Here is a 57,671-nt window from a genome sequence, read left to right on the forward strand (position 1 = left end):
ACCTATATCTTTATATATCTTGTATCGATTCTTTAACACATCTTTGCATTCAGCGACATGTCTTACACGGTATCGGAACGGCTCCTCTGTATTACCGTAAAGTAATAACTGAGTTTCGCTATCTACTCTTCAGGTGTATCTTCTTCGTCTGCAACATCATCAAAATCCGCAGCAACTTCTTTAGCTGCACTGTTGCCTAAATCGACAGGAGATGAAGAGTTCTCCCATGGTTCCTCCCATGGATCATACTCTGGGTTCTGCTGCCTGTAGATATACAAACCTACGACGCCTGCGAGCAAAGCGCCAAACAGTAGCGCGAAGAACTTCCAGCCATTACCAGATCGATTGTTCTCCATATAGTGCTCCTTTCGTCCATGTCACTCACCATCTATGGCGAGTATTGATTACTATTCTACCGTGTAATTGTGAAGTTGGTGTGCAAGTGAAAAATTTCGGCGATTCGGATTTCCGCTAAGATAGTCGTATGGCAAATCCCTTTACAAGAGGAAGCTCGGGACCAGCAGGGCCATGGGATCCTCGCAATCCTAATAAAACTCATGAAAGTATGACTCAGAGTTGGCAGCGCTTTGCACGTCAATGGTCAAATAATTGGCGTATGAATGGGCCAAATATCACCATTGTGCTGATAGCTATCAATGTTGTCGTATTTGCAGTACAAGTTCTCACGCGCTTTATCCCAGGCGGATACTCTGCCTTTATGAGCTTGTTTTCGCTTATTCCAAGCATGTCCTATACGCATCCATGGATGCTTGTGACTTCAGGATTTTTACACGCGAATTTCTTGCATATTCTCATGAATATGCTCACGCTGTATGTTGTGGGACGTGAACTGGAGAAGTTGTTAGGGCATTGGGCGTTTTTGGGAATGTATATGGTGAGTTTGCTGGGTGGTAGCGTGCTGTATGCAGTATGGCCATCACTAGCGTATTCATCTGCTGTGGGGGCATCTGGAGCAATTTATGGATTGTTTGGAGCAATGCTTACTGTTTATAGACAACTCGGTACTCAGATGCGCTCTATGACTTTATTCCTGTTCTTCTTCCTCATACTTCCAATTTTCTTTGGAAATATCGCATGGCAAGCCCATATAGGCGGATTCATTACGGGTGCAATTTTATCTACTCTGATGATGAATGGTTTGCGAGGGTTGAAATCGGCTAGTATCAATAAACGTATGGCTATTTACGGTAGTTTATGCGCGATAATTCTTATCGCTGTATGGATTCTTTATCCTCTTGTGGCACGCGCACTGATGGCAGCGATGTTTGGACAGTAATGGTTCTTAGAAAATACGACTGTGGGGCTGCTTGAGCAAATGTAAACTCGAGCAGCCCCACAGTCGTATTTGAACGATACAACTTGGCTTTAATGCCAGAACATCATGAGAACGAAACCGACCATCATAATTGCGAAGCCGATAAGTAAGTTCCATGTGCCAATGCCAGGAATAGGGTAACCACTTTGGATGTAGTAAACAATGACCCATACCAAGCCGAGAACGAGGAAGAAGCTAAACAGAGGAACGAACCATACTGGATTCGACTTTGTCTGCTTTACAGCTTTCTCTACGCGACGAGTTTCTTCCTCGGTACGCTTTACAGCAGCTTGAACGCTTGAGTTCAAGCTGTCTGGATTATCCAACGTCTTTTTCAATGCCTCAGCAGCACGCTGTCCCGCCAGTGCTTCGGCGGTAAGTTCTTCTACTTCCTCTTCAACGTCAGCTACTTCTTCAGCAACTTCAGTTTCTGCCTCAGCAGTTTCAACTTCAGCTACTGTCTCTTCTGCTGCTTCTTTCACTGTTTCGGCAACATCGTCGATCAGCTCTTGAGAGTTATCACGTGTTTCATCGTTTTCAGCCATGAAAGCTTCTCCTTTTTGGTTTATGCTAATAGATATAGTAATAAAAGCTCGGGAATTCCGATAGTGCGTGAGAGGCGGTGTCTTATGAGTAGCACAGCTAGGTCACGATTTCCTTTTAAAAAGAGGCGCGGACGCCACTCAAAACGCAATGGACTCATCAGCGCTATAACGATTTTTATTTCATTTGCATTTGTGGGATGGGTAGCAGTAACGAACGTTCGCAATCCTGGCAATACATATCATTCGAATACAGCGGACGTTATTTCAAGTCGCCAGAAAAGAATTAGTGAACTACAGAAAGACATTGATTCTACGGCTCAGAAGATAGATACTCTCCAGCGCGTAATGTCTGGTTCTAATGCAGATAGTACTACATCTGATTCTGCATCCAATACCTTCCCTCAAATTGAAGGAAAAGGCGTTACCGTAACACTTGATGACTCACAGCGATGGGAACAAGCGGCACGAAGTAAAGATGCCAACCCAAACGATTACGTCGTCCATCAGCAAGATATTGAAGCAGTCGTTAATGCGATGTGGGCAGGAGGCGCGGAAGCGATAACTATTCAAGACCAGCGATTAATGCCTACGTCAGCAATTAAATGTATTGGGAATGTCCTCTTGCTCAACGGTAAACAGTTTGCACCACCGTATAAAATTTCCGCTATCGGCGACATAGACATGCTCAGCGATACAATTAATAATTCAGAAGCTGTAAAAATTTATAAACAATACGTAGATGCTGATGGTTTGGGTTGGAAGTTTGAGACAAATCAGAATCTGAACTTTGAAGAAGTGACGGTTCCTGCGCAGACCATGAAATACGCCTCAACACGACGCTAAAACCGCGATTGTGAAACACGAAGCGGCGGATAAGGGGAAAAATGACCGACGAGACGACGAAGACAGAGTCCGACTTCCAGGTTGACAATAATCCGGATACGGCCGACACGTCACGCGCTTCAACGAGTGGCTCAAAAAGGGCGGCAAAAAGTGCCTCAAAAAGTAAGCGTGCACGATATAAAGCCCTTCATAAAACTGTAAACCCAGAGTCAATTAAACGTCGTCGTATTATTAACACGACGCTTGGTGTAATTGGTGAAGTATTCCTTACTTTTGCGGTTGTATGTGCGCTCTATATCGTGTGGCAGTTGTGGTGGACCGGAGTTGAAGCGGAAAAGACACAGATTAATGACTCAACGACTTCATCATGGACAGCGCCCGCTTCCCAGGATGGCAGCACGAAGATAGCGCCGGATAATTCGCCAGATACAGCTCCAGTGCAAGAAGGCTCATACTCTTATGGAGCAACGCTTGGAAAGCTGTATATCCCACGTTTTGGTCAGAATTGGAGCCGTACATTAGTTGAGGGAACCGATGATGCTCAGCTTAATCGTCATGGACTCGGACACTATAGCGATACGCAGAAGCCGGGAGAAGTGGGCAATTTCGCTATCGCAGGACATCGTGCAGGGTATGGCGAACCATTAGGTAATGCTGATCAGCTCACCAAAGGCGACTATATTGTGATGCGCACGCAGGATTATTGGTATGTCTATCAGTATGACAGCACGGAAATTGTTACTCCAGATAAATACGATGTGATTGCTCCGGTTCCTGGAAAAACGGGTGCAACTCCAACTGAACGCTATATCACGCTTACTACTTGCGAGCCAAAGTATGCTACGGCTACGCATCGTTTGATTGTTCACGGAAAACTTGTAGGCTGGTCAAAGGTTGCTGATGGCGTTCCAAGCGTTTTAGCGCAGAAATCATCTGACGGTAAGGTGACATTTACTACTGATTCAGCGCGCTCTCTATCTTCACGTATTCCTGAGCTAAGCACGGTGGCTTTGTGGCTTGTAGTCGCTTACGTAGTTATAGCTATTGCTGGAGCTGTGGCTTGGCGCTGGCCAGCATTGCGTGCGTATATGGAGCGCGATAAGGATGAGCGTGGATTCTTTAGTCTGTATGGTTGGTTTATGCGTATACAGCCGGGAATCATGCCTGTGCGTATAGTGCTTGCTGTCATTGCCGCATTACTTGTGGCTGTCGTGCTCTTCAAATGGGGGTATCCATGGGCTGCAACGCATATCCCATACTTGCAAGTATCGTCGAATTACGTAGCTGTTAACTAAGGAGTAAGGCGCTAGCCTAGTTGCAAAACGTGCGCTCGTGTGGTTTGCTCTTATATTAAAATCACGATCCGTATGATATCTCCCATCGGTGTGCGATGGGAGATATTTTTTCTGTATTACTCTGCTATGGGAGCGGGAAGATGTTGAGGAAACATGGCAGAACGTTGCAGTTGTAGCGCGATGATGTGCGAGTCTTATCGGTTTTCTTGTGGACAATATCATATCGGAATCGATCTGAGCAATATCTTCTATCGATGTATGGTGTACAAGTTTCAGCAGGCGTGAAAATTGGGTCATTGCATCAAGAAGATGGATGGGACGGACACATGTGCTACGGTTCGCTCACAGTAGTGAAACGGAGTGAGCACGTTCCACCCATGGAATCGTTAATCCAAATAATTTTCGCCAATTTTACAGTTATCAGAGAAACGGATAAAGAACTTGATTGAGGAAGTAAATTAGACTTTTTCTATATCGAAAGCTTCTCTTACGGTTTCCGACTCTCCAGTATCAAAGAATAACGATTAAGGATACAAGTCTTCTTGTTATCTTTTACGATAGCCAATCACACGGTGTGTTCTTTTATGCAACGCACTATGTGCCACTGTAGGAAGAGATGTCGGTAGTTATGAGATGGGTTTGGGCTTATCATCTAGCGATAAGCCCAAACCCATCTTGTTGAAGTTAGATAATGCGCGCTTTACGTATGATGCGCTAGTTACCGTGTGCTCAACGTAATCGTTGCATCCTTTGGCACATCAGTGGTTTGAGTTACTTCAGTACCATTTGCATATATATGCGTTACAGTTGCATTATCACTTGGAGTAGAACCGTCCTGTGAAGCGATAGAAGCAAATCCACGGTCGGTAAGCAGCGATACCGCGTCACGATATCCGCGACCTACATACAAGCCCGGATTGAGCTGAACAGTCTCAGTCGGTCGCGCGCCCTTAGAAATAACCAACGTCACAGTGGAACCGCGTGAGACTGAGGACCCCTCGCCAGGTTCCACACTTGCCACCGAGCCGGCTGGAACGCTATCGCTGTAGTCTCCTTCACGCACTACGACGTTAAAGTGATGCGATGTAAGGATTTTCGTTGCGGCGTCCTGAGTCTGACCGGTAAGTCCCGTCGGAACTGATGAATTACCACTAGCAATGAAAATCTTCACCGTGGAGCCACGCGCTGCATTAGAACCAGATGCTGGATCAGTACGAGTGACTTGATCCTTATCAACGCTATCCGAGTCCTCAGAAGATGTAGAACCTACCTTAAATCCTGCCTGCTCGAGAGCAGCACGCGCCTCGGCCTGTGACATGCCTGATACATCTGGGACAGCTACTGATTGTGGTCCAGACGAGAACCACACATGAACCGTGGATCCGCGTGCGGCGGAGCTTCCACCAGCTGGGTCTTGTTTAGTAAAGGTGCCAGCATCTGCAGATGATTCTGAATCAACTTCTGCTTGGAAGACGAATCCTGCCTGTTCGACAGCTTCCTTTGCCTGAGCTTGAGTCATCGAGGCCGTAATCGTTGGAACGGTCGCATTTGCTTGAGCTCGGCTCATGAACCACCAGCCGCCGATAGAGGCGATGATAATGACTGCAGTAATAATGGATGACCAAATGATGATACGCTTACGCTTCTTTTGCTTCTGAGCCAGCGCCTGCTGACGCTGCGCAGAGCGACTTGGAGGAGTTGCCTGAGCTGTGGAGTTTGCTAAGTTTGCGACTCCCTCATCATTAAAGTCGATGTTATCAAGGGATTGAGTTCCATCGACAGGGATGCTTTGAGTACGTGGAATGGTTTGAGTCGCGCTCGTCTCTGTATCAGTACCTGTGGTCGCTCCAGCTGCCGCGGCAGCGCCCCCAGCAGCTGCTCCTGCAATTCCTGCAGCTCCAGCTAATGCTGCAGTATCTACACCTTCGATAACAGGTGTACCACCTGCGGCGATAGTTGCGATATCTTTGCGGAACTGAGCAGCAGTTGCATACCGTTGCGTACGATCCTTTGCCATTGCCTTAGCACAGACAGCATCCCAAATTGGATTTAATGCTGGGATAATATCCGTTGGTTTTGGCGCAGACTCACTGACATGCTGATAAGCGATAGCTACTGCTGAGTCACCTGTAAATGGTGGGCGACCAGTAAGCATTTCATAGAGCACGCATCCGGCAGAATATAAATCAGAGCGAGTGTCAACGACCTCACCACGAGCCTGTTCAGGACTCAAATACTGAGCAGTACCAACTACACCTTGATTTTGTGTAAGAGTAGCAGCTGAATCATCAAGCATACGCGCAATACCAAAGTCCATGACTTTGACTGCCCCTTGCTCACTGATCATGATATTTCCAGGCTTGATATCACGGTGAATGATTCCCATGCGATGCGAATATTCCAGAGCATTGAGCATGCCGAGCATAATCTGGCTCGTATCGCGTTGGTTGAGCGAGCCATTGACCTTGAGAATGTCGCGAAGCGTCTGACCCTTGACATACTCCATAACGATATATGGCAAGCGAACAGTGCGCCCGGTATCAGGATCAGTGATCTCCTCTTCATCAGTATCGAAAATGGATACGATGTTTGGGTTGTTCAGCAAAGCGATAGATCGTGCTTCAAGTCGGAAACGCTTCAAGAAGGTTTCATCGTTTGCTAAGTCAGAGCGCATAATCTTAATAGCGACTGTACGTCCTAAACGTGTATCGATTCCCTTGCGTACTTCGGCCATACCTCCGTGACCGATAAGTTCACCAACGGTGTATCGTCCGCGCGAGAGTGTCGATGGTGTAAAGATACTCATCGTTCGCCTTCCTTTGCGTCTGCTGTATAAATAAATCGTGGATAAAATTGTGCGCTACGTATAATACGCGGTTCTGGTAAGTCTTGTTGCGTTTTTGCGTTTAACCGTGCTCTCGGTGCATGATCCGTGTAACGATTAAATTCGCCCGAAATTTCTTCAGCTTCCCGGTCAAGCAATCGCCGCTCAATCTTGGCAAGCGTACGCGAAATAACTAAAGCATTTTCTGGTCGGTCCGCAGGATTCTTCGCAAGCATACTCATGATGAATTCGCTTAGTTGCCAATCAACGGAATCCGGTAGCGGTGGTACTGGTTCATTAACATGCGCCGCTGCTATATCAACCGGAGTTTTTCCGGTAAATGGCCGACGGCCGCACAGCCCTTCATAAGCGACTACACCAAGGGAATAAATGTCTGATTGCGGAGTTGCTTGCTCGCCCTGAGCTTGTTCAGGAGAGATATATTGTGCAGTACCTACAACCATACCATCTTGAGTAATTTGCCCCTGATCGGTGGAATACGATACTCCAAAATCAGTTATTTTTACTTCACCTGTGTCGGAAACCATAATATTAGCAGGCTTTACATCGCGGTGAATAATTCCATGCGAATGCGCTACGAAAAGTCCACGAGCTGTTTGGATGAGAATAGGTAGAAGCTCTGTTGCTGGTAATGCTCCTCGTTTTTTATAAATCTCTGACAAGCTTGGGCTTGGTACATACTCCATAATGAGGTAACCGATGCCGTTGTCTTCGTAATATTCGAATAGAGCAGCGATATTTGGATGCGCGAGGTTCGCGGAATTGCGCGCTTCAGCACGAAGACGGCGAATCTTGGAATCGTCCACTGTTAAATCTGCACGCATAGCTTTGATAGCAACGGTACGGTTGATTTCCATATCCTCGCCGCGCCATACTTCGCCCATGCCGCCTTGAGCTAATCTCTTATCCAAGCGGTAACGACGGTGAATTAATTGACCTTCTACTAATCTCATTGGAGATACTCCTGGATGAGTGAACGCATAATCGGACCAGCCTCCTGTATACCATAACCGCGAATGCCATGAAGAACAATACTAATTGCTATACGTGGAGTTCCATCTGCAGGGGCAAAACCCATGAGCCAGCCGTTGTTGGTTCCGTCGCCTAGCTCTGCAGTTCCCGTCTTAGCAGCGATACGTATATTATTCATACGCAAAGTCGGGGTATCGTTATCGACAACTGATTGCATCATAGTATTGAGCTGCGAAGCAGTGTTCGCGCTAAAGGCTTCGGATAGAACCGTGTTGCTGCGCTGAGAAATAACCGACAAATCGCTTGCTCGTACTGTATCTACAAGAGTTGGCTTGAGCATGACACCGTTGTTTGCCACAGTAGATGCAATCATCGCATTAAGCAGTGGCGTCGTTGTGACATTGGACTGGCCGATAGAGCTCAAAGCCAGCTTATCTGCCGACTGAGAGCTTGGGAAGTTCGAAGCAACGGCTTGCATAGGAACGCCGATATTGTCGCTACCATCGATATTGATAGTGCTTCCGTATCCCAATTTCTTTGCCATGCTTTCAATACTATCTTGTCCGAGAGCAACGCCTAGCTGCGCGAACGCGGTATTAGATGAATAAGTGAGTGCATTTGTGAGTGAAATTTCGCCATTGACGCCATCGCCTTGAGAAACAGCATTAGGCAAAACTGTACTTGTTCCAGGAAGTGTATAGCCCGATCCAGCAGGAATCATAGAATCAGCGTTATAATTTCCGGATTCTAGTGCTGCTGCAGCGACAACAACTTTGAACGTTGATCCCGGTGAATACAACTGGTTAGTAGCACGATTGATGAGCGGACTATTATTACCTTGCACCAGCTCAGAATACGTTTGCGCAACTTCTTTTGTATTATGGCTTGCTAATGCATTAGGGTCATAACTTGGAGTTGAAGCCATGGCGAGGATACGCCCTGTTGTTGGTTCCATTGCGACCACAGATCCGTCGTAACCATTTTGCTGAAGTAATTCATATGCTAGATTTTGCAATTTGGTATCAATAGAAGTGGTAATAATTGCGCCGGAATCTTTAGCTCCCGTAATCAGATTATGCAAACGGGAAATCCATAGAGCACTTGATTGACCCGATAATTGAGAATTGCGTGATGCTTCAATACCACGATCAGCGCGTACAGTAACTGAGAAATAACCTGTTACAGGTGCATAAACAGGCCCAGAAGCGTATGAACGCTGGTATGAGAAAATATCATTTGATTCAGTAGACCGTGCGAGCTCAGTGCCGTCACTTGCAAGAATTGAGCCACGTGGTTGCGCATATTCATGATAGAGAGCACGGGTATTTCGCGTATCTGAGTTAAGAGACTCAGAACGAATCACCGTCAAAATACTTGAGGAGATGCCAAGAAGCGTGAAAAGAGCAATAATGACGTAGAAAATATGACGCAATGTACGATTCATTATTCATCTCCTTCCGTAAGTTTCTTATCGGCATTATCCGTACGTGTATCGTCCTGAGCTAGCTCAGAGTCACTCAACTCATGATTGCCTGGCTCATACTCACGCATGTCAGGCGCATGAGATGCCTCAACGGTATTAAGCATAGTCGTTTCGGCGCTAGTATGCATGGAAACGGTATTATCACTACCAGCGCTGTGAGTAGAATCTAAATTATCATCAGAAGAATCGCCCACAATTTCGGCTATAGTTGGCTGATCACCAGCGGGTATAGCTTCTGAGACAACTTCACGCGAAGCGTGACGTGCTTTACTCTTACGCTGCTCCTGTGCTTTCTTCTCGTTAATAACTTCCATAGCAGCCATAGCAAAAGTATCAGAACTGACATCTTCTTCAGGCTTATTCGCTTGATGCGAAATAATAAGCAAAAGAGCGGCAACAGTCCAGTTAGCGATAAGGCTTGATCCACCGGCAGCCATGTACGGAAGAGTAAGACCGGTTAGAGGGATAACAAGTGTAATACCGCCTACAACCGTGAAAATTTGGAATGCCATGGTAAAGACCAGCCCAGAAGCGAGAAGCTTTCCAAAACCGTCTTTTACCTTAATAGCTGTGACAATTCCCGTGCCAATAATTGCCAAATAAATAGCCAAGATGGCGAAAAGACCCGTAAGCCCGAGCTCTTCACCCAGTGACGAATAGATGAAGTCGGAGTTCGCCAGAGGCGTTAAGGCAGGATATCCCTGACCGAGTCCAGTACCAAATAAACCACCGGAAGCTAATCCAAAGATGCCAGTAACTAACTGCTGGGAACCTCCAACTGCTTGGTAAACTCGATTATCAAATGGATGTAGCCATGCTTCAACACGATTGCCCACATGACTAAATAATCGAACCGCGACAAAAGCTGCTAGAACGAAGAAGATGAAGCCAATAATTATCCAGCTGATGCGACCTGTGGCCACGTAGAGCATGCATACGAACATTGCAAAGAAGAGTAGCCCTGTTCCCAAATCTTTTTGCAAAACAAGGACGCCCATGCATGCGGACCATACTACGATAATTGGTCCAAAATCGCGTAATCGTGGCAAGTGCATTGCGCCGATTTTTTTGCCACCTACAGCTAGCTGATCACGATGATCAAAGAGATAGGAGGCGAAGAAGAAAGCCATGAAAATCTTCGCAAATTCAGCAGGCTGGACACTGTGACCAAGGATATTTATCCAAATGCGAGAACCATTTATTGACACTCCCAACCCTGGAATCATTGGAGAGAAGAGCAGTATGAGTCCAATAACCATGGAAAGATATCCAAATTTACGGAAAATTCGATAATCCTTAATAGTAACCATGATTATCGTCATGAGGACGAGTGAGAGGATAAACCAAACCAATTGATTAAAACCAGCGGCGCTTGTGTATCCAAAACTAGCATTTTCATAATCAATACGAATGATTTCTATACACCCGATCAAAGTAAGAAGAATAACGCCAAATAAGATATTCTGATTGGCATATTTCTTTACTGTGCTTACTACGATCCACGCAATAATGCCAAGAACAGCGATAGCTCCAAGCGCCATAATATAACGCTGCGCAACGTTGTCTGTTACACGCTGAAACATATGGATGAACCCGACAGATGCGAGTGCAGTGATGAGAACAAGCATAACAATATTAGGAATGAGCTTAGTTTTCACTTGAGCTCCCTGCTTGTGAATTAGAACTGCTTGTGTTGTTCGTGGTAGCGCTATCCGTTGAATCAGTCTGGGAAGATTCAATTTGACGTTCTAAGCTTTGAATAATATTTCGCGCATCTCGATAACCGTTGACATTAATACCGCGGCGAACGCGCTCGCGCCATCCCTGTGGCAAAGAGCGAAGCGAAACGTCAGAATCCTCTAACACATGATTGAGCGAATAACCGAAGATATTCGTATCGACACCTTGGTAAATGGCTACAACACCATTATTATCCTTAACAAAGTATTGGCTTTGGCTCCAGTTATAAGAGACGATACCGCCAGTAATGATAGTAAGAAGCACCACAAGGCTTGCGACGATACGGATAATACGCAAACGAACTTTACGCTTTCGGTTGATCTCAGCTTCTTCGCGACGTTTCATGCGCAAGGCTTCGGCCACATCGGGGTCATGTGGGTCATCTGCTAAAGATCCGTCATTCTTGCGAACTATAGGAATTTCACCGGTAGCAGCAATCTCAAGAGCTTCATCACCATCATGTCCTGCATAGCTTGGTGGAACGATACGTTGCACTTCGTACAAGGAATCAAAGTCGTCATCACTTGTATCTGAAGTGAAATCATGGGAAGCTATAGATAAACTATCGCGGTCCGAATCCTCGTCATTTGTGCTGTGGGTATTAGCATCTGAAGACGTTTCTGGCAGTGTTTGCTGTGTCTGCTCGTTTGTAGAATTTGTTAATTGAGCTGCTTTAAGAGCTGGGGAATTAAGAATGTCGTCCGCTACGAAGCGAGGTGCAACAGCCACGAGCATGTTTAAAGTATCTGCGATTGGCTGAGGCTCTTTGCTTGCTGCTCCGCCGACTAGGCACATTTTTGTTGATGCGTTTGCCATGGAAATAGGCGAATCCGTATCTTGTACGTCGTAAGCATCGGCAATAACCGCAGAAACATTATCAGTGCTTCCGCCCTTTTCTGCCATAGATACAAGAGTTTGAGCACATTCTTGTAAGTGTGGGTGTGTCATGAGGGTATCGCGAATCGAGCTATCGCTTACTGACCCCGAAAGGCCATCGGAGCATAATAACCAGCGATCTCCAGCTTGCGCTTTACGCACTGAAATATCAGGACGTGGATCAATATCAAAATCACCCAGTACTCGCATAACGACATTTCGTTGTGGATGTGATTTAGCTTCTTCTTCGGTAATACGACCAGTATCAATAAGATGCTGAACGTACGAATGGTCTTTAGTAATCTGAGTAATTTCGCCTTCACGAAGCAAATAAGCACGTGAGTCGCCGATATGAGCGATAACCCAGTATCCTGCGACTAACGCCACAGCGGTTACTGTTGTACCCATGCCAGCAAGCTGTTTTTCGCGATGCGCGCGACCTACAATGGCGTCATGAGCTGCAATAACCGATGTGGATAGCATTGTTGATACATCTTCGACAGCTTTTGAACGCTTAGCCGTTAACGGAATGGTTTCAATATGGGCAAGAGAACGAATTGCTATGGTTGATGCGGTGTCTCCGCCAGCGTGACCACCCATTCCGTCGCACACTGCGACAAGGCGAACACCGGAAAAAGTAGAATCCTGATTATCTTTGCGCACCAAGCCGATATCGGAAACGGTGGTGGAAATCATATGAAGAGCCATTCGTCTACCTCAATTCGAATGTGGTAGCACCAATGCGAACTGGCACTCCAGGAGACAGTAACGATACTGAATGTATGGGTTGGCCGGCAACTTTCGTACCATTTGTCGATCCGAGATCCTCAACGGCCCATTGACCGGTGTGAGCATCGTGGAATACGCGGGCATGATGAGAAGAAACGAATTCGTCATCGAGGATAACATCATTATTTGCCGCGCGACCTAATGTAATCGGTTCACTGCTCAGAGGCATAGTGGTTCCTGATAATGGACCATCGATAATTGTTAATACAGCAGGAGCATAGTTATTGGTGCTATGAGTGAGCGGCGCGGAAGAGGAAGAAGCCGCATATTGCGATGCTAAAGAATTATCAGTCGGGACAACTACAGGGGTACGCGAACTAACCGCAACCATTGCTTCGCGCTGCGTATCACGATTTCGCCCCCTGCGACGGGAACGATGAGGCGCGAGAGACTCGATGTCACGATTAATTGCACGGACGGCAAGCCATACGAAAATCCATAAACCTATAAGGAAACCATACTTAAGAATGGCAAAAGTTAAGTCTGTCATGCTATTGCTAATTCTACCTATTACTAAATGCTATTCTGATACTGCGCTTGTCCAAAAGAGGATGCGCGTGCGACCGATAGTAATAGTATTCCCATCAAGCAGAGTAGCTGCAGGAGTTTGGTGTCCTTCGACATAAGTTCCGTTCGTTGACCCCATATCGCGTGCGATTACCCCATTATCTGTAATATCAATTTCGAGATGGTTTCGCGAAATTCCAGGATCGTCGATAACGATATCGCTAGATGATCCACGGCCGATAATTGTTTTGTTTGCTGTGAGAAGATATTGGCGACCGTTAATTTCAAGAACTGGGCAATCCTTAGTACCAGCTGAAGTGGTAACAGGTGCAGCATTTCCTTGAACAGATTCAGAGCTTACGCTGAAATCGCCTTTAGCAAGGTCTAAATCTTCCTCAAAAATAACGACAACAGGACCGACAAAGGCATAGTGCTGGCTTTCAGCATACTTTGTGAGGTTATCTGCGAGTTCGTTCGCGAGAGTTTCGCTACCCCATTTTTCGATATTATCAAAATCAGGTGTTGACAGCTTTAGACGGTACTCATTCGGAGCTACGGTTCTATCGCGACCTACGCTCATACTTTGCGCATCAATTTCACGCTCCAAAGCACTGGAAAGATCAACTGGCTGTAAATCTTTGGAGCCAAAACGCGAGAAAGCACCTTCGACTGCGCCCTCTACGGACTTTTCCAAACGATCCAAGAATCCCATGCTGTCCCCTTCATAGAACTATGCACATAACTATTCTCTATTTTTAATGCAAAAAGATTAAGTTGAGAGATTTTTACGCGCATTCACACACGCCATACACAACTACGGGCATAATGACGTGTCGAGCAGGCACGTTCTTGGTTTAAATTCGATATACGATGAATGTCTTAGCGCGTTATGTCGTTATGTTGTTGCCATTATGGCGTAGAACGGGATTACTAATGAGTATATTCGAAAAATTCACGATAAAAATGTGATACAAATCTTACGAAAATCATGGGAAATAGGCGCGTTGAAAGTAGTAGAAGGTTGTAATGTAGTATACATAACGATATATGTCGGCAGATGTACGACGGATGTATGGTTAATGTCGAGATTTAGACTTTAAACGATAAGTAAATACGGATAATTGAATGCAGACAAAACGTCAGCTGAGAGAGGTACCTGAGGAGAAGTGATGCAGCTAGATGAACGCGCCGCTGAGTTTGGCGTCACATTCCTTGATGATACGACAGATGAATCGTATTTTATGGGCATGAAAGGTGTGCATGCCATTCTTGATGCGTTTATGTCTGAAGGATGGCTTGAGCCTGCAGGGCCGCAGGACGTGGAAACCACTGATTTTCGGGGAATGAAAGTTGCTCCACATCCACGCAGTGCACACAATGGTGAGGGACTGCATTACGTTCATATCGATGCCAAGTACCCGCGCGAGAATACACCGAGCATAGTGATGCTTAATGGCTTCACGGAAACCGTTGAACATATGATTGAAATTGCCTATTATTTTTGGCAAGCTGGATACGATATTTACATTCCGGAACATCGCGGGCATGGGCTTTCTCCTCGAGATGTTGATGATCTAGGGGTGATTTGGATTGATGATTACCGACGTTATGTAGCTGACGTTGAAAAACTCATTCAATCTGTTGTACGTCCTCATGCTCAGCAAGCTTTTGGAGACAAAGCTCCTGTATATGTGTACGGTCATTCGATGGGTGGAGGAATTGCAATAGCATTAGCTGAGCATGCGCCATCGTTGGTTGATAAGTACGTCCTAACGTGTCCAATGGTTGCTCCTCGAAGTACTTTGCCTGATTGGCTGACAAAAGTTGTGGCCAGCGTAGGCGCAATCTTCAAAAGTAAGAGTCGCATTTACCCATCGCGTAAGCAGCTGGAATTCAATACAATTTTTGATGAGAATTATGCGCGTGGTCTCAATCATGGCCGTGCTTTGTGGCTTCATGAACATCGTTGTGCTGTTGAGACAAGCCAGATGTACGCTCCATCATATGGGTGGCTTAAAGCTGCAATTAATCTTACACAGTATATTCGCCGTCCGGAAAATGAATCACGTATTACGTCAGATATTCTTATGTTTTATGTGGAAAATGATGCGTGGGTGAGTACTGAACAGCAAGAAGCTTTCTATAAGGAAGTTAATGAGCTGGCTGAGTCAAACGGACGCCCAGCTCCTGTTACGGCATATAAAATGCCACATTCACGTCATGAGATGGAAGCTGAGAAAACTGAGGTTGTACACGAGATGGTGGATACAATTCTTGATTTTCTCGGATATCGTGCCGATTAAGGCATCGAATAGACGATAGATACAATAGATTCTGCAATAGGAAATATGGATTAAGGTAGTCGCAGGAATTCCTCTAAACATCGAGTTGACATTTGTAAACTCGATGCTTATGCTTGGTGTAGTTTACAAATGTAATCTATGTGTGAGGAACTATGCAGATATCTGATGCTGAGTGGCGGCTCATGAAAATCTTATGGATGCGCGGCTCTATGACAAGCTCGCAGCTGATAAAAATCATACGTGATCAGTTCGAATGGACGGACTCAACTGTCAAGACGCTTCTGTCGAGATTAGTAAAGAAATCTATGGTTGAGCGCAATAAGGTTAATGGTTTTTACGAGTATCATGCGCTTCTTACTCAAGATGATGCTATCTGTCTTATGACTGAAGACATACGCGACAAAGTATGCTCGCGAAAGGTGAAGAATCTTATTTCGAAACTCATCGATGAGTGCGATTTTACGTCAGATGATATTAATACCTTACGTAATCAGTTAGAAGATAAGAAACGTGAAGCTGTGGGGCATGTGACATGTAATTGTTTGTGAATTCACGGCGATTATTGAATATGGGATTATCTAATAAATGCACGGTAATGAACTAACGAAATTGTATGAAATGAGGAAAGATGATTACGAATATTGTAGTAGTTCTTGTTGGGATTGGATTGATAGCGTTTATCATATGGTGGTTTTTCGCTAATCACGAGCAAGATGGTACGCGTGCAACCCAAATGGGCAACCATCAAGAAATTGAAGTTGAGGTATTGGGAGGATATAGTCCTCAAACGATAGTACTTGAAAAGGGAAAACCAGCAACAATTATTTTTAATCGGAAAGATCCATCATCATGTTTGGACCAAGTTGTACTCCCAGACTTTGGAGTACAGGCTGATTTGCCCTTAGGTGAGAAATACTCGATTCAGATAGAGCCAGATAAAGCAGGAGAATTTAACTATGCCTGTGGCATGAACATGATGCACGGAAAAATTCGCGTCGAATAGCGCTGAAAATAATGACTGAACAATCATGCATGAGAGAGCAGAGTGCAGAGCGGGGAGAAGAAATGATGAACAGAGAGCAAACAGTTCGGATTGAGGCGAATCAAGGGTATGACCCACAGCATTTTGAACTTGTACAAGGCATACCTGCACGAATAACTTTTCATCGAACTAATCCTTCAGCATGCTATAACAGCATAGTTTTCGAAAAAGAAGGTATTCACGAGGAACTTCCACTGGACAGTGATTTCGATATCGAATTTACTCCCCAGGAAACCGGCACTTTTGAATTTACATGTGGTATGAATATGCAAAAGGGCTCGTATACCGTGCGCGAGGCTAACGCGAATACGTGTACAGAATGCAATCACGAAATACATGAAGAAAAGAATTGCTGTGTAAAAGATAAACATGTACATACCGGCGAGAATGCTCACGAACATAATCAGAGCCATATGGACACGAATAAGCATGCATGCTCGCATCATAACGACGCTCAGCACGATATAAAACATACGCTTGGATTACAGCAACGTTTCTGGATATCTGCTGTACTAGGCGCTGTTTTGCTCGTACTCATGGTAGGGATGTTTACCGGGACGATGAGCCATACGGTGGTGAGATGGGGGACATTTATAGCGACAACCCCGATTATGCTCGCCTCCGGCGCTCCCTTTATGACTAGCGCATGGCAGTCCTTTAAAAAACATAATGCGAATATGGATACGCTTGTGGCATTAGGCACAGGTGTGGCCTATATCTACAGTCTTATTGCGCTTTTTATGGGGTTACCAGTTTATTTTGAAAGCGCTGGATTTATTATTTTCTTCGTACTCCTGGGACAGATATTTGAAGAAAAGATGCGTAGTAATGCTTCTCATGCGGTTGAAAAATTACTTGATTTGCAGACTAAGTCTGCTCACGTATTGCGCGACGGGACATATATCGAGATTCCACGTGAAGAACTAAAAGTTGGCGATATTATCCGTGTTCTACCCGGTGAAAAAATTGCCGTAGATGGTGTGATTGTTGAGGGGCGAACAGCAATCGATGAATCAATGGTTACCGGTGAAAGCATGCCAACGTCTAAGAGCGTGGGTGATGCTGTTATAGGATCAACGATAAATACTACGGGAACGATAGTTTTTCGTGCGGAAAAAGTTGGTTCAAATACGATGCTCGCGCAAATCGTTGATTTTGTAAAGCAAGCTCAATCAAGTCATGCTCCGATACAAAATCTTACGGATAAGATTTCGCATATTTTCGTCCCGACTGTTGTGATTTTGTCAATTCTTACTTTCCTTACATGGTTTGTCGTTGTAGGGGCAAGCCCAATAGATGCTTTGGTTTATGCGGTTTCTGTACTTATTATCGCGTGCCCTTGTGCATTGGGGTTGGCGACTCCTACAGCATTAATGGTGGGAACTGCGCGTAGCGCCGCCATGGGTGTCTTGATAAAGAACGGTGCTGCATTACAGGAGACCTCAAAAATTGATACGGTTGTTTTTGATAAGACGGGGACACTAACAATAGGCAAGCCTATTGTTAGTGATATCGTGGGCGACGCTCATGAAGTCTTGCGATTAGCTGCATCTGTTGAGCGCAATTCTGAGCATCCTCTTGCTGGAGCGATAACTGAGCGTGCCCAGCAAGAAGGCATAGAACTTAATGAGGCATATGATTTTGAGGCGTTATCAGGCTTGGGAGTACGTGCACATATCGATGGTCATGTCGTTGTACTCGGGAATGAGAAAATCCATGAGAATCATACTTTCGATGTGCAACTGAGAAAACGTATGAGTGAGATGAATAATGATGCTAAAACTGTGGTAATTGTTGGTGTCGATAACAAAATCGTAGGGCTTATAGCAATTCAAGATGCGCCGAAGGAGTCAGCTCAATCGGCTATTGCATCTTTGAAAAAACGTGGTTTGCGAACGGTGATGCTCACGGGAGATAATGAAAAAGTTGCTCATGCTATCGCTCAAAAAGTGGGAATTGACGAAGTGATATCTGATGTGCTTCCGCAAGAAAAGGCGGATGTGATTTCGACTTTGCGTGCAGATGGAGCGACAGTTGCATTTGTTGGCGATGGTATTAATGACGCACCTGCATTAAGTGTAGCTGATGTTGGAATTGCCATGGGAACGGGGACGGATATCGCGATAGAAGCTGGCTCGGTAGTACTTACTCATAATGATTTGCGTGGTGTAGTTCGAGCTTATGATATGAGTAAAAAGACGTTTAACCGCATTATTCTTAATCTATTCTGGGCGTCAATTTATAACGTAATTGGCATACCTATTGCCGCCGGAATTTTTGCTAGTGTCGGATTTGTGCTTAATCCGGAAATCTCTGGTTTAGCTATGGCGTTGAGTTCAGTTTCAGTTCTAGCTAGCTCACTTCTTCTGAATGTGAGCAAGGTCGAATAGAGCAATCTAATTGGCATATTAGGCATTGGTTATAGAAATTTCTCGAGTTGTTACGTAATAATAACTCGAGAAAATTTATTAATTTTTATAAAAATTCTATGAAGAAATGTGATATGTACGATAATAAATACTTCATAAGTTCTCAATGAGTTGTAAGATGTATCTCTGAATTTGGAGTCAGGGCAAAGCGAAGGTCGGGAAGTATGTGGAGTATATTTCGTCATGATATGAGACGGATTTTTACTAATCCAATCGCCATTATTGTGACTATCGGTATCGCTATTTTGCCTTCCGCGTATGCTTGGCTCAATATTATTTCTAACTGGGACCCGTACCAAAATACTCAAAATATCTCGGTCGCTGTGGCGAATCTTGATAGAGGTGGAAATTCTGACATTACTGGCGATATTAATGTCGGCAGACAGCTAGAAGAACAGCTTAAAGATAATCATCGATTAGGATGGAAATTCTTAGATTCTCGAGAAGAAGCCATTGATGGTGTTTCATCTGGTAAGTATTATGCTGCGATTGTTATAGATAAAGATTTCTCTCAAAAATTAGTAGATATGGTTACATCGGGAGGAAATCAGCCTGAACTTCAGTATTATGTCAATGAAAAGCTCAACCCAGTTGCTCCAAAAATTACAGATTCAGGAGCAACAACGCTGGATCGCACGGTTAATTCGGCTTTCGTAGGGACTTTAACCAAAGCGGTTTCTTCACAGCTCAATGTAACCGTTGAGAAAGCTCAGCAGATTGTTCAAGGTGCTCATTCTCAGGCAATTCAAAAGGTGGATGAAGCATCCCAATCGGTGACTCGTATGCGTGATCAAGTCGCATCTGCTCGCGAATCGTTAACACAAACTGCTAGTAGTACAAGCGATGTTAAAAAAGCGATTGAGCAGGTCAAGTTGACCGTAGATGCAGCGAGTCAATCTGCAGAACAAGCATCGCGTACTGCTTCAACTCTGTCTCAATCTTCACGTTCATTTAGCAATAATGCATCTAATAATTTGAGTACATCTGCAGCTTCCTTATCAGCATTAGGAATCGTCGCTGGACAAGCAGGCACTCAGATGAGTTCATCGTTATCTCGTGTCAGCGGTGATATCGCAACTGTTAGTGGAACTCTTAATGGTGTTATTGCACAAAATAATAGTGCTATCACTCAGCTACAGCGACTTCTTGATAGCTCGGCTCTTGATCATAATTCGACTGAATATCAGCAATTAAATTCCGCTCTTGCTCAGCTGCAAACGACTACAACCGCTCACAGTAATGCTCTGAATGATTTCACGCGTGGAACTCAATCCGCATTAACTTCGGCAAATACAGCTGCAAGTACGCTATCGAGTTCACTTGGTTCAGCTGCTCAAAGTGGTGCATCAGCCCTTAATAATGCATCATCGGCTTTACAAGGTCCGCTCGGACAATCGCTATCTGGAACGTTAGATAGTGCATCGGTATTTGCGCAGGCGACGAGTAGTTCGTTGCGACAGCTCGATACGACGCTGACTCAATCTCAAGATCTACTTGACCAGTTACATGATTTGCTTACTTCATCGGCTCGTACTATGGGGACGACTGAAGAATCGTTGAGTGATGCGATTGATCAGCTTGACCGAGTACGTACGGATATGGCTGCTTTGGATTCAAGCCGGCTCGTTGAAGCGCTTCGTGGGACAAATATCAACGCACAAGCCTTAGGTGATTTCATGCAATCGCCAATTGAGATGGAACAAAAAACTATTTATCCTGTGGCAAATTATGGTTCTGCGATTGCTCCATTCTTCACTAATATCGCTCTGTGGGTAGGTGGTTTCGTCCTCATCGCAGTGGTGAAAATTGAGGTCGACCGCAAAAATATGCGTGGACTACATGAACGTCGGCGCATACGAAATCGAGATGCGTATATGGGTCGTTGGCTCTTATTCGCTGTCGTAGGAGTGGCTCAGGCGATAATCGCAACTGTCGGAGACCTCATTATCGGTATACAGGTCAAAGACCCTGTGGCTTTTATCTTTGCTGGTGTCTTTGCATCTATCGTTTTTGTCAGCCTCATTTACGCGTTGGCAGCAACATTCAAGCATATCGGTAAAGCATTAGCTGTGATTTTGGTTATTATGCAGGTTCCTGGATCCTCGGGCACATATCCGATTGAAATCATGCCACCATTCTTCCAGCGGCTTGAGCCATGGCTGCCATTCACGTACAGCATTAATGCTATGCGTGAGACTATTGGCGGATATTATGACGGTTATTATTGGAAAAATCTTGGTACGCTAACCTTATTCCTCGTTTTTTCCTTTATACTGGGCATACTTGTTCGACCATATTTGAGTAATTTGAACGCGTTATTTGATAGACGTCTTGCTGATACGGATTTGCTTATTGGTGAGCACGCTCAGGAAGGACATGCGCGATTCCGCCTGAACTCCGTTTTGCAGTCCATGATGAGTAGGCAAGAATTTGGACAATCTATTCGTCGTCGTGCTGCACGATTTGCGGCGATTTATCCTCGTCTCGTTGGCTGGGGAATTGGCGCAATTCTTGTAGTACCAGTGCTCTTCTTAGTTTTGCTCTTTACTGTGGAATCGAAGCTCGTCTTCCTTATGCTCTGGCTTATTTCAGTGGTATTGCTGGACTTCTATCTTATTTCGCTTGAATATATTCGTGAAGTATACGAGCGCGAATTAGGAATGAGTGTTCTGTCTGATGATGCGTTGAAGGCGCAAATATTGGAGCATATTTCGCATCGCTGGAATCATGAAACTGATAAAGATGATGACGATAATACAGATGAAGATGTAGATAGTGACAATAACGTGGATAGTGATACAGGGAATACTGAAGTAGAAGAAGCTCAGATATCTGCGGAGGAAACGAGCTCTTCAGCTCACACTTCCGTACGGTCTGTTACGCAGTCTTCTGAAAATAGCGGTGAAGCACAGGAGGAGAAGTAAGATGTCTCAAACGTCAAAAACTCGTGGATCTCATGACTCTGCACGTACTCCTCATGAGAATGGTCCTGTTCGACGTAATCCTGTGACGAGCACCTTCAAAATTTTTCTTGAAGACCAACGTCACCTCTTTATGAATGTGATTGGCATAGTCGTTGTTATGGGATTAGTCATCGTCCCAGCGATGTACGCGTGGTTTAATATCGCAGCGAGCTGGGATCCGTATGGTAATACAAATCAGCTCAAAGTTGCTGTAGCAAATGAAGATAAGGGATACCAATCAGATCTCATTCCTGTGCCAATTAATGGGGGCAATAATGTAGAATCCTCTTTACGCGCTAATACTAAGCTTGACTGGCAATTTGTATCGCATGATGAAGCTGTAGATGGAGTAAGTTCCGGACGATATTACGCGGCAATTGTTATTCCTGAGAATTTCAGTTCGATGATGATGACTTTACTGTCATCGAATGCTCAACAAGCAAAAATTGAGTACTATATTAACGAAAAATCTAATGCAATTGCTCCTCGCATTACAGCTAGCGCGGCTGATACCATCGTGACGCAGATTTCAAGTACTTTCTCGGAAACCATAGCGAGTATCGCCTTGAATTTGGCGGATAATATTAATTCTTATGCCACGAGTGATGAGGGTAAAGCGTATGTGACAACTATGGTTAACCGTCTCAATACGGTGGCTGATGGTCTTGACTCAGCTGGAAATCAATTATCTTCATATGCAGCTTTACTCTCTGCTAGTCAGGGACTCGTCGATTCTGCGAAAAATATCATGTCATCAAACGCAAGTGGCTCTGATGATGTACGAAAATCGTTAGAACAAACAGTTTCACAGATGCGTTCATTATCAAGTGCAGCGAAATCTTCAGCTTCATCGGTAAGCGTTGCATTAGATAGTTCAGCAAAAAGTTTGGATACGGTACTGTCTCAGCTTGATTCATTAACTTCCTCAGTATCGCAGCCTACGGGCAGTCTCAGCTCACGAATTGATACTCTTGGTACGGTTGTCAGTTCTTCAGCTCAGCGATACCAATCGTTGGTAGAAGCGTTGAACCAGGTAAAAGATCAAGTCAATTCGTCCGCCTTGTCTCAAGAGGCAAAAACGCGTATTACTACGACGATTGATTCGATTACAACTCAGCTTAATCAAGTATCGAGTGATATTACAACGATTGGTGCTGATATTTCTGCTGCATCTCAGGATGTCGAGAAAGCTAAAACAGTTATTGATAATCAAAAATCTGAGATGAAGAAGCAAATTGATGCTGTGAAAACGACTCTTGCGAATGTTAAAGCGACGTATAACCGCGACATTCAGCCACAGCTCAATCGTCTTGCTTCGCAGCTTGGTACCACTGCTCAACGTGCCCAGAACGCATCAGGTAGCGTACGCCGAATTATGAATCGTATGGAGAAGAGCGGTGCTAACGCTAGCTCAACTATGACAAGTGTTATAGCAGCGATGAATGATACGCATACGTCGCTGAGTTCGGCTGCTAACTCGATGAGAGAATTGGCGACGAAACTTAATGATGGAGTGAATTCCGGTACAGCTGAGCTCTCCTCATTACTTGGGGAAAATCGCTCGGCCGCGAAATTAGCAGCTGAATTATCCTCTCCAGTAAAATTGACTCGACATGCGGTCTTTGCTGTAGAAAATTACGGGTCTGCTATGGCCGGATTCTATACGATTCTTGCTATCTGGGTAGGAACTGTATTTTTGGTGTCGATGATGAAGATCTCCGTATCAGATCGTCAAAAAGCGCGAGTTTTGGGTCTGTCGAGTGTAGAGGAAATCTATACGTATCTTCCAAAACATTCTGGGCCGGAGACCGTTGGTAATGCAAGTCGCTTTGGACTGGGGTTTGATGCTGAGTATTGGGGTCGTTACCTTACATTCTTACTTATATCGCTTTTCCAATCGACTTTGATTGTAATGGGCGATTTATGGTATCTGGGAGTTCAAAATGTAGATCCGCTCAGAATGTTCCTTGTAGCGTGGGTAGCAAGCCTCGTGTTCTCCACTCTTATGTATGCGCTTACTTTATCTCTGGGTGCTGTAGGAAAGGCGATTGCTGTTATCTTGATGGTAATGCAAATTGCTGGTTCGGGTGGTACATTCCCAGTACAGCTTTTGCCAGAATTCTTCCAACGTGTTTATCCGTTATTGCCATTCCCGTACGGCATGAATGCTATGCATGCGGCTATCGCGGGATCCTATCACAATGAGTACTGGATTTCCTTGGGACAATTCGCCCTTTTCTTGATTCCTGGATTATTTATAGGCTTGGTCATTGCTCGCCCACTCGCTCGATCCAATTGGCTTATGGAACAGCTTTCTAAGACGGGTGTATATGGAGAATAGCTAAATCTCGAAGCTCTTGGCAGACGGTATCCGATATGTGACATATGGTGGCGTAAAGATTTCTCTTTGTGTCACCATTTATTTATCCCAGAAGATGTGAGGCAGCTCACAAATGTCTCATGTTTATATAAGATTGTTAATACGAAGGTTAAATTTCTCGGCTGTATTTGTACGATAAATACAAAAGGGAATATGAAATAATGAGGTTTTAAGGAGGAGAGGGAGATGGAACGTCTTTCGTCACGTTTTATCGCAGCTCTAACCACGTTAACGATGCTATTCGCTGGCGCGATAGTATTGTTAACGCCACAAACTGCACGCGCTGCTGACGCCGACTTGCCAATAGCACAATACGTTTCGACATCTGGCACAAAGGTATGTGCAACTAATCCAGAAAGTGCTACGTATAACGGAACTGTTGATATTAAGGTTCCTATGTCCAAGGTCTTGGAAAGTCATGAGGCTGATATGCAACAAGCAGGAGCTTCTGGCTTATATCCACATGGTCTTGAAGGTAGAAATCGTATTGCATATATTTCCTACGATGTCACTTTCCCAGAGGATGTAACGGTAGGAACTATAACTACCGCTAATACGGTGTCGTATATTAATGGAAATCGGATTACTCACACCGTAAATGGTCGCACCGTAAACTTCAGACTGTATCTTAATGATGTTAATTGGCAGACTATTTATACTTCTTACTTGAACGATAAAGCTAATCCTGATGCGCATACGGTTGATTTGCACATTCCATATACAGCACAAGTAGCAAGCTATACAGATGCTACTCGTATGGATAGCGAAAATATTACAGGTCAAGGATCGTTTAGCTTCTATGCTAGCGGCATGATGGCTGCTTTCGGCATCGGGGCTACGACTTATAACTCAGACGTGGCATCTGTGCCATTTGTGTCACAAACTGCTACATGCTTTACTCCACCAGTTCAGAAAGTAACTCAGTGGCTTGCTGAGGACGGAACTGTACTTAAGGCTCAAGAGACTGGTACAGACTTTGCTGCACAAGAAACATTCACTGACTATGATTTCGTGAGTGAAACGGTTTCAGCAGATGGCAATACCAAGACTTATACCTACAAGAAGAAGCTGCAGGCAACGGATGTGATTCCTGAAGGCGAAAAGCATGCTGATTTGACTGCTGATTTGCTTGGTTCTGTCGACGGTCGCGCTCGCGATACTCAGCATACTGAAGTTCTTACAGCTAACAGCAAATCATCTGTATTCTCTGTAACAGGTACATTACATGTTAACGATTTAGTTCAGGGACAGATGGGCGAGCTCATTAACAAATATGATGAAAGCCCACAAACCTTTGACAATATCGTTTTAAGTGATATGAGCTTTGCGTTCAATGCCCAATTAACTCTACCTGAGCAAATGCAATTTGAAGCACAGGGGACTTACCCTCAAGTAACGCTCGAAGGGGCAAATGGATTTGAGGTTAAGAACGCGACAGTTAATGGAAAGACCATTAACGTTACGATCGGATTGAGCAATGCAGATCAGATTACGAATTTTGCTCAGCTGAAGACCCTGATTGATGGATTGCACAATGATTTGTCGGTTACTGTAGGCGGCATCGGCTTTACTGCAGCGGCACAAGCAGGTACCCCATATACTATTACGGGGCGGACAAGTGGTGCTTTTGCTGCACAGGCTATGATTAATAACGTCGCTCGACAGTTTAGCTATACCTATGATGCAGTACAGAAGGCTGATGAGGCTGACTCAACAGGTGCTACAGGTCTAGCTTTGACAGTTCAGTATGCACGTCCTGTACAGCAAGATCTTCTTGCAGACCTTCGTGGTGCTCAAGACGGTCGCCCAATGGATACCACGCATACACAAGCATATGTAGCTGATTCTAAGAACTCACAGCTCACTCTTGAAGGTGTCTTGCATGTATCGGATACGATTAAGCAGCAAATGAAGGCCATCGAAGATCGTTATGCTCAAAATCCAAGTGGATTTGCGAATATCTCGATCGCGGCTTTGAACTACGGCTTTACTGCGAAGCTGACACTTCCTTCTGGTATGGAGTTTGGCGATACGGACATTACTAAGCTTGAGCTTCAAGGAGCACCAGGCTTTGCGATTAGTCATGATCCAGCTGAAACCTTCTACGATGGGAACGAATTAACAGTTCATTTCGAACTGGTGAATCCACAAAATGTTACGGATTATGCTCATCTTAGTGCGTTAGTAAATGGTGTAGATGATGATTTGATTGTTCGCGTACCATCTGTAAGGTTTACCGCTGACTCTCAGCCATCCACAAATTACACAGTCAGGGGAACTGTTTCAGGCAATTTCAATGCAACAGCAACCTTAGGAACTCACGCTATTCCGTTTGCTTTTGAATGGAATGGTGTGCAGAAGGCTGATGAAGCTGATGCCGTCGAACCACAGGGTATTAACTTCACTGTGCAATACAAGCCTGAAGCTAAGCCTGTTCCTACGAAGCCACAGAGCAACAAGCCTAAGAAACCAGCACTGGCAAAGACTGGTTCTCAGGTGGCAACGCTTGGCTTTATCGCAGCTCTCATCACCGCTGCAGGAGTAGCAGTGATGAGTATTCGCAAGCAGCGTATGAAGTAATGCGCTGAGTGGTGCACTGAGAAGTACGCTGAGAAGTGCGTATTACGCAGTATGGGGTAATAGTCGTGAACTATTACCCCATACGTATTATCTGCTACTTAATTTCGAGTGAGGAATGTTTATGTTCTCTGTGCCTGAATTTGAGAAGCAACATGCATCCAATATGTATTAAAGAGCGCAGCTAGCTCTTCAGGGCTTTCCTTGCACCCATGGTCAAGCCATCGAGCTTCAACTTGGACGAGTCCTCCGAAAACGTAACATTGGAAATATTCGTCACAATTAATGGCAGAGGCGTTCGTGGTGTCTTTTACGGTGCAATTTCCAATTGCTTGTAGGAGCGGATAAAGGCGATGCATATAGGCATGCGACGTCTGTGTAAATAACCAATGTGGGTTATGCTCCAAAATAGTTCGTAGAGTTTCCTGTCGCTCTTGCCAAAAGACAAAATACTCATGTATAAAATCGCTATACGTTGTGCACGATGAGCCCTTGATGTAGTCGTAACATTCACCATAGAGGGTTTCTAATTTAGCATCTAAGATATCGTCTTTTGAATCAAAGTACTTATAAAACGTTTGCCTCGAACGATGAGTTTTTGCGACAATTTCTTTCACTGTGATATCGCGGATAGGATACGTACACATAAGCTCGGTGAAAGCAGCGATAAAGGCATCACGAGTTGCATGAGATGTATTATCGATAGATTCTGCGTGAGAAGTCGTCGTTGCCATGATGACAGTGTATCAAGAAATTCAGCAAACGCGTATAGCATTTCCGGCTAAAGATCGTATAAAACTTTCCTAATCGGCATAAGGCAACTGCGCAAACCTTCTATACACTGCAGGATCTTGCCAATCAAAGAACTGACTTTTTCCCTCGTCTAGCGACTTAATGCGTGCCATATCAGTATCCGTTAATTCGAAATTCCATACATCGTAATTCGTTTGGATTCTGTCTTTATTAACACTCTTAGGAAGGGGGATGATACCGCGCTGTATGAGCCAACGCTCAATAATTTGAGAAACGGTGACATCATATTTATGGGCGATATCTCTCAAAATAGTGTTATTGAAAAGATCATGTCGTCCGCGTGCGAAAGGCGCCCAAGCTTCGACGACTATATTATGGTCATTCATATAGGTGATGTCATCATTTTGCTGATGAAAAACGTTGACTTCAATCTGATTGACATGTGGAACGATATCGGTGAAGGAAATAAAATCCTCCATCCGTGCCCGCGAGAAATTACTGACACCTATGGAACGAATTTTCCCTGATAAGTATAGCTCGCTTAGCGCTCGCCATGCTCCAAAGATATCATTCATTGGATTATGGATAAGATACAAATCGAAATAATCGAGACCAGATTTTTCTAAAGAACGGTCATAGCCCCGAAGGGCTCCATCGTATGTGGTGTTAGTAACCCATAATTTAGAAGTAACAAAAATTTCGCTGCGTGGGATGCCTAATTCATCCTCAGCTCGCCTAATAGCCCTTCCGACAGCTCCTTCAGTTTGGTAAAAGGCAGCAGTATCGATAAGGCGATACCCTGCTCGTAATGCTTCAAAAACTGCTTGTTCAGCTGTTGTGTCAGCAACCCCCTCACCCGCGCTGGCACTCGGTTGAAAAGTGCCGAACCCGAGCGAGGGAATTACTAGGCCATTATGCAAAGTAATGGTGTGATGAGCGGCCATAATTGTGTGCTCTGTGCTCGCTAGCGTTGAGAAGCCTCAAAAGTGAGAACTTCTTCAAATGAACGTGGCTTGGTACCGGTTACACGCTCGATATCATTGGACAAGCCGGCAGTTTCACCATCGCGAATTGCAGTATATGTACTGACCCATGCATCAACTTGCCAATCAGGTACACCGTACTGCTGACGAGATGCATAAGCTTCCTCAAGGCTTTCATCGATATATGGGATATCTTTGCCCAGAACTCGTGAAGAAATTTCTACGACATCATGCAGAGTTAGCTCTTGAGGACCAGTCATATTTAAAGTCGTGTTTTCCCACTGATCAGGATGGACAAGAATAGTTGCAATTGTGCGTGCGATATCATGACGGCTTACTAATGAACATACGCCGTCTCCTGCAGGTCCGCGTAGTTCGCCGTACTCGAGAACCATGTCAGCAAAGAATTCAGCGTAGAAATTATCACGGGTAAATGTGTATGTCAGCCCCGATTCTTTGATATAAGCTTCCGTGTAACCATGATCGCGACCGAGAGTGAAGGTAGAGTCAACTGCAGCGTTGTAGAAGCTGGTATACACAATGTGCTTTACGCCAGCGGCCTTCGCAGCGTCGATAAAAGCCTTATGCTCGTCAATTCGGGTTGGGCTTTCGCCAGCAGAAACCATAAAGAGCGTATCGATTCCGGTTAATGCTTCAACTGATTCTCGTGAATTTTCATATGAAGCTTTGCGAAGTTCTACTCCTGCAGGAGTTTTCCCTTCAAGCTTTTGAGGTGTTCTCGCTATATAGCGGACAGCTTCATGCTCACCGTCGCCTAAGAGAGAGTGAAGCTCAGCGGCTACAAGTGAGCCTAATTTTCCTGAGACGCCTGTTAAACCAATCATGATGACCAACTTTCATAAATGTGCAGTCTTACGCACGGTTGTGAAGATATTATCAACCGTGATGACAGCATTACGCGACGACAGTATTACGCGATGACAGTATTAGTCGTATCGCTAAAATATTCGTGTTACTTGAATTATAACGGATACGATAGCGGTAGATAGTAAAGCGTGCTGAGAGCTTAGCGGCTAACTATGAGCGTGGTGATGAGAGATTTTCTTCATCAGAATGAAATATATGATGGAAAGCGTAAAGCATACAAGTATAAACGTGGCAAACGTGTAGTAACGTGTAGTTTTGATAGCTACGTGCGTATGTACAGTATTGAAAAGCTCTTTCAGATACACAATCTAAAAGAGCTTTTATTCGTGCGCACAGGGGGAGTTGAACCCCCACGACCTTAGCGGTCACTGGCACCTGAAGCCAGCGCGTCTACCATTCCGCCATGTGCGCAGACACACTCACACTAGCATAACCGTGCGAGTCTCGCAAAGTAATTGCCTCAGTGTGTCTGATTTATCTAATTTATGCGTAGGTTGGAATCTGTTACGATACTCGATAATGTTTATCCACGAGATCCGTTTGCATAAAAACGAGCAAGATACTCATCGCGGAATTCGTTGAAATAACCGCCATCCATGGACTCTCGAATTTGCTCAAGTAAACGGATGAAGAATCTTTCGTTGTGAATAGTTGCAAGCGTAGCACCAGTCATTTCGCCAGCGCGCAGAAGATGGTTAACGTATGCACGCGTGTAGTTACGACAGGTGTAGCAATCGCAATCATCCTCAATAGGTGAGAAATCAAACTTGTATGCTGCGCGTTTGATATTCCAGCGACCGTCTTTTGTAAATACAGCGCCGTTACGCGCAGTTCGGGCAGGTGCTACACAGTCAAAAGTATCGCCACCGTTTTCAACTCCCGCAAAAATATCGTCGACTGCAGCAATACCTAAGACGTGGCGTGGCTTATTTTCTGGAAGCTCGTCACAAATCCAAGCACAGATATCAGCCATAATTCGCTTTTCAATAGCGCCACCGATTCCGAATCCATCAAAGTCTAATGAACCGATTTGCGATGCTGCTTTGCGGCGCAGATCCTCGTAATTCGCGCCCTGAACTACTCCAAAGAGTGCTTGATATGGTTTGCCAAGACGTTCCTGCGTGAGCCTCTTATGCTCATCGACACAACGTTGAGCCCAGCGATATGTTCGCTCGACTGCTTCCTCTTGATAGCGACGAGTGTTCATAAGTGTAGTCAGCTCATCAAAGGCAAACATAATATCCGCACCTATATGATGCTGGACGCGCATGGAAATTTCAGCAGAGAAACGATGCATTCCGCCATTGAGAGGCGACTTAAAACTAACCCCATCCTCGTCAACGAATGCAAGACGTTCCTTGCCTTCGGCTATGACGTCATCGCTCTTCATTCCTTCAATATCCATAGCAAGAGTTTTCTTGAATCCTGCACCAAGACTCATTACTTGGAATCCACCTGAATCGGTAAACGTTGGTTTGTCCCAATTCATAAACTCATTAAGACCGCCTGCGGCATCCATGACAGCTTCGCCAGGACGTTCGTAAAGGTGGAAAGCGTTAGCGAGCATGCATTGTGCTCCGTTGTCTTCCATCTGTTCGCGCGTCACGGCTTTCATAGTTGCCTGAGTTGCAACTGGAACAAAGCAAGGAGTCTTAATATCGCCATGTGGGGTATGAATAACCCCTGTACGTCCATGCTTTCCTTCAAGTCGAGTGTGAATTTCGAAACTGAAAGCGCTACGATCTCCCGGCTGTCCGGATACAGCACCACGTGGAGAAAACTTTGGTTTTGGTAATACCGTTCCTTCCGGAGCGCTCGTTTCTACTTTTACATAATTGAAATGAGGAATGCTCTTCTTCTTTTTCCTCTTACGGCGCTTTTTATGAGTCTTTGCGCCTGTCTCTTCTGCTGTTTTTTGTGCTACATCAGCAGTCTTAGTAAGCGCGGAGTTAATCTGTTCAGTGTCGGCTGAGTTATCGGCTAAATCTGTCATGCTACTACTTTAAGGCATGTTTATGTCATTACGTACATGCTATCTACTGTATGTAGAAAATGAACAACTGATTATAAGGAAGATTTTATAAGGATTATAGATTGAACATGGTTTAATGGTATATAACGAAAGCATAAACAAGAGGATGATGTGTGACATTAGTCTTGGTCATTTAATTGTTTAGTTCTATCACGTTTATGTAATAGAACGCGCACATTACAGCGTTGAAGGAGAGAAGATGACAGACGAAACTTTTGGTCAATCACCAAACCAGACTCCACAGAATAATCCTTATATAAATAATGAACAGGCAGATCAGCAAGGACAAGTAGGAAATAATAATCCTACACAGCCAATGAATACGATGAATGCTCCTGCACAGTCGGCATCCGCGCAGTCAACACCTGCACAGTCAACACCAGTGCAGCCAGCTCAGCCATATGTGGCACCGCAGCAGCCAATTCAACCGCAAAATGTTGCCCCTCGACCTATGCCAGTCGTTCCACCAATTGGAGGGCCTACCGCACAACAGGCAAATTATCCTACGTCAAATTCTATGCAGCCTCGCATCCCAGGCGCGCCTTTGTACAACGCGAATTCAGGACAGAATTCATCACAGAATCCAGCACAGTACAATTCATTTAATCCACAAGAAGTTCCTACGCAGGTAATGCCTACTGTCCCGCCTGTTTCTTCTCCTTCATCGACTTCTGTCCCACCTAATCCTTCATCAGCGACGTATCCATATGCTGCTCAAGCACAGCCACAGCAGGTGAATCAACCAAATCAGTCGCAGTCCAGACAACCTACTGTACAGATGCCAGCTGTTAATCCGGCTCAGCTTTGGGCTGTTCCGTCACAGGTGCAGCAAGCACAGCCACAAACAGCACAAGCACAGACAGCTCAGACGCAGACACCAATGGGCACACCAAATAATGCAGGTAATCCACCTGCTAATATCTCTCGTCCAGCAAATATGCCTAACCCATTTGCAGACCCAGCAAACGCATCAGGAACTCGTGCAAGTGTGACGGGTAATGAGAATCCATCCATGGCTCACGGCTCGTCGAATTACGGTGGATTCCCTAGCTATTCGCCATATACTAACCAAAAACAATCAAAGGTAAACGGAACGACGATTGCGGTTGCTATAGTTTCAGCTGCGCTTGCTGCAATTCTTGTAGCAGTTTTGGGAATCGTTGGAATTAATAGCGGTCTTATTCGCACGAATGGCGGGTCAGCAGATACAAGTGTTGTTGATACGCCAGAAGTATCGAATTCTACTGGTGCGACCGGAAACTGGGTCGGGGTAGCACGTAAGGTATTACCAGCCGTTGTACTGATTCGCGGACAGGTATCTAAGGGTGTTATGTTTGGCTCTGGTGCATTCATTAGCAAGGACGGATACATTATCACCAATAATCACGTGGTTGACGGTACTACAGCATTAGCTGTAACGATGTATGACGGCACTATTTATGATGCAGATATCGTTGGAACTGATCCAAGTACTGATTTAGCTGTTATTAAGCTTAAGAATGCTCCAGATAACATTACAACAGTCGATTTTGCTAACTCCGACAAGCTCGTAGTTGGTCAGCAAGTTATGGCAGTTGGAAGCCCGCTTGGCTATCAGAATACTGTTACAAGCGGTATCATTTCGTCACTTAACCGTCCAGTTGCAGTTGCTGCAGAAGATAACAAGACTGTTGTTTATACCAATGCGATACAGGTTGATGCATCCATTAATCAGGGTAATTCGGGTGGTCCAACCTTTAATATCGCTGGACAGCTCATTGGCATTAACTCATCTATTGCGACAGCATCAACAACTTCAGGTGATTCAAGCCTTGGTTCCGTAGGTATCGGATTCGCGATTCCGTCTAATCTTGCGAAGTGGGTTTCTCAATCTCTGATGGAAAATAAGAAAGCTACGCATGTGGAGCTTGGAGTAAGCGCTCGTACTGCAGAAGTTGAAAGCGATGGATCGAGCCGTACCGGTGCACAATTAGTGTCCGTTAAGGATGATTCAGCAGCAAATTCAGCCGGTTTGAAGAAGGATGATGTCATCGTTGCCTATGATGGACATGAAGTAAATTCGATTAACCAATTGCTAGGATTCATTCGCGCTGCTCAGCTTAATGATAAAGTCACGCTAACTATTGTGCGCGGTTCTCGCACTATGGAAGTGTCAGTAACGCTTGATCATGAAGAAAGCTCATCCCAGAGTTCCCAGTCGAGCGAATCGAATGATTCTAATAGCGAGAGTAACAACGATGAACTTGATGAATTACTCAAGAAGTATCGCGATTTGCTTGATCAAAATGATGATAACGAATAAAACGTGGCTAAAGTAACGGTCGATAATTAATATCCTCCTAACTTTCGAGCGTTGAGCTAAAGACAAGCCTCATGTGGAACTATGAAAAGACTTCCGCGTGAGGTTTGTCATATTCTGTACGCAATTCTTGACTTACACATTTCTTTTGAATGGACTTTCCTATAAGCTAGTGCATAGCGATTAATAAGAAATAACCCTCGAGATAGGTAACAATGCGAGATTTTAAAGTTGCAGTTATAGGTGCTGGCCCTGCTGGAGTATACGTGTCTGACATCCTCCTTCGTCAGATTGAAGCAAAACGTGACGCACTGGGATTAGGTGAAAACGCTACTGCTTATATAGATTTATTCGAAAAATTACCTGTGCCATTCGGTTTAGTGCGCTATGGTGTAGCACCAGATCATCCGGCAATTAAATATATTATTGGCGCGCTTGAAAAGACTCTTAATAATCCGCAGATTCGTCTGCTCGCTGATGTGGAATTTGGGCGTGATATCTATTTGGATGATATTCGCGCTCGCTATGATGCCGTAATTTTTGCAACGGGTGCAATTGATGATAGGCCATTGACGATCCCAGGCTCAGATGCGAAAGACGTGTATGGAGCCGCAAAATTTGTCGAATGGTATGACGGTTATCCAACTGCTTCGCCGCACTGGCCATTAGAAGCTCGTACAGTAGCTGTACTGGGTGGTGGAAACGTAGCTATGGATGTCTCACGTTTGCTTGCACGATATCCACAAGATTTGCTTCATACTGATATTCCAAATAACGTATATGACGGTTTGGAAGCTAACAAGGCGGAAGATATTCATGTCTTTGTGCGTCGTGATGTAACGCATGCAAAATTCTCTGTACAAGAGTTACGCGAACTAGAAACGCTACCGGGTGTGGAAATCGTAACTTATGATGATGATTTCGCTCCAGAAACCCTGACTCAGGAACATCTTGCACAAGCGAGTGAAGATAAGTTAACTCGGCAAATGGTTGATGAATTACTCGCTGTCCGTGAAATGAGCGTGAAGATGATGGCGGAGCACGTCGATTTTGAAGGAAATCCTGCTCGTCGCCGTTTCTACCTTCATTTCAACGCTAATCCAGTTGAGATTATTACCTCAGATGATGGCCATGTGCAGGCAGTACGAATTGAAAAGACAACGACCACTCCTCAGGGTGCTATGTCTGGAACGGGCGAATTTTCAGATATCCCAGTTCAAGCTGTTTACCATGCGATTGGATATAAGCCTGCAGAAGTTGCTGGAATTCCTTATGATGAAGCTGCTTATACGCTCGATAATCAAGGCGGACGTATCGCTGGTATGCCATTCGTGTATGTGACAGGATGGGCAAAGCGCGGGCCGGTAGGGCTTATCGGATCGACTAAGTCTGATGCATTGGAAACCGTTGAAAATATATTAGAAGATTGGGCACATAGCGCTGAACATGGTCGTGTCGCCACGCAAACTGAGCTTGATATAGTGCAGTTGCTTGAAGAACGTGGTGTAAAACCATTGGATTACGCTGCATGGCAGAAGGTGGATGCTTATGAGCGTGCTATGGGAGCTCGTGTTGAACGTGAACATATCAAAGTCATTGATGAGAATCAGTTACGTTCAATCGCACGTGGTGAATAATAATTAATAATTACATATTGGCTATTGCCTGATGAAGCATCCTGATACAATGCCCAGAAACCCTAAACAGAAGGAGTTCCAATGAAAGTTCGTGGACATGCTAATGGCATAAAGACATTGGCACTTTTTGCTGTGCTATGGATAATTATCTTTGCTGTGTGGTTTTTCACTGGGCATTCTAGGTCTACTCTTGGAATATATGTTCTTATTGCGGTGGGGACGACTTTCTTCAGTTACTGGTTTTCTGACTCTTTGTCACTTGCTTCTATGCAGGCACGTGAAGTGAGCGAACAAGAGCAGCCACGCTTGTATGCGATAGTGCGAGAACTATCCCAACGCGCTGGCAAACCGATGCCACGCATTTATGTAGCACCGACGATGTCTCCTAATGCATTTGCTACTGGACGTAATGAACATCATGCGGCTGTATGCTGCACGCAGGGAATTCTCGATATGCTTGATGATCGTGAAATTCGTGGAGTACTCGGACATGAGCTGATGCATGTGTACAATCATGATATTTTGACGTCATCTATTGCTTCAGCAATGTCAATGGTAATCACATATCTGGCATATTCTTTGAGATTCTTCGGAGGTTCGTCACGAGATAATGATCGTAACTCGGGACCCATTGCCGCTATCGGCGGGTTGCTTGCAATAGTTCTCGCACCTATTGGAGCTTCTCTTGTGCAGATGGCAATTTCTCGAACACGTGAATACGATGCGGACGAAGATGGATCAGTGCTCAGTGGCGACCCGATGGCGCTCGCATCGGCATTATACAAAATTGAATACGGTGTACAGCAGATCCCATTGCGTAAAACTGCAGGAACCGAGAACGTGTCAGCAATGATGATTTCTAGTCCGTTTAGAATGCAAGATATTAACCGGCTGTTTGCGACACATCCGGCGACTCAAGATCGCATCGCACGTTTGCAACAGATGGCGGTAGATATGGGACAATCCGCGGATATGAATTTTGGGTATAATGCCCCGTACCAGCAAGGTGCTTCATCTTCTGGTTATCCTACGGGTGGTGGGAATTATCCACAGCAGGGTGGGTATCAGCAGTATTAAGTAAGGTGTAGTTTCCGCACCGCGATATTCGCTGTGTATAACACGCGGTACTTGTGTTTGTTTGTCATATAGATGTATAGTCTAAGTTATTAGTAGCTCCTGAAAGTAGGACTCCCACAATAAGGGAATCTCCGGAATCAGGAGTTTTTTTATCACTCGATGGAGAATGTAAATGAAGACAGCGATATTGGTTGATGGTGGATATTATCGTAAACGAGCGTATGCTGTTTTTGGTGATAAGTCTCCTCAAGAAAGGGCTACCGAACTTTATGACTACTGTCGTAACCACCTGCGTGAGGGGAATGATATTAGGAATGATTTATACAGAATATTCTATTATGATTGTCCTCCAATTAATACGCAGGTTTATCATCCTCTTACTCGGAAAAGCATTGATTTTGGTCGCAGTGATACTAAGAAGTGGACTGAAGAATTCTTTAATGAGCTGAGCCATAAAAGAAAAGTTGCATTGCGATTGGGAGAACTGAATGAAAAATCTGTGCACTATAATCTTAAATTCGATGTTACAAAAAAGCTACTTAATGGGAGCAAAGATCTTAGTGACTTATCTGAGCGAGATTTCACGTTAACATTGCAGCAAAAAGGCGTTGATATGCGTATTGGTCTAGATATTGCATCAATGGCTTATAAACGACAGGTTGATCAAATTATTCTTATAGCAGGTGACAGTGATTTTGTCCCGGCTGCAAAATTAGCTAGGCGCGAAGGCATTGATTTTATTCTTGATCCGCTTGGTGGACACATCAAAGATAATCTGAGTTTACATATTGATGGTTTGCATTCTCGCGATAAAGCGTTTAAGAATGAATGAGAAGCATTATAGGGACGAATAACACGATAAAGAAATGAAGATTTCCAACGGTTCGCCCTCGGTGCTACACTGATTCACGTGCTTCGTGTGCACTATAGGAGCACAACTGCGGATGTAGTTCATCGGTAGAATGAGAGCTTCCCAAGCTCTAGAGGCGGGTTCGACTCCCGTCATCCGCTCGATACTTATGTTTTTATAGATTTCTTTATTGGTGTCCGCTAATGTAACGCTTGGTCGTATACATTATGGCGGTATTCCCGGCGGTTATCTTAAAAGTTGTATTTTGACAATTATTAAGAAAACAAGCAGAGAAAGACGTAATCTAATTTATACAGAAACACTATGTATTAGTAAGTAATTGCTATATTTCCAAAATGCGAAAGTATTGAGGAATAACCTTAATTTGGGTTAATGGTCAAAAAGTGTGTATGGATGGGTGTGTTTTATGTGGTTCGTCCTGCCCATCCGTAATGGATTTGTAGTTCTTGTGGATCGTATGTGCTGGCATGATCGTTGATAGTGGTATCAGGTTTTTCATTAGTGGTGGGTTTGACGAGTGTGTTAGTGATCGCTTCATCATGATGTGTGGATAAATACGTGATGATATCAACAGGGTTTTCGCTCATGCTGGTTAGTGTCCATTCAATCGCGCATCGCATATGATCTTGACTTAGGCCAGGATGCAGGCTTAAGAGACGACGTATGGTTTTGTTCACGCCTCCTTCTAACCGGTTTGTCGAGTTGAGCAGATGCTGGTGATTTTCTTGGTGTGTATTCAGGTACGTGAACAAGTGCTGTTTTCTTATTAAGCGTTCTAGTAAGCGGTAGGCCTTTCGTAGTCTGGCATGCGTATACCACCACGCAGGAGACTCGTATGGGTATCGCGGATTTGCAGTGACTTCATGAATCACATACCCATATGTTTGATACCACTGGTTAATGTCTTGTTGCCACTGAATAGCTTGTTCTTGGGTATGTATTCGCAGAAGTTTCTTGCTTAACGTGAGTAAACTTTTGCCGGCAATAGTGCGTGGCTTACTTGTCAGATACACACGAATATTACGAGCAACATGAACGAGGCATCGTTGAATTCTCACGTCAGGCCATGTCTCGTGTAGTGCACGGTGAGCTCCTGGTCCACCGTCTAAACACACACATTCAGGTTCAACGAGTTGTTCTAGTAATGCTTTATACGCGGCAGTATTTTCACGATGACACCATTGCCACGCGAGAACATGATGCGTGTTCATCGCGATAAGAAGACACCATTTATACGGTAAATAAATACCATCGATAAGAATCTGAGGTTCTATGACACCGGTTGTTGGTATAGACGGTACAGGTACGTGCCAACACCACTGAATATGTCGTGATAACGTTGAACGCGAGACGGGAAGAAACTCAACAGGCATATGAGAGAAAAGCCACGATACGAATAATTGAGTATCTTTTCTATACCGTATATCATCACGACACTGTACCCGACTCATACCACATGTCATACATCGCCATCGTGTTGTTCCAGCACGAGTTTTACCATTCTTGACCATTAACTGCCCACATAGCATACAACGAGGAATTCTGCCACCAGATACCATATATTATGGTCTCACACCATAAATACCCCACCACACACCAATAACCCCAAGCCCTAACCAACAAATTCATACACACATTATGACCATTAACCCCTTAATTTAGCGATGAATGATCGCTTAAATATATTAGAGGGATAGCACATTCATTCATATTGTGTGAGAAGGATTTTTTATGTCAGATACAAAGCAATTTAAAGATTTGGATGATTTTCTTGGAACTCATTTTATTTATACCTACGATAATGGCTGGGAATATGAATGGTATGCGAAGAATGATCATACAGTCGATTACCGCATTCACGGGGGAATGGTTGCTGGCCGTTGGGTTAAGGATCAGGAAGCACAAATTGTAAAACTTACTGATGGAGTTTTTAAGATTACGTGGACTGAGCCAACGGGTACGGATGTAGCATTGGACTTTATGCCGAACGAAGGGAAACTGCATGGGACTATTTTCTTCCCAAAGTGGGTTCAAGAGCATCCTGAAATCACTGTATGCTTCCAAAATGACTTCATTGATGTGATGGAAGAATCTCGTGAAAAGTATGAGACATATCCAAAATATGTTGTTCCTGAATTTGCGACTATTACATATATGGGAAATGCAGGACAGAACAATGATGATGTCATAAGCGAAGCACCTTATGACGGTATGACTGATGATATTCGCTCCGGTCGTTATTTTGACGATAAATATAAGCGGATAAATAAATAGAGGCTAAAATAATAGCTGGTATCCTCTCGTTAATTTTATCGAGAGGATTTTTTTATTAATCTAGTATCCTTGGTAAAGAATTATGATGATACAGCGTCAAAGCGCATAAAACCATACGAGCTAAGCAATCATCATAGTGAGAAATTCCAAATGTAGTTTTGGATGTTTCATCTACGAGCTAATGCGATACGTATCACTAATCATCTATCCTGAGCATCGGAAGTTGCTGTACGAAATCCTTTAATGCCGGGTTAAAGCTGGTATTGCAGCTGCAGTAGAAGGTTGCAGTAGCGTCAGTATCAAGAATTCTAATGAATTTTCTTTCGCTATCCGTTCGTAATAATCGGTTATAAGCAATTTTTCGAGCTTCTTGAGTAACAAAATACAAAATTTCGCTATTTTCTACTACTGTTCTAAATGCCTCATCTGACTGCTGAACGAGCAACTGCGAGGCTGGTAGATGCTCTCGGCATACAGATATCCAGAAGCCCACATCGGGGTGCATAACGATGTTGTAGCCATTAAAATCGCTGAAACGTAATTCATCATACCGAGCGAGGATATGATTCGTAGGAACGGCTAGGTAAAGCGATTCCTGCATGAAAGGCACTGTGAGCGTGTTATTGCCGGTTATCGGATGTGGGGTAATAGTAAGCTGTGCATCATTTGATGATAAAGCATCCGTAATGGCATCTAATTGTGGCTCAATTGATTGCGTAATTGAAAAGTTTGGAAAAATTCTGCGAACGATTGAAGAAATTACGGACAGCGGAACAGGCGCGCATGATGTGATACTGATACTTTTTTGTTGTGCATCATGCTTTCTTATATCTTCAAGCATGAGATTATATGAATCAACAACTGAGCGGGCTCTCTCTACCGCAAGATCGCCAGTAGAGTTAAGCGTAACGCTTCCAGAAGTTCTGTCGAAAAGTGAAACCTTAAACTCTGCTTCGAGTCGTTGCATTGTACGAGTAAGAGAAGGCTGTGATGTGTGTAACTCTCGTGCGGCGGCGGATAGCGTTCCTTTTCGTGCTACTACAAGGAGTTGTTCTAAATCATCAATACTTGCCATAATGCCCAGTCTCCTGAATATTCCATACTTACGTACATTTTATATGAAATATGCAGGAGACGGGTTTCGCGCACAGAAAAATTCTGTTATGCGATAAAGTGAGTGATTAATTTTGTTCGTTGAGCCCATTATTTGTGTCGGCAAGCCATGTTTTTACATCCTGTGCGCTAGCTGATTGGGAGAATCGGTGACCGGTAAGCCATGTGCCTGATCCTGCGAGATTGCGCAAGATTTCTGCATCATTACCAATTCCAGAGCTGGTGGAGATCGTAAATGGAATGATTGTCTTTCCGTCAAAATTATTTGACTTAACGAAGTCGTTAACAGGCCAAGCAGGAATCTGCCACCATGTAGGGAAACCAAGATAAACAGTGTCGTAGGAATCCCAGTTATCGATGTCTTTGTTTGCTACCTTTACATCGCGCAAACTTTCGTCCTCGTACTCACGTACCACACGGCTTTGCGGATTCGTCCAACGTAAATCATCATCAGTGTATGGCTGCTCAAGTGTGAGCTCTACTGCAGGAGCATTGAGCTCGCTAGCAATATTTTCCGCAACGCTCTTTGTATTTCCTGATGCAGAGAAGTAGATAACAATGGACTTACTATCAGTTGATGCATTAGAGGTAGTGCGAGATGAGTTTTGTGATGAGGAGTTTGCAGAGGAATCTTGGTTAGAGGATGATCCGCATGCTCCTAAAGCGGTGATCATGCTTAAGCCTGCTACGAGTGTGAGAGCTTTCTTTACTGTGTTATTCATAATTCTTCCTTAATAAAATCTCGTTATCTGATGTTTCTAATGTATCGCTATCAGGAAGTCTAATTATGAAAAATCGGGATACTACTCATACAACAATAAGATATAGGTATACGGTTCGCGTATACCCCTTAATCCATAGCGCGCTTAGCTCAGAATCCTACGTATCAAGCGATGATTTTCCGCCAATCTTAAATTCTTACGCGGGCAACCAAAAACTTGTAGTATCTTTCTTAAGCTCTAGCTGCTCATCTATGAGTTTTCCAAGAAGATCGAATGGTATCGGCATCGTGAGTGGAAGATTGATCGTTTTCTTGAGGCATTTGTATCCTCGTTCAGTAAACTCATCTCTATATTTTTCTAACGTTGGCACTTCTGGCGCGACACTGATATGCTTGCTAGACGCTGAAAAGCCTAGGATAAATGTTCCATGATGAGTAAACATAGGCTGATTCCATGCAATTCGTGTGTCAAGTTCTGGATGCTGAGAAAGAACCCATGTCAATGCGTCTCGCAAAAGCTGCTGAGTCGTTTGAGGTACACGAGGGCCGTTAAGATATTCTTCGAATTCCTGAGGAAATAGTGATTGATGATTGGTTGCCATATTTTCTCTTTGAATAGGTAAAATGCCTACTGACAAGAGGCATGCGGATGATATATCTTTAGTATATCGAAGAAAATAGTAATTGCTGAGCTAATGCGACTGATGAAGACTTTGCCAAAGTTCACATAACTTTATGACGATAAAACTTATATGGCTATAGAGGAAATTGAGAGGAAACAATGAAGACATCCAATAAGCAAAACCAGCGTTTAAACGCATGGAAGCGGGTGTGGGAAAGTATCAAGCATACGCCGATGCTTTTTGTAACTTTCGCAGTACTCATGATGTTATGTGTATTAAGCTCGCCAGCTTTGGAATCGTACAGTTATCTACGGATTTGGATAGTTGCCATTTTGGTTGGTGTTACTGTTATCGATACGGTTATGGGCATGATTGCTGATATTCGTGACGGTCATGTCGGTCTTGACATTCTTGCAGTTGTGGCAATTCTTTCTACTCTTGCGGTTGGAGAGTTTTGGGCTTCGTGGGTTGTTGTTTTGATGATCTACTCTGGGTCAGTTATTGAAGATTACGCTGAAAGTTCTGCAGAGTACAATCTCACAGCATTACTGAGCGCTCAGCCGCACATAGCGCACGTGATAAGGACTTATAAGAGCTCTGAAGACAATCTCACTGGCAATCTCACTGGCAATCTCACTGGCGAGCAAGAAAATCACGTAATTGCAGATATTAGCGCAGATGAAGTTCAGATTATGGATTTGCTTCTCATTAAGCCAGGGGAGACTATTCCTGTCGATGGAGTAGTTATGAGCGATCGTGCAGTTGTCGATCTGGCGATGATTAATGGAGAATCACTGCCGCGCACTATTTTGAATGCCCAAAGAGTTCCATCCGGGGCAGTTAACGGGGCAGAAAGTTTTACTCTTCGTGCGACAGCAAAGGCGGAGGACTCACAGTATCAGCGTATTATCTCACTTGTGCGCCAGGCACAAAACTCTCGGCCGGCAGTAGTGCGAACAGCTGATTTACTAGCTGTGCCCTTTACAGTAATAGCCTTTACGATAGCGGGCTTAGCATGGTTCTTTAGTGGTGATCCAACCCGTTTCGCTCAGGTGCTTGTGCTCGCGACTCCTTGCCCGCTTCTTATCTCTGCGCCGGTCGCATATTTAGGTGGGACATCGCGTTTGGCTGCTTCTGGTGTACTGATAAAAGGACAAGAAGTTATAGAGCAACTTGTGCGTGTATCGCATATTTTCTTCGACAAGACGGGAACCTTGACAGTTAAGCAGCCACGCGTAGTTAAGGTCGAGCGTTCTCATGAAGATTCGGCAAAAAAGTGGGATAATGTGTCTGATGATCTTCTTCTTGCAGTAGCAGGAATAGTCGAATCATACTCCATTCATATCTTGGCGCAAGGTATCGCGCGTGCAGGGCGAGATGCTCGTCAACGTTTGGATGGCAACTATGATAATCGCTTAACTCCTGACAATGTGAAGCACGTTGTAGAACATAGTGGCTTAGGTATCGCTGCACAAGTGGATGGCTATGACATTCGTATCGGACGATTGGAGTTTGTGCGAGGAGAAGAATCGGATAATGGGTTCGTCAAACCGCGCAATTATCGGCATACGCAGTCGCGAAAAGCTCAGACTATGCAGCATAAATCTCACAACGATTATGAAGCGAATACTGAGAATGTTGATTACGGTTTTTCTTCTCTGGAATCTTCGGAAATGGCTGCATATATGTCAATTAATGGCGATGTCGTTGGCCGTATCGTAATGCGAGATGTGCCACGTGATAATGCAAAAGAGACAATAGAAAAGCTTCATAAATTAGGAATTGACGACATCTCGATGCTGACAGGAGACTCGAAAGACTCTGCTGAACGCATTGCGCAAGAAGTAGGAATAAAACTTGATAATGTACATTCAGAACTTCTGCCAGAAGGCAAACAACGCATCGTTAAGGAAGTAAAGCTCGCGGATACGAAGCACAATAATACTGTCACGATGATGGTGGGAGACGGAGTTAATGATGCGCCTGTTCTGGCCTCAGCAGATATTGGCGTAGCTGTGACAGATGGTTCAAGTTCTGCCGCATCACAAACAGCTCAGATGGTGATTATGAATGATGATATTAGCCTTATCCCACGTGCAATTGAGATCGCACAGCACACTCGAAATGTGATGTTCCACTCAGTATTAGGCGGTCTCACGCTCGCTACCATTGCAATGATTGTAGCTGCTTTTGGTGTTATTCCTGCTGTATTTGGGGCTTTTGGACAGGAAGCGATTGACGTTATTTCCATTTTGTGGGCGTTAACGGCTGTACGCGAGAGGAAGTAAATTTAAAGTATGACAGTAGCAACTCCAGAACGTTATAGCGCTATGCTCGCTGCAGCTCGTGAAGGCGGTTACGCTTACCCGGCGATTAACGTTACAAGTACCCAAACGTTAAATGCTGCATTGCAAGGATTTGCAGATGCTCAGTCTGACGGAATTATCCAAGTATCTGTCGGCGGTGCTGCATATTTAAGCGGTCAAAAGTTAAAGAATCGAGTTATAGGCTCGCGAGCTTTTGCTGCTTATGCGCGTGAAGTGGCGCAGCAATATCCAGATATTACTGTTGCTTTCCATACGGATCACTGTGCTGAGCAGTATCTCGGTGAGTGGGTAGACCCATTGCTGGATATGGAAATTGAACAAGTGAAGCGTGGTCAAGAGCCAATGTTCCAGTCGCATATGTGGGACGGTTCGACAGTGCCTTTAGACCATAATATAGAGATCGCTCAGCGTTTATTAGAAAAGTCTGCTCAAGCTCATACAGTTCTCGAGATTGAAATTGGCGCAGTGGGCGGCGAAGAGGATGGACATCGCGCAGAAATTAACGAAAAGTTATACTCCACTCCTCAGGATGCTGCGCGGGTAGCGCAAGCTTTGGGATTGAGCACTGATGCACAGGGTAATGCGCGTTATATGGCAGCATTTACCTTTGGTAATGTACACGGTGCATACAAACCGGGTGTAGTAAAGCTTAAACCAGAACTTTTGGGCGAGATCCAAGCTGAGACGGCTGTGGAATTTGCTGATGTTCCTGGAGCTCATGCGCATAAGCCATTCTATTTGGTCTTCCATGGAGGATCGGGATCTCGCGAAGAAGAAATCGCTGAAGCAGTCAGCCACGGTGTCGTCAAAATGAATATTGATACTGATACGCAATATGCTTTTACCCGTGCAATCGCAGGACATATGATGGTCAATTACGACAAGGTACTCAAGGTCGATGGCGAGGTCGGAGAGAAAGGCGAATATGATCCACGTTCATGGGGTCGCGAAGCAGAAGATTCGATGGCTCGTCGAGTAGTAGAAGCTTGCGTACAATTGGGGTCAGCTGGAAAAGCAATGAAATAAGCAACAAGTTGGTTTGTTGTATATATTTGAATATATAACTACAGATAGTTATGCGAAGCGTGGAAGTACTCATGAATGGGTACTTCCACGCATTTGTATAAAGGTATTAGAGCCAATACGTGGCTAACTCGATAACGTGGCCTCATCAGCAAACTCATAATCAGCGCTTTCGCAGAGCACTCAGAGTGTAGAGCGCTCAGGGTATTGTCGATATGTAATTCTTTTCGATTGCTGGGAGGGCAGTTATGCCAGGCATTATTCTCATTGGTGCACAATGGGGCGACGAAGGCAAAGGTAAAGCTACCGATTTAATTGGTGGCAAGGTTAATTATGTTGCACGCTTTAATGGTGGTAACAACGCAGGCCATACGGTTGTTGTAGGCGAGGAATCGTACGCTTTACATCTGCTCCCATCCGGTATTGTTAATTCAAATGTGACGCCTGTAATTGGCAACGGTGTTGTTGTCGATCCTGAAGTCCTTCTTGAAGAGATCGAGGGGCTTGAAGCTCGAGGCGTTGACTGCTCGAAGCTACTTCTTTCAGACTCGGCTCATATTATCGCGCCATATCATCGTGTTATTGATAAAGTAACCGAGCGTTATGCTGGAAAACGTAAGATTGGAACTACCGGTCGCGGTATCGGGCCAGCGTACGCTGACAAGATTAACCGTGTAGGTATCCGTGTCCACGATTTGTATACACCGGAAGTGTTGCGCGATAAAGTAGAAGCTTCTTTGCATCAGAAGAATCAGATGCTTGTTAAGCTCTATAATCAGCGTGCTATCGATATCGATGAAACTGTTGAGCATTTGCTAGATTTGGGTCAAAAGATTCGCAAATATGTAGCTAATACATCTCTTGTACTCAATCAAGCACTTGACCGTGGCGAAGTAGTGCTTTTCGAAGGTGGACAAGCAACTATGCTTGACGTCGACCATGGTACATATCCATATGTAACGTCATCTAACCCAACTGCTGGCGGTGCTTGCACGGGAACCGGAGTAGGCCCTACAAAGATTTCGCGCGTGATTGGCGTTTCTAAGGCATACGTCACACGTGTGGGTGAAGGACCATTCCCTACAGAACTTGAGAACGAAGATGGTGAATGGCTTCGCGCTCAGGGACACGAATACGGCGTGACCACAGGTCGTCCTCGTCGTTGCGGTTGGTTTGATTCAGTGGTTAACCGATATGCCGTGCAGGTTAACGGTTTGACTGATATCGTGCTCACTAAACTTGATGTATTAACAGGCCTAAAGACGATCCCAATCTGTGTGGCATATGATGTGGAAAATCCAGACGGTTCACATACTCGTTATGATGATATGCCAACTGACCAAGATGCTTTTGCCCGCGCAACTCCAATTTATGAAGAGATGCCTGGCTGGAGTGAGGATATTTCGCAGGTCCATCGTTTCGAAGATTTGCCACAAACAACTCAGGATTATGTTCACCGTCTTGAGGAATTATCAGGTTGCCGCATTTCGGCAATTGGTACAGGCCCTCAGCGAGATCATATTATTTCGGTACATTCTTTAATTGACGAGGACTAAAGCGTTTTAGCTGGAGCATCACTGCTATGGCTAAACATAAAATGGCGAAACATGCTATGGTCAAACGCGATAGAAGGAAAACTTCTGCCGGTCGACGAATGAATGACCGTGACGCTCTGCGTAGTCGTTCTGATAACCCGCTGACAGATATATGGATTTATATCGTTGTCTTTTTGGGTGGCTCTTGTGGCACGGCTACGCGCTATGTATTGGGGCGTACACTCAATATTTTGCCGCAGCCATTAAGTATCCATTGGGGTACATTAACGGCAAATCTTATAGCATGTTTTGTTTATGCCTTGCTTTCTGCACTTTTGGCACAGACGTTGAGTGCTGTAAATTCTACTTCTAGGGCGAAAAGAGCTGGTGAGTTAACCTCTCGTGCTCTTGGTATGGGTTTTTGTGGTGGACTATCTACCATGTCCACATTGGCATTAGAAATTACCGCAGGGCAGTATGGTTGGGTGTATGCAATCATTTCGCTTCTATCAGGCGTATTTTTTGCTCTGCTGGGGTCAATTTTGGGCAATGCTATCGGTTCCCTTATCTCTGGAGCTCGTGTGGATGCGCGAGGGCGTAAATCAAAAGAAAGTGGTTCGTCAAAGGATAATTCCACAAAGAGCAACTTACGCAAACGTGGCCGTCATGCAGGTCGTCATAATGTGTCGACTCTTTCTCAGGCGCCGTCTCTTTCTCAGTCTCAGCCTCTTGCTCAGATGCAACGTCGCGAGAAAGCTAATCATAATGATCTTAAAGCCGCAAATAGCACTGAGCGCGCATCTTCCACGAGTTCAGTTCGTCATTCTCGTCGCAAACGCAAACATTGAGATACAAAGAATGGCACGAGAAATGTTTGAGTGTTTCAGCGAGGTTAGAGAGTCCAGAGACACCATGACGTTCAGAGGTTCCAGAGAATTCAGAGCTGTATGGAGGAGAAATTGAGTATGGATATTACTGCGCTTCTCATTATTAGTTGCTGTGGAGGATGCGGTGCAGTAGCTCGCTTTATTGCTGATACGCTTATAAAGCGTACTCACCCTACGGTGTTTCCAGTGTCTACTTTGATTATTAATACAATCGCAGCGATTCTTTTTGCGGCCTCCCTTGTATTTGTGCGTGAATCTTTTGGGCCAGTTTATACATATATGACCGCTGGTTTTCTCGGAGGATTTTCCACGTTTTCGACAGCGATGAATGAAATAGTGACTCTTGCACGTTCAAAGCACTGGGCGCAATTCATAAGTTATTTCATTGTAGCTATCGCTATCCCGGTAATCGCATTAATACTTTCCATTATGGTGTTTATGCTGATACATTAGCGCACGGATGTATTAATATGTGCTTGCACAAACGCATCCGCGTAACGTTAATATACTGATGAACACAGTGCCCGTATTTCTTCGCTAGTTTTCTTATAATCAGTGCCGGGCACAATGACGACCAGGCCATCTCCTGGGAATATAACGGTTTGCTTATGAGGGACGAATTCTTTACCACGACGACGAATTGCAATAACCGATGTACCCCGTGGCCACGTGATATCACTAATTGATTTGCCGATAATGCTACTTCCCAATTCGACTGGCAAGGAAATAATTCCAGATTCTGCCTCAGAAGAATGAGAACTATTGTTGTCGTCGGCTGCCGTGTTTTCTTGATGAGAATTCTTCTCCATATACCGGTCTAAAAGGACATGGTAAATAGGTTCGATATGCAAAATATCTGATACGAGTAAAGCGATTAAAGTGACAGCTGCAACTGGGAACATATGCACAAGAGAGCCGGTCATCTCAATGACGAGAAGCATAGAAGTAATAGGAGCCTTAACAGATGCAGCAAGAGCTCCCGCCATGGCTAGAACGGTAAAAGTAGCGACGTAGCGAGATAAAACCGAAAAATCTCCTAAATCGTACAGTCCCGCAATACGCGCAAATAAACTTCCGCCTACTGCGCCGATGGTCAGAATAGGCAAAAAGATGCCTCCGGGTACTCCACTTCCAAAGCTTGTAGAGGTAAAGAGCATCTTGACGGCAAGTAGGGACGCAAGTACAAGAATAGTCCCTCCTGCTTGCTCGGCATATTGGATGAGGCTCGCCCCGCCGCCCAAGGCTAAGGGGAATACCATGCCGACGGGAAGGGCGATGGCAAGCGCGATGAGGATGCGCCAGATGCTTGGGATGCGGTTGTATAAGGATTGCGTGCCGAGGAGCATTTTATTGGTTGCTGAGCCGATGAGGCCGCTAACAATTCCCAAAGGAATGAGCCAGATATATGTATGGAGATCGAGCTGTTCAACATTTGCGAATTGCAAAACTGGGGTAAAACCCAAGAATATTTTTGAGACTAGGTCAGCAGTGAGCGCGGCTGTTGTTGCTGTGAATAAAACAGTGGGATTAAAACTTTTATATACCTCTTCAAGTGCAAACATCATACCGGATAATGGTGCACTAAAAGCAGCTGAGAGGCCTGCGGCAGCTCCAGCAGCTATAAAATTATCGCGTTCAATAGCATTTCGTTCTATGCGGGACGTAGCTCCAGCAGCGCTCGCTGCACCAATTTGGATGGAAGGACCTTCTCGTCCAAGGCTCATGCCGAAGAATCCACAGATGATTCCAGCAGTAAAGCGGACGATAAGAATTGACCACCACCTCATTTTGAGACCCCACAAGAGGACTCCTTCAACCTGAGGAATTCCAGATCCAGATGCCATCGGCTCCCACGCGATAAGTTTGGCTATAAGGATAGCTGCCAGTATGGCTGCTACAACCCACAAGCAAATCATAAACGGGTGAGCAGCGAGATATGCGTAGAGTCCGACCGACCAAGAATTGCCATAAGCAATCGCAGCACGATAAGCAACAACGAGCAGTCCAGCAGCAATGCCGCATACTATGCCTCGAGCAGCAATCGACCATTGCCTTCGATATGATCCAGAAAGTAGCTCTTGTATATGCGTGCGGTATGACGCCATATGAGCTTGTCTTATATGGCGGACGCCGTCGACAGTAAAAGATGATGAATCATGTGACTGGAGTGAATCTGAGCCTTGGGAATTATCGGAAGGATTATTGGACGAACTCGTAGACGAATTACTAGACGTTGGCACATTCAAATCAAAAGCCTGTGCATCGTCATCAACGAGTGCTGATGAGTCAAGCACTCGTGACGCGCGAGATGAACGTATTTTTGGGGATGACGCATTCTTCTTAGCGCTCTTGGCAGAGCGCTTCGCTTTTTTAGGCGAATTTGGTTTGTGATGAGAAGAATTGTTCATTTGCGCTGCCTCGTTTACGCAATGTTTGCGATAGTCTATAGCTTTTATACTACATGCACTTGAATTGTTGCGATGCATGAGTTCGCTAGTGTGGCAGAGAAGATAATATTTCAAAGAATTAGCAATGCGAGTGTGGCATGTGAGACATGAGTAAATTAATTACGCACTCCTATGGGTACACTAAATATAGAAGATACGGAAGTAAACGTGTGCATGTGTGCATGTATGCATGTATGCATGTATGCGTAGAGTACGAGTATACGTAATGCGAAGCAAGAGTGTGGAGGCATGTCAATGACGCCAGAGCAGATTAATGAATATGTAAATCGTGATCATGCAGCAGATGTGGAACTTGCAGCTCAGCGTTTAGAAGGCGTTGTACGGCATACGCATCTTGAAGAATCGCAAATTCTGTCTGATCGCATTGGTGCACGCGTACTCCTCAAGCCGGAGAACCTACAAAAGACAGGTTCGTTCAAGTTGCGTGGAGCATACAATAAGATCGCATCTTTGTCTCAGGAAGATCTTGATAAAGGAATTGTTACCGCTTCCGCAGGAAATCACGCACAAGGTGTTGCCTATGCAGCACGCGAGCGTGGGGCACAGGCAACAATCGTTATGCCACGTATTACACCTCCTATTAAGGTTGACGCGACAAGAGCATTAGGTGCAAAAGTTGCACTGGTTGGTGATGTTTTTGATGAATCAAGTGCTCACGCGGCAAAATTATCTGAGGAACAAGGACTTATCTTCGTTCATCCGTTTAACGACTATGAGGTTCTCACAGGACAAGGTACTATTGCTCTTGAGATTTTGCAAGATTGCCCTGAGGTGACGGATATTCTGGTTCCGCTTGGAGGTGGCGGCCTGGGAGCTGGAATAGCTATGGCAGTGAAGGCTTTTGCGCCTCATGTTCGCGTTATTGGTGTAACGCCAGAAGGTTCCCAAGCTTTCAAACAATCCTTTAGTGATGGTCAGCATGAGGTTCATCCTGCGTCTTCAGTGCATACTGCTGCTGAAGGTGTAGCCGTTAAGCAACCGGGCGATTTGACTTTTGCATTACTTGAAAAGTATCTTGATGGTTTTGTTACCGTGACCGAACGAGATATTTCCGAAATGATTTTGCTCATGCTGGAAAAGCATAAGCTTGTGGTCGAAGCTGCTGGAGCAGTATCTCTTGCCGCTTTGAATGAACTGGATAAAGTCAAGTCTGTGGCTTCCTTAGAAAACAATGGAACGGATGCTAAGCTTCTTGACGTCCCAGATATGAAGAACCGTGTTATCGTTCCGATTCTATCTGGTGGAAATATTGATACGGTGACTATTGGTGCAGTTATCCAACGTGGAATGATTACTCGTGGTCGCATTATGCAGTTTGGCGTAGAACTTCCTGATACTCCAGGACAGTTGGCATTGATTGCGCAAATTCTTGCAGACCTACGCGCTAATGTTATCGAGCTCAATCATGATCAGTTCAAAGCACAATCGCATTATACGAATACAGTATTGCTGGAAGTAACTGTGGAAACTAATGGACCAGAACATATCCAGCAAGTTCTTGATGCACTACAAGCTAAAGGATTCCGTGTTAACCGCGTATATTAAACGCGTATACTAATACGAATCGCTTAGTTATCTTCGATAACGTCATGTACTAGCTGAGGCAGTACGATCTCAATGGGCTCGCGAATGATGTCAGACGCTTTCGCGAGCTCATCCATACCTGTCGGCTGGGCGTTGATAATGCGAATGCGTTTGCCTAGTTGCGCTGCATACGGTACAAGCGACGCAGCTGGGTAAACTTCTAAACTAGAACCGATGACCCATAGCTCATCTGCTTGAGATATTCCCAAGGCGCCTTTTTCTAGAGCTCCTTCGGGTAGCTGCTCGCCGAAATATGTCACATCCGTCTTTAAAATTCCGTGGCACAGGCTGCAGCGTGGAGCTGGTGTATCGTCAAGCGTGCTCATAATGTCTGCTGTGTTATATGCGGCGCCACAATTAAGGCAATGAGATGAAGCAATCGTGCCGTGTAAATTACTAATTTTTTCTGCCGAATTTCCAGCCCGTTCGTGTAATCCATCAAAATTTTGTGTAGCGATAATACTGAGTACCCCAGCATTTTCTAGCTCAACGAGTGCTTTGTGGGCAGGGCCTGGTTGCGCGTTCCATACGGCAGATTCTTTTTGCCAGCGCCATGAATATTCGCGAGCTTGACGATTTGATATAAATAAATCGTAATCGTAAACATCCGTTTGCTCGGGATGCTTAGTCCATACGCCGTCGGGGCCACGGAAATCAGGGATTCCAACTGATGTAGAAATCCCAGCCCCGGTAAAAACTGCAATACTCATACTCGCCTCATCCCATAACGGATTATATGACTTATGCCTGTAATTGAGCGGCATAAGTTTACTTCTGTAAAAATTCTATCGCCTTTGTGCCCGTGATACTTGACACCATGACGAATTTCCCATAGTATTCACTATGACGTAGTAGTCATTTACATTACGGTAGAAAGTACAATAATGGTTACCGCACCATCTAGCACTCATGCTAGAACGCGGATGAATCGCATCGTAGCACTAAGCTGCGCATTCGTCACTGCATGTGCTCTCGCATTAACAGGTCAGCCGGTTTCAGCCCGCGCTGCAGAGCAGCCACAGCATACGGTTCAATCTGGAACTGTCCGCGTTTTCCAACAAACTAGTCCTCAAGATATTTCAGAGGACGCATCGTATTCCTTAAACGTCGTAGAGGCAACAGCCACCTATGAACCTGAGGAAACTCTTATTCACATTGCTGAAGAAAGCAAAGGCTCACTGCATGCGGTGGATAATACTGCAGATATTGAGCCGGGCTATGATTCTATAGCTTCCGGTCTTGATCTTCAGTGGGATACCACCCGCAGTCAGTACACAAAAAATATGCTTAAAGTAGCATTTACTGGTCCAGCGGGCTCTCGTTTATTCATGTATGCGCTTGGAAATCCGAATTCCTCTGACAGCACGGATTCAAATAGTGCAGATTCGGTTAATGCGCATTCAGAAGCACATTCTATGTCTGAAGATGGGGAAGGTTATGAAATTGCCCCATCGGGTAGCTGGCTTGTGCAAGAAGGTCAGCGCACTCGTTCAATGAATTGGGTGTTTACTCAACCTGGCGATTACACGCTTTCAGTAAGATCGCTTGCACAAAGTGATAATGGCGCGTATTCAAATGCAAGAAATTACACATATCGAGTAAAGGTTGGAAGGCAATCTTCTATTCCTTCATCAGGAAATCCTTCACACGGTAGTTTGGCAGGGACTTCAGAATCTTCCGGCTCACAGACTGGATCACATTCAAGTTCGTCCGCAGAATCAAGTGCGGGTGATGAGCCCGGACCCGCTGGCTCGGATGATCATAGTGACGGCGATAGTAGCAGTGATAGTAACGGCCATATTAACGGGGAAGAAGACGATAGCCATAATTCTGATAAACAGAGCGCGGATGAAAGTGCTGATCATCGCGTAGAAGAGAATTTTAACGGTGATACTGCACAAATTAAGGCTCCGCAAGAGCATCCCATAGATCCTAAAACTGGCAAAGAGTTACTTGCTCGAACGCACGTTGACGCTGCCCATGTATATTGGGATAAAGCGACTCAAAAATTATCTATTGGTGTGATCGATGGCTCGACACTTCGACCAGCTGACAAGGTGTCGGTACGTCTCGGTCCAGATGCCGATACACGTGATGGTCGCGAGGTGTCTCGAATTAAATTGCCGTCGAATGGCGCATTATCATTCCTTGGTAAACCTGGTGATATTGTATGGAACGCGCCTGGTCAGTGGTATCAGGGGCATCATCCTGTGTGGGCAGGAATAGGTGCTGGGAAAATGCCTGATTCTGTCAACCCATATTCTCTTAATCTCAAACTTCTGAAGGTCACAGGTCCCGGATGGGTGAGCGTGTGGCGAAGCGGAAGCGATTTCGTCGCACAAGATCTCGATACGAGGAATCCTGAGAAAATGAGTATGTCGCTGGTAGCAGGCGGCCATGGGCACTATAACTGGTCTTTCTCACAACCTGGGCGTTATTCGATGGTCTGGCAAGCCACTGTAGCAATGCGAAATGGCACGAAAGTAGAATCCCCTGAATATACAGTTGATTGGTTAGTAGGCCACGATAAGGATGTCAATCTTCCTGCTGGATTTACTCCTTCATCTACTATCTCGATTCCGGCAGAGCAGTTTACAGAAGCATCAATAAATAATGATTTTGGTTCTGACACCTCGTCCTCTGATGGTGGTGAAGAGCCAGAACTTCCACGTGTTCATTCGTGCCTTGTCCCGGGACATTATGATCTTATGGCCAAGCATGATTCTCACGATGGACAGTTGCATATGACTCTCGCTGATGATTCAGGTTCTCAGCGTGTATTCCATAAAAGCTATACAGCTGTCATTCCTGTTCCTGATTTTGCGTCACACACATTGTCGGATAATTCACCATCAGTTCTTAAGCAGTTGGGCGCACAGGGATCACGTGTATGGACTCTTCCTCAGATTCAAGATCGTGACTTGGGCTGGTTTGGCATGAATACCCAAGAATTGGATTATAGGAAGATAATCAATCCTGGAGTAAAGGCTGAAATATCCGATTTCTCCGGACCAGGACGCATGATGCTGTGGGATTCAAATATACTTGACGGTTCTCATACGCTCCTCGATACGGCAAATTTTGATCGCAGTATTTTCTTTGAAAATGCTACGCATCGGCATATGGCAACTACTTTTAATAAGCCGGGACTGCATAAAGCGAGCTATTCCTATGAAGTAACGTACGATAAAAATTCTGGTTATCGAAATTTCGCGTACGACTATTATGACGTGTATTACGCCGTGGGTGACGATGCAATCAAGTCTGCATGCGGACAAGATTTCTTTAACCGATACGGTGTGCGGCATAGTCATGAGAATAATTCTGATGCATCTTCAGCCGATAAGAAGGAAAATCATACGGATGACGATTCTCACAGCGATAATCCTTCGCGTACTCAAAATGACCGGGAGAAAAATAAACGATTCTCGCTTACTCTAGATCGTGGGCATGCAGATATTTTCAATGTTTCGCTAAAGAATAATGCAGAAGTTGAGCTGAACCTTAAAGAGGACGTTACTGGAACTGGTGTGATTCATCAACCAGAAGACGTACTTCTTCGGGTTAATAGGCAAGCATATTACGCGCATCTTCCGCAGTCGATAACTGATATCGTAAAAGCGCAATCAGCATACGTGCTCCCTCAGACTCAGGATTCCCGAGTTCTGTGGCCAGGATGGGATACTCAGGAAATTGCTTCAGCTGGGTATGAAAGCGCTGCTTTTGATATCTCATATACTGGTCCTCGTGATGGTCGCATTGCCATGTGGATCCATGATGCATTTGCAGGAGCGCAATCACGCTTAGTTGATAAGAGCTTTATCCTTAAACCAAGCGGGTCGACGATACTCCAACCGTATCCAGCTCATTCTCATGCAAATTGGGCGTTTACTAAGCCTGGGCGATATGTGCTTAAAGTTCGAGCACGAATTTTTGATAAAAATCGAGCTCAACTTATGAGTAAAGTGCGCACGTATACGATTGACGTGGGCGATGAGCGAGAGAACGGATCTGTGGCGAAAGACAAACGTGCACAAGTATCTGAACGCGCATCTGAGAATTCGCGTGAGCAAGCAGGAGTCAAGGTAGATAGTACAACTTTTGCAGACCAATGGTCAGGTTGCCGTGAAACGACAATCACACGCGAGGCAACTGAGCAAGAGGCTCGCGAACTTAGTCAGAATGTATCAAGAGTACCTGTAAATTCTGCTCGAACAACGCTTACTTTTTCGGTTGGACCACAGGCGAGTGGAAATGCCACACAAGGGCATTTCGATCTGGGGCCAGTTGTAGAAGGCGATACGCTTGTGGCGCGTATAAAGGATGACCGTGTTGCAGGAGGACGATGGGTAGACCCGCGCTCGCTTGTATTTGCAGTAGGGTCATCGGCTCAGATTAACGCACCTTCGAGCTTGTCATTTGTGACGCATGAGGGGCATCGCATATGGTCGATTCCATCAACTCAAATTGCGGGTGTTCCTTGGCTTGGACTTAACTCGCAGCATCCACAATTGTCTGCGCGGACTAATGGGGCTGTTAACTTTACTCTTGATTCTGTTTCAGGACCAGGAAAATTTGCAGTCTTTAGTGCTGGGGCATTTGGTAGTGGCGTGGGAGCTCATGTATTCGACGCGGCAGGTTCGTCATATACGCTACCAGCACATACACATGCGCACTATAACTGGGTGTTTACAGAACCTGGCATATATCGTGTAACAATAACAATGCGTGTTACGCCAACCTCTGGCAATCTTAGAGGTAGCGGTTTCTATTCTGGAAATAATTCTGGTGTAAGTCGCCTAACCCTTACTGGTTCACAAGGTGAACACGGTAGACCAATGGTTCAAGAAACCGTTGGGCGTCGAAGCGATGGAACTGCTTGCGCACTTGCTGAAACAGGAGTTGATACATCGCTAAGCGTTGTAACTGTAGCATTCTGTGCAGTAGTGGGAATAACGCTAGGTCTATGTGCATACGGTTCACGACGACGATATAGGAGGTCACTCAATCATTATGCGGATAATGTGTGCGGTGCCTACGAAAGTAGTGCATTGCAGAGCTTGCATAATTTCGGTCAGTATCGTAATTGGGGTATTCAAGTAATAAAACGACTCATCGTGATTATTACTATCGCCGCTTGTGTATGTAGTATGTCAGCGTGCTCATCACCGTGGAATGAAAATTACCATAATGATGCTCATCAAACGCGCAAACTCAATGTCGTTACTACTACAGGGATATTGGCAGATTTAGCGCGAAATGTTGCTGGCGAATACGCTAATGTAACTCAGCTAATCCCGAACGGTGCTGATCCGCATAGCTGGGAGCCTTCGCTCAGATCCATTCGAGACATTGCATATGCGGATGTAGCGATAACAAATTATCTGCTTTTAGAACAGCATTCACTTATCCGTACTCTTGATGCTAATCTTCCCGAGAATGCAACTTCCGTATCGTTAGCTGAAGAAGCCACAAAATCTGGAGCTACTGTTTTACCTCTAGTAGAAAATAGGGCGTTAGATACCGTCTGGCTTGGGATGAGAGTTGCAGGTAGAGGCACACAATACGGAGCGAAGCGCTCTTCTCAGATTGATTTATCTGTTACATCTGTAAAAGGGCCAGGAGACGCAGCTGCATATATTACGACTACG

Annotated in this window: 41 protein-coding genes and 2 tRNA genes (1 of these 43 cut by a window edge); 23 read left to right on the forward strand and 20 right to left on the reverse strand. The window is 44.8% G+C overall.

Annotated elements, in window-relative coordinates:
• Positions 1-122 precede the first annotated feature (122 nt).
• Complete coding sequence (locus tag EJ419_RS04725) at positions 123-356, reverse strand: hypothetical protein (protein WP_131284095.1); 234 nt, start codon at positions 354-356, stop codon at positions 123-125.
• A 128-nt stretch (positions 357-484) separates the two neighbouring features.
• On the opposite strand from EJ419_RS04725, the gene EJ419_RS04730 reads away from it, so the two are divergent.
• Positions 485-1,297 (forward strand): rhomboid family intramembrane serine protease, encoded by an 813-nt coding sequence (locus tag EJ419_RS04730; protein ID WP_131284097.1) that lies wholly within the window; start codon positions 485-487, stop codon positions 1,295-1,297.
• Positions 1,298-1,386: 89 nt separating this feature from the next.
• Here the strand turns inward: EJ419_RS04730 and EJ419_RS04735 are convergent, their stop codons facing one another.
• Entirely contained in the window at positions 1,387-1,881 is a 495-nt protein-coding gene (locus EJ419_RS04735) for a cell division protein CrgA (protein WP_131284099.1), read from the reverse strand.
• Between the two features lie 84 nt (positions 1,882-1,965).
• Between EJ419_RS04735 and EJ419_RS04740 the strand changes: the two genes are divergently transcribed.
• Positions 1,966-2,724 carry a DUF881 domain-containing protein gene (locus EJ419_RS04740; RefSeq protein ID WP_131284101.1) on the forward strand — a complete coding sequence of 253 codons (759 nt, stop codon included), beginning with the start codon at positions 1,966-1,968 and terminating at the stop codon, positions 2,722-2,724.
• Between the two features lie 41 nt (positions 2,725-2,765).
• A complete protein-coding gene (locus EJ419_RS04745; protein ID WP_131284103.1) occupies positions 2,766-4,019 on the forward strand; it encodes a class E sortase in 1,254 nt (417 codons plus the stop codon).
• Between the two features lie 718 nt (positions 4,020-4,737).
• On the opposite strand, the gene pknB is transcribed toward EJ419_RS04745, so the two are convergent.
• From pknB to EJ419_RS04780, 7 genes are read right to left on the reverse strand one after another with little or no spacing between them, the layout of a single operon-like run.
• Positions 4,738-6,825, reverse strand: coding sequence for a Stk1 family PASTA domain-containing Ser/Thr kinase (gene pknB, locus EJ419_RS04750; RefSeq protein WP_131284105.1), 2,088 nt, complete (start codon positions 6,823-6,825; stop codon positions 4,738-4,740).
• The gene (locus tag EJ419_RS04755) at positions 6,822-7,817 is read right to left on the reverse strand and encodes a serine/threonine-protein kinase (RefSeq protein ID WP_131284107.1); all 996 of its coding nucleotides are present in this window, start codon (positions 7,815-7,817) and stop codon (positions 6,822-6,824) included. The genes pknB and EJ419_RS04755 overlap by 4 nt, the downstream gene beginning before the upstream one ends.
• The gene (locus EJ419_RS04760) at positions 7,814-9,280 is read right to left on the reverse strand and encodes a peptidoglycan D,D-transpeptidase FtsI family protein (RefSeq protein ID WP_131284109.1); all 1,467 of its coding nucleotides are present in this window, start codon (positions 9,278-9,280) and stop codon (positions 7,814-7,816) included. Before EJ419_RS04760 ends, EJ419_RS04755 begins: the two co-directional genes overlap by 4 nt.
• Positions 9,280-10,947 carry an FtsW/RodA/SpoVE family cell cycle protein gene (locus tag EJ419_RS04765; protein WP_131284253.1) on the reverse strand — a complete coding sequence of 556 codons (1,668 nt, stop codon included), beginning with the start codon at positions 10,945-10,947 and terminating at the stop codon, positions 9,280-9,282. The genes EJ419_RS04760 and EJ419_RS04765 overlap by 1 nt, the downstream gene beginning before the upstream one ends.
• 19 nt (positions 10,948-10,966) lie before the next feature.
• Positions 10,967-12,643, reverse strand: coding sequence for a Stp1/IreP family PP2C-type Ser/Thr phosphatase (locus tag EJ419_RS04770; protein WP_240680337.1), 1,677 nt, complete (start codon positions 12,641-12,643; stop codon positions 10,967-10,969).
• A 4-nt stretch (positions 12,644-12,647) separates the two neighbouring features.
• On the reverse strand, positions 12,648-13,214 hold the full coding sequence (locus tag EJ419_RS04775) for an FHA domain-containing protein FhaB/FipA (RefSeq protein WP_131284111.1): 567 nt from the start codon (positions 13,212-13,214) through the stop codon (positions 12,648-12,650).
• Between the two features lie 30 nt (positions 13,215-13,244).
• Positions 13,245-13,943 (reverse strand): FhaA domain-containing protein, encoded by a 699-nt coding sequence (locus EJ419_RS04780; RefSeq protein ID WP_131284113.1) that lies wholly within the window; start codon positions 13,941-13,943, stop codon positions 13,245-13,247.
• A 457-nt stretch (positions 13,944-14,400) separates the two neighbouring features.
• On the opposite strand from EJ419_RS04780, the gene EJ419_RS04785 reads away from it, so the two are divergent.
• The 7 genes from EJ419_RS04785 (at position 14,401) to EJ419_RS04815 (ending at position 26,928) form a co-directional block, all read left to right on the forward strand.
• Positions 14,401-15,534 (forward strand): alpha/beta fold hydrolase, encoded by a 1,134-nt coding sequence (locus EJ419_RS04785; protein ID WP_131284115.1) that lies wholly within the window; start codon positions 14,401-14,403, stop codon positions 15,532-15,534.
• 152 nt (positions 15,535-15,686) lie between these two features.
• Positions 15,687-16,082, forward strand: a complete 396-nt coding sequence (locus EJ419_RS04790) for a CopY/TcrY family copper transport repressor (protein WP_131284117.1) — start codon at positions 15,687-15,689, stop codon at positions 16,080-16,082.
• A gap of 80 nt (positions 16,083-16,162) precedes the next feature.
• A complete protein-coding gene (locus tag EJ419_RS04795) occupies positions 16,163-16,537 on the forward strand; it encodes a cupredoxin domain-containing protein (RefSeq protein ID WP_131284120.1) in 375 nt (124 codons plus the stop codon).
• A gap of 62 nt (positions 16,538-16,599) precedes the next feature.
• Positions 16,600-18,966 (forward strand): heavy metal translocating P-type ATPase, encoded by a 2,367-nt coding sequence (locus EJ419_RS04800; protein ID WP_205668823.1) that lies wholly within the window; start codon positions 16,600-16,602, stop codon positions 18,964-18,966.
• A 203-nt stretch (positions 18,967-19,169) separates the two neighbouring features.
• Complete coding sequence (locus tag EJ419_RS04805; protein WP_131284122.1) at positions 19,170-21,929, forward strand: YhgE/Pip domain-containing protein; 2,760 nt, start codon at positions 19,170-19,172, stop codon at positions 21,927-21,929.
• Between the two features lies 1 nt (position 21,930).
• Positions 21,931-24,309: a YhgE/Pip domain-containing protein gene (locus tag EJ419_RS04810; RefSeq protein WP_131284124.1), complete on the forward strand. Its 2,379-nt coding sequence runs from the start codon at positions 21,931-21,933 to the stop codon at positions 24,307-24,309.
• 225 nt (positions 24,310-24,534) lie between these two features.
• Complete coding sequence (locus EJ419_RS04815; protein WP_131284126.1) at positions 24,535-26,928, forward strand: hypothetical protein; 2,394 nt, start codon at positions 24,535-24,537, stop codon at positions 26,926-26,928.
• 119 nt (positions 26,929-27,047) lie between these two features.
• Here EJ419_RS04815 and EJ419_RS04820 read toward each other — a convergent pair whose 3' ends face one another.
• From EJ419_RS04820 to tgt, 5 genes are all read right to left on the reverse strand, one after another.
• Positions 27,048-27,659, reverse strand: a complete 612-nt coding sequence (locus tag EJ419_RS04820; RefSeq protein WP_131284128.1) for a TetR/AcrR family transcriptional regulator — start codon at positions 27,657-27,659, stop codon at positions 27,048-27,050.
• 69 nt (positions 27,660-27,728) lie between these two features.
• A complete protein-coding gene (locus tag EJ419_RS04825) occupies positions 27,729-28,622 on the reverse strand; it encodes an aldo/keto reductase (RefSeq protein WP_131284130.1) in 894 nt (297 codons plus the stop codon).
• A gap of 20 nt (positions 28,623-28,642) precedes the next feature.
• The gene (locus tag EJ419_RS04830; RefSeq protein WP_131284132.1) at positions 28,643-29,506 is read right to left on the reverse strand and encodes an SDR family oxidoreductase; all 864 of its coding nucleotides are present in this window, start codon (positions 29,504-29,506) and stop codon (positions 28,643-28,645) included.
• Positions 29,507-29,876: 370 nt separating this feature from the next.
• Positions 29,877-29,960: transfer RNA gene (locus tag EJ419_RS04835), tRNA-Leu, on the reverse strand.
• Between the two features lie 112 nt (positions 29,961-30,072).
• A complete protein-coding gene (tgt, locus tag EJ419_RS04840) occupies positions 30,073-31,542 on the reverse strand; it encodes a tRNA guanosine(34) transglycosylase Tgt (RefSeq protein ID WP_240680338.1) in 1,470 nt (489 codons plus the stop codon).
• Between the two features lie 238 nt (positions 31,543-31,780).
• Here tgt and EJ419_RS04845 point away from each other — a divergent pair, with 238 nt between their 5' ends.
• The 5 genes from EJ419_RS04845 to EJ419_RS04865 all read left to right on the forward strand — a co-directional run bounded on the left by EJ419_RS04845 (position 31,781) and on the right by EJ419_RS04865 (position 37,605).
• Entirely contained in the window at positions 31,781-33,883 is a 2,103-nt protein-coding gene (locus EJ419_RS04845) for a S1C family serine protease (RefSeq protein ID WP_131284134.1), read from the forward strand.
• A gap of 212 nt (positions 33,884-34,095) precedes the next feature.
• Positions 34,096-35,517, forward strand: coding sequence for an FAD-dependent oxidoreductase (locus tag EJ419_RS04850; RefSeq protein ID WP_131284136.1), 1,422 nt, complete (start codon positions 34,096-34,098; stop codon positions 35,515-35,517).
• Between the two features lie 81 nt (positions 35,518-35,598).
• Entirely contained in the window at positions 35,599-36,594 is a 996-nt protein-coding gene (htpX, locus tag EJ419_RS04855; protein ID WP_131284138.1) for a zinc metalloprotease HtpX, read from the forward strand.
• A 172-nt stretch (positions 36,595-36,766) separates the two neighbouring features.
• The gene (locus EJ419_RS04860; RefSeq protein WP_131284140.1) at positions 36,767-37,426 is read left to right on the forward strand and encodes an NYN domain-containing protein; all 660 of its coding nucleotides are present in this window, start codon (positions 36,767-36,769) and stop codon (positions 37,424-37,426) included.
• Positions 37,427-37,534: 108 nt separating this feature from the next.
• Positions 37,535-37,605: transfer RNA gene (locus EJ419_RS04865), tRNA-Gly, on the forward strand.
• A 264-nt stretch (positions 37,606-37,869) separates the two neighbouring features.
• Here the strand turns inward: EJ419_RS04865 and EJ419_RS04870 are convergent.
• Positions 37,870-39,024: an IS1249 family transposase gene (locus tag EJ419_RS04870; protein ID WP_131284142.1), complete on the reverse strand. Its 1,155-nt coding sequence runs from the start codon at positions 39,022-39,024 to the stop codon at positions 37,870-37,872.
• 172 nt (positions 39,025-39,196) lie between these two features.
• Here EJ419_RS04870 and EJ419_RS04875 point away from each other — a divergent pair, with 172 nt between their 5' ends.
• Positions 39,197-39,739 carry a phenolic acid decarboxylase gene (locus tag EJ419_RS04875; protein ID WP_131284144.1) on the forward strand — a complete coding sequence of 181 codons (543 nt, stop codon included), beginning with the start codon at positions 39,197-39,199 and terminating at the stop codon, positions 39,737-39,739.
• Between the two features lie 196 nt (positions 39,740-39,935).
• Here the strand turns inward: EJ419_RS04875 and EJ419_RS04880 are convergent, their stop codons facing one another.
• The 3 genes from EJ419_RS04880 to EJ419_RS04890 all read right to left on the reverse strand — a co-directional run bounded on the left by EJ419_RS04880 (position 39,936) and on the right by EJ419_RS04890 (position 42,175).
• Positions 39,936-40,814 carry a LysR family transcriptional regulator gene (locus EJ419_RS04880; protein ID WP_131284146.1) on the reverse strand — a complete coding sequence of 293 codons (879 nt, stop codon included), beginning with the start codon at positions 40,812-40,814 and terminating at the stop codon, positions 39,936-39,938.
• 106 nt (positions 40,815-40,920) lie between these two features.
• Positions 40,921-41,574, reverse strand: coding sequence for a flavodoxin (locus tag EJ419_RS04885; RefSeq protein WP_131284148.1), 654 nt, complete (start codon positions 41,572-41,574; stop codon positions 40,921-40,923).
• Between the two features lie 196 nt (positions 41,575-41,770).
• On the reverse strand, positions 41,771-42,175 hold the full coding sequence (locus EJ419_RS04890) for an iron chaperone (protein WP_131284150.1): 405 nt from the start codon (positions 42,173-42,175) through the stop codon (positions 41,771-41,773).
• A gap of 179 nt (positions 42,176-42,354) precedes the next feature.
• Between EJ419_RS04890 and EJ419_RS04895 the strand changes: the two genes are divergently transcribed.
• The 5 genes from EJ419_RS04895 to EJ419_RS04915 all read left to right on the forward strand — a co-directional run bounded on the left by EJ419_RS04895 (position 42,355) and on the right by EJ419_RS04915 (position 48,421).
• Positions 42,355-44,484, forward strand: a complete 2,130-nt coding sequence (locus EJ419_RS04895) for a heavy metal translocating P-type ATPase (RefSeq protein WP_131284151.1) — start codon at positions 42,355-42,357, stop codon at positions 44,482-44,484.
• 9 nt (positions 44,485-44,493) lie between these two features.
• The gene (gene fbaA / locus EJ419_RS04900) at positions 44,494-45,549 is read left to right on the forward strand and encodes a class II fructose-bisphosphate aldolase (RefSeq protein WP_131284153.1); all 1,056 of its coding nucleotides are present in this window, start codon (positions 44,494-44,496) and stop codon (positions 45,547-45,549) included.
• A gap of 245 nt (positions 45,550-45,794) precedes the next feature.
• Positions 45,795-47,102, forward strand: coding sequence for an adenylosuccinate synthase (locus EJ419_RS04905; protein ID WP_131284155.1), 1,308 nt, complete (start codon positions 45,795-45,797; stop codon positions 47,100-47,102).
• A 26-nt stretch (positions 47,103-47,128) separates the two neighbouring features.
• Positions 47,129-47,929, forward strand: coding sequence for a fluoride efflux transporter FluC (locus EJ419_RS04910; protein WP_240680339.1), 801 nt, complete (start codon positions 47,129-47,131; stop codon positions 47,927-47,929).
• A gap of 117 nt (positions 47,930-48,046) precedes the next feature.
• Positions 48,047-48,421, forward strand: a complete 375-nt coding sequence (locus EJ419_RS04915; RefSeq protein ID WP_165496237.1) for a fluoride efflux transporter FluC — start codon at positions 48,047-48,049, stop codon at positions 48,419-48,421.
• Positions 48,422-48,468: 47 nt separating this feature from the next.
• Here EJ419_RS04915 and EJ419_RS04920 read toward each other — a convergent pair whose 3' ends face one another.
• Positions 48,469-50,073 carry a ClC family H(+)/Cl(-) exchange transporter gene (locus EJ419_RS04920; protein WP_338068222.1) on the reverse strand — a complete coding sequence of 535 codons (1,605 nt, stop codon included), beginning with the start codon at positions 50,071-50,073 and terminating at the stop codon, positions 48,469-48,471.
• A gap of 597 nt (positions 50,074-50,670) precedes the next feature.
• Between EJ419_RS04920 and EJ419_RS04925 the strand changes: the two genes are divergently transcribed.
• Complete coding sequence (locus EJ419_RS04925; RefSeq protein ID WP_131284260.1) at positions 50,671-51,981, forward strand: threonine ammonia-lyase; 1,311 nt, start codon at positions 50,671-50,673, stop codon at positions 51,979-51,981.
• 23 nt (positions 51,982-52,004) lie between these two features.
• Here EJ419_RS04925 and EJ419_RS04930 read toward each other — a convergent pair whose 3' ends face one another.
• Complete coding sequence (locus EJ419_RS04930) at positions 52,005-52,730, reverse strand: SIR2 family NAD-dependent protein deacylase (RefSeq protein ID WP_131284161.1); 726 nt, start codon at positions 52,728-52,730, stop codon at positions 52,005-52,007.
• Between the two features lie 174 nt (positions 52,731-52,904).
• On the opposite strand from EJ419_RS04930, the gene EJ419_RS04935 reads away from it, so the two are divergent.
• A protein-coding gene (locus EJ419_RS04935) for an anchored repeat ABC transporter, substrate-binding protein (protein WP_131284163.1) crosses the window boundary here: on the forward strand, positions 52,905-57,671 show its 5' portion. It continues 1,080 nt past the right edge of the window; 4,767 of the gene's 5,847 nt are visible here — the first part of the coding sequence; the start codon lies at positions 52,905-52,907; the stop codon falls past the right edge of the window.

The organism is Alloscardovia theropitheci (assembly GCF_004332295.1).
GTDB lineage: Bacteria > Actinomycetota > Actinomycetes > Actinomycetales > Bifidobacteriaceae > Alloscardovia > Alloscardovia theropitheci.

What these genes read in the sequence shown, in the direction of transcription:
- EJ419_RS04800 (WP_205668823.1), top strand. Translation starts at nt 16,600, where the DNA reads ATGATGAACAGAGAGCAAACAGTTCGGATTGAGGCGAATCAAGGGTAT.
- tgt (WP_240680338.1), bottom strand. Translation starts at nt 31,542, where the DNA reads ATGACAGATTTAGCCGATAACTCAGCCGACACTGAACAGATTAACTCC.
- EJ419_RS04930 (WP_131284161.1), bottom strand. Translation starts at nt 52,730, where the DNA reads ATGAGTATTGCAGTTTTTACCGGGGCTGGGATTTCTACATCAGTTGGA.
- EJ419_RS04875 (WP_131284144.1), top strand. Translation starts at nt 39,197, where the DNA reads ATGTCAGATACAAAGCAATTTAAAGATTTGGATGATTTTCTTGGAACT.
- EJ419_RS04820 (WP_131284128.1), bottom strand. Translation starts at nt 27,659, where the DNA reads ATGGCAACGACGACTTCTCACGCAGAATCTATCGATAATACATCTCAT.
- EJ419_RS04765 (WP_131284253.1), bottom strand. Translation starts at nt 10,947, where the DNA reads ATGCTTGTTCTCATCACTGCACTCGCATCTGTCGGGTTCATCCATATG.
- EJ419_RS04770 (WP_240680337.1), bottom strand. Translation starts at nt 12,643, where the DNA reads ATGGCTCTTCATATGATTTCCACCACCGTTTCCGATATCGGCTTGGTG.
- EJ419_RS04910 (WP_240680339.1), top strand. Translation starts at nt 47,129, where the DNA reads ATGGCTAAACATAAAATGGCGAAACATGCTATGGTCAAACGCGATAGA.
- EJ419_RS04885 (WP_131284148.1), bottom strand. Translation starts at nt 41,574, where the DNA reads ATGAATAACACAGTAAAGAAAGCTCTCACACTCGTAGCAGGCTTAAGC.
- EJ419_RS04725 (WP_131284095.1), bottom strand. Translation starts at nt 356, where the DNA reads ATGGAGAACAATCGATCTGGTAATGGCTGGAAGTTCTTCGCGCTACTG.
- fbaA (WP_131284153.1), top strand. Translation starts at nt 44,494, where the DNA reads ATGACAGTAGCAACTCCAGAACGTTATAGCGCTATGCTCGCTGCAGCT.
- EJ419_RS04895 (WP_131284151.1), top strand. Translation starts at nt 42,355, where the DNA reads ATGAAGACATCCAATAAGCAAAACCAGCGTTTAAACGCATGGAAGCGG.
- EJ419_RS04915 (WP_165496237.1), top strand. Translation starts at nt 48,047, where the DNA reads ATGGATATTACTGCGCTTCTCATTATTAGTTGCTGTGGAGGATGCGGT.
- EJ419_RS04825 (WP_131284130.1), bottom strand. Translation starts at nt 28,622, where the DNA reads ATGGCCGCTCATCACACCATTACTTTGCATAATGGCCTAGTAATTCCC.
- EJ419_RS04815 (WP_131284126.1), top strand. Translation starts at nt 24,535, where the DNA reads ATGGAACGTCTTTCGTCACGTTTTATCGCAGCTCTAACCACGTTAACG.
- EJ419_RS04735 (WP_131284099.1), bottom strand. Translation starts at nt 1,881, where the DNA reads ATGGCTGAAAACGATGAAACACGTGATAACTCTCAAGAGCTGATCGAC.
- EJ419_RS04805 (WP_131284122.1), top strand. Translation starts at nt 19,170, where the DNA reads ATGTGGAGTATATTTCGTCATGATATGAGACGGATTTTTACTAATCCA.
- EJ419_RS04810 (WP_131284124.1), top strand. Translation starts at nt 21,931, where the DNA reads ATGTCTCAAACGTCAAAAACTCGTGGATCTCATGACTCTGCACGTACT.
- EJ419_RS04920 (WP_338068222.1), bottom strand. Translation starts at nt 50,073, where the DNA reads ATGGCGTCATACCGCACGCATATACAAGAGCTACTTTCTGGATCATAT.
- EJ419_RS04790 (WP_131284117.1), top strand. Translation starts at nt 15,687, where the DNA reads ATGCAGATATCTGATGCTGAGTGGCGGCTCATGAAAATCTTATGGATG.
- EJ419_RS04745 (WP_131284103.1), top strand. Translation starts at nt 2,766, where the DNA reads ATGACCGACGAGACGACGAAGACAGAGTCCGACTTCCAGGTTGACAAT.
- EJ419_RS04795 (WP_131284120.1), top strand. Translation starts at nt 16,163, where the DNA reads ATGATTACGAATATTGTAGTAGTTCTTGTTGGGATTGGATTGATAGCG.
- pknB (WP_131284105.1), bottom strand. Translation starts at nt 6,825, where the DNA reads ATGAGTATCTTTACACCATCGACACTCTCGCGCGGACGATACACCGTT.
- EJ419_RS04850 (WP_131284136.1), top strand. Translation starts at nt 34,096, where the DNA reads ATGCGAGATTTTAAAGTTGCAGTTATAGGTGCTGGCCCTGCTGGAGTA.
- EJ419_RS04760 (WP_131284109.1), bottom strand. Translation starts at nt 9,280, where the DNA reads ATGAATCGTACATTGCGTCATATTTTCTACGTCATTATTGCTCTTTTC.
- EJ419_RS04730 (WP_131284097.1), top strand. Translation starts at nt 485, where the DNA reads ATGGCAAATCCCTTTACAAGAGGAAGCTCGGGACCAGCAGGGCCATGG.
- EJ419_RS04780 (WP_131284113.1), bottom strand. Translation starts at nt 13,943, where the DNA reads ATGGGATTCTTGGATCGTTTGGAAAAGTCCGTAGAGGGCGCAGTCGAA.
- EJ419_RS04830 (WP_131284132.1), bottom strand. Translation starts at nt 29,506, where the DNA reads ATGATTGGTTTAACAGGCGTCTCAGGAAAATTAGGCTCACTTGTAGCC.
- EJ419_RS04740 (WP_131284101.1), top strand. Translation starts at nt 1,966, where the DNA reads ATGAGTAGCACAGCTAGGTCACGATTTCCTTTTAAAAAGAGGCGCGGA.
- EJ419_RS04785 (WP_131284115.1), top strand. Translation starts at nt 14,401, where the DNA reads ATGCAGCTAGATGAACGCGCCGCTGAGTTTGGCGTCACATTCCTTGAT.
- EJ419_RS04905 (WP_131284155.1), top strand. Translation starts at nt 45,795, where the DNA reads ATGCCAGGCATTATTCTCATTGGTGCACAATGGGGCGACGAAGGCAAA.
- EJ419_RS04880 (WP_131284146.1), bottom strand. Translation starts at nt 40,814, where the DNA reads ATGGCAAGTATTGATGATTTAGAACAACTCCTTGTAGTAGCACGAAAA.
- EJ419_RS04775 (WP_131284111.1), bottom strand. Translation starts at nt 13,214, where the DNA reads ATGACAGACTTAACTTTTGCCATTCTTAAGTATGGTTTCCTTATAGGT.
- EJ419_RS04925 (WP_131284260.1), top strand. Translation starts at nt 50,671, where the DNA reads ATGACGCCAGAGCAGATTAATGAATATGTAAATCGTGATCATGCAGCA.
- EJ419_RS04890 (WP_131284150.1), bottom strand. Translation starts at nt 42,175, where the DNA reads ATGGCAACCAATCATCAATCACTATTTCCTCAGGAATTCGAAGAATAT.
- EJ419_RS04860 (WP_131284140.1), top strand. Translation starts at nt 36,767, where the DNA reads ATGAAGACAGCGATATTGGTTGATGGTGGATATTATCGTAAACGAGCG.
- htpX (WP_131284138.1), top strand. Translation starts at nt 35,599, where the DNA reads ATGAAAGTTCGTGGACATGCTAATGGCATAAAGACATTGGCACTTTTT.
- EJ419_RS04870 (WP_131284142.1), bottom strand. Translation starts at nt 39,024, where the DNA reads ATGGTATCTGGTGGCAGAATTCCTCGTTGTATGCTATGTGGGCAGTTA.
- EJ419_RS04845 (WP_131284134.1), top strand. Translation starts at nt 31,781, where the DNA reads ATGACAGACGAAACTTTTGGTCAATCACCAAACCAGACTCCACAGAAT.
- EJ419_RS04755 (WP_131284107.1), bottom strand. Translation starts at nt 7,817, where the DNA reads ATGAGATTAGTAGAAGGTCAATTAATTCACCGTCGTTACCGCTTGGAT.